Source organism: Fontibacillus panacisegetis, assembly GCF_900102215.1.
Classification (GTDB): Bacteria; Bacillota; Bacilli; order Paenibacillales; family Paenibacillaceae; genus Fontibacillus; species Fontibacillus panacisegetis.
In genome coordinates this window covers 115,344-173,014 of sequence record NZ_FNBG01000004.1, presented here as the reverse complement: position 1 = coordinate 173,014, position 57,671 = coordinate 115,344, and the positions used below count along the sequence as shown (strand labels likewise).

Below are 57,671 nucleotides of genomic sequence, written 5' to 3'. Positions count from 1 at the left end.
AAGAATACAGAAAACTTAGAGTGGCGTTTGCCTATAGGTAAGGCTATTGCTAATTTAGAAGTATATGTGCTGGATGATAACCTCGATCCTGTTCCACAAGGGACTCATGGAGAGTTATATGTCGGTGGTGACCTAGTCACAAATGGTTATCTTAATCAAGCAATACTTACAGCTGAGAAATTTTTACCAAATCCGTTTAGCAAGAAGCTAGGCGATCGTATGTATAAAACAGGCGATAATGTAATGGTTTTGCCGGATGGCAATCTAGAGTTTTTGGATAGAAAAGATAAGCAAGTGAAGATTCGAGGTTTTCGAATAGAATTGTCAGAAATCGAATTTACTATAGAAAAACATTCTTCAGTAAAACAAGCACTATTGCTTATTCACGATAAAGTGAATGGTGATAAGCAGATGATAGCCTTTATTTTGCCAGCAGAAAGACAAATGATAATTGATATACCAGAGATAAGGGAATTTGTAGCAAAATATCTACCTTCTTATATGGTTCCAGAGTTTTTTATAGTCGTAGAGAAATTTCCTTTAACGAATAATGGAAAAATTGATCATAAAGCAGTATTATCACTTTTCACAGACTATAACTACAGCTTCGCTCAAATACAACCCAGGAATAAAATGGAGCAGACTTTGCTTGAAATATGGAAAAATTATATGGGAATTACTCAGTTTGGAGTAACGGATAGTTTTTATGAGATAGGGGGTAACTCTATCATCGCTGGTAGGATAACAGCCGCCATCCGAAGCAGTTTAGGTGTGAATCTATTACCATCACTTATTTTTCAAAAAGTCACTATTGAGGCATTATCTGAGCATTTACTTAATCAAACCTTAAGTCAAGTAGAAGAAGAATTTCGCGTAATCGCAAAGGTTAAGAAAAAAGTACAACTAATTTCTAAAACATTGACAGATCAACTTGGATTGAACATTAAGGGGCTAGCCTCAGTATCGCAGAATGGTATCTGGATAATCAGCAAGATGAATGTTCCGAAGCATTTATATAATGAGCCGTGGATATTAAAAATGAGAGGCACTCTGAATGAAAAAGCATTGGAGAGGGCAATACAGACAATTATTCAAAGACACGAGATTCTGCAAGGAAAACTCACCTCATTGGATGGACAGCCTCTAATCATATTAGGAAATGAAAGTTACTCTTTTAACAAGGTAATTGCTAATGAAGATAAGGCAAGAGAGTTGATAAAAAGTGAAGTTATTCAGCCTTTTGATTTAATGGAAGGTGGATTAATTCGTACAACGTTATACCAAATTTCTAAAGAACGATTTTTCCTGTTATTTAATTTTCATCATATTATTTTTGATGGATTATCTATGAATTTATTATTAAAAGAATTATCCATTCTATATAAAGCATTTAGTGAGAGTCAGAATAATCCATTACCATCACTTGAGGTACAGTATACAGATTATGCATTTTGGCAAAGGCATAGATTAAAAGGTGATGAGCTATTTAATAAACAGCAATTTTGGAAAGAACAATTACAGAACCTTGATGAAATAATAAGTTTTCCATCTGATTTTTCAAGGCCAGAAATACTGAGTTATCTAGGTAAGAACATGGTTATTAGTTTATCTGAAAGTGAGACCAATTCAATACTAAATATTTGTCGACGTAATGAAATGACTTTGTTTGTTTACTTGTTAGCGGCTTTTAAAATTCTAATTTGTCATGAGACAAAAAAGAACGATATTGTCATTGGAACGCCAGTAAATGGTCGAAATTATAGTGCATTTGAACCGCTTATAGGTCTTTTTATAAACATGTTGCCAATAAGATCTGAAATTAATTGCAATGATTCAATTTTGCAGCTCATGAACAATATCAAGTTAGAATGTTTAAAAGCATTTAATAATCAGGATATAACATTTGATCAAATTGTTGAGGCTGTAAATCCGGGACGTTCTAGAAATCTCCATCCAATATTTCAAATCTTGTTTGAATTGGAAGAAGATCCGTTACAAGGCATTGAAGACTCGACCGAATTATCCTTTATTGGTATAGAAGATATTCCAACAAATACAGCAAAGTATGACGTAGCTGTTGTTAATAAATTGTACGGGGAGCGATTGGAAATTTCTCTTACTTATAGTTCGGATCTTTTTAGTGAGAAGACTATGCGTAAGATATTAAACTCTTATTATTTTATTATTTTATGTATATCTGAAATAGGTAGTGAAAAGCTGGCGGAGTTCACTGTGAATGAAGTGATGAAAAAAAGTTTGAAAAGTGAGGTTGATACTGATGTTGGATACTAGGATTAACGGAAACCTTGATATTGACAATTTTTCGGAATATTTGAATAAGGGTATACATGAATTGTTTTATGAACAGGTTGTTATGAATCCAGAGCGTGTTGCTATCAGTTGCTTAGGTAAATCACTTACTTATATGGAAGTTCATCAAATCACGGAAAATCTAGCTAACCACTTGGTTGGAAAAGGAGCCGGAGTTGAAAAAATTGTAGCTGTTTGTGTAGAACGTTCACTAGATTTAGTACTAATATTGTTATCTGTTCTTAAAAGTGGATCTGCTTATCTGTTCATTGAGCCCAATACGCCAACTGACAGGATTAGCTACATTGTGAATGATATTTCACCAGTACTACTAATTACAGCAGAAGAATTTCCAGTCATTATACCTGAATGTAATGTAGATATACTACAGTTGAGTATGGACTGGAAGACTAGTATTTCTGGAAAGCAAAGAAGTGAGATTGAAATTAATCCAGATAATTTGGCATACGTTAGTTATACTTCTGGGACAACCGGAGTACCAAAAGGGGTAAGTATACCACATAAGGGTGTTGTACGTCTTGTTAAAGGCTGGGGTAAGGTGAATACTGACGATGTATTTTTACAAGTCTCATCTTCAGCATTTGATGCATCAACCTTAGAAATTTGGAGTCCTTTGTGTAACGGTGGAAGATGTGCAGTATATGGTCCAGGGCAAGTCTCACCTGATAGATTGGCGGAGACGATGGTTAATGAACAGGTTACGACCGGTTGGTTCACTTCAGGTTTATTTAATGTGATGGTAGATAATCATTTATGTGCTTTTTCTGAGTTGAAACATGTGATTGCCGGGGGAGATGTATTATCACCAACTCACGTTACAAAATTATTGAATGCTTATCCTAATATATATTTTACTAACGGGTATGGGCCAACAGAAAATACAACATTTACAACGACTTGGACAATTAATCAACATCATCCTGAAGACAAAGTGCCTATCGGTAAACCGATTAAAGGCTCAGATGTTATTATCCTTGATGATAATTTAGAACTTGTTCCTGATAACGTAATTGGTGAATTATATGCATTTGGAGAAGGCCTCGCTAGATGCTATGTTAATAAGCCGGCTGAAACAGCTCAAAAATTTTTACCTAATCCTTTCGGAAGACCTGGCGAAAGAATGTATAAAACAGGGGACTTAGCTATTAGGAGAGAAGATGGTGTCATTGAATTTCTTGGTCGGAAGGATCAACAGGTCAAAATCAGGGGTTATCGAGTGGAAATTTCCGAAATCGAAATAACATTGTCAGCACATCCTGAAGTGAATAATGTTGTAGTGGAAGTTCAAAAGGATATGATCAGAGGAAATATTCTTATTGCTTATATCGTTGTAGATAGAAATACAGGGGATCATGTGCGTCTAATTACGGAGTTGAGAGAGTATTTAAAAAGCAAGCTTCCATACTTTATGATTCCATGGGCAATTATCCCATTAGATGAGATCCCATTGTCCAATAACGGCAAAATTAATCGTAAAGAACTACCTGTAAATCTGAGAACTCCACGAGGTCTTAAGGTTGAATATGTAGAGCCAAGAAATGAACTGGAATTAGAACTTGCTCGTATTTGGGGAGATCTTCTATTAAAGGAACCTATCGGTATTAATGATGATTTCTTTGATTTAGGTGGTCATTCATTGTTAGCGGCTGAATTGCTATTACAAATCCAGAATGTCCTAGGAATACAGATACCAGCAAGAATTTTGTACTTTAATTCAACAATAAGTGAATTAGCATCGGAAGTTAAGAAAACAAAATTGGAGGTGTTAGCTAATGCGAATGAGTAAAGTATTAGATTCCTCGCAAGTAGACCCTAATTCTATCGATTTACTTAATCCTAGCTTTTATGGTGAAGGTGATCCTCATCTCGTTTGGGATGCTATGAGAAAGCGCGCTCCAATTCATTGGCAGAACGTAGAAGGTAAGGATGGGTTTTGGTCAGTAACCAAATATGAAGATTCCTTAAGAGTATTGAAAGATCATAATGACTTCACATCTACAAGAGGGACTTTGTTATCTATTCTTGGGGTGGAGGATCCAGCCGGAGAAAAACAAATGGCAGTAACCGATCCACCAAAACATGCAATATTAAGAGTTCCTCTGCAAAAAGCATTAAATCCAAGAGAAATCGAAAAGCATATTCCTAGAATCCGCAATGAAATCCGTAAATTGTTGTTACCTATGGCTTTAGGGGAACCTATTGATTTAGCTACATCGATGGCTAGTATTTCCACAGCAGCAGCAGGGCTTATCTTAAATTTGCCATCAGAAGATTGGCCGTTACTAACTCGTTTAACTAATGCATCGATTGCACCGGATGATCCAGAGTATTTGTTACCTGCTGGCCCAGAAGAAACAATGAAAAGAGCCCATCGAGAACTATTTGCTTATTTTCATGATGTTGTATCAGACCGAAGGAAGTCACCTAAAGAGGATATTGTCAGCATTCTGCTAGATATTGAAATGGATGGTGAGAGGTTAACTCAGGGTAATATTGTGTCTAATCTTTATAGTTTGTTATTAGGAGCAAACGTTACAACTCCACACGTCCCAACAGCATCATTTTTAGAACTTATTGAGAACGATCTATATGAAGACTGGATGTTGAATTTCAGTGAGTATGCACAATCCGGGTTAGATGAAGCATTAAGATGGTCGTCACCTGCAAGTCATTTCATGAGATATGCTAAAAATGATGTGGTGTTAAGGGGTAAACAGATTAAAAAAGGCGATGCTGTTGTTGTGTGGATTGGCTCGGCAAACCGTGATGAGGATATTTTCTCCAATCCGTATCAATTTGATATAAGACGTAAGCCTAATAAACATATTTCGTTTGGATTTGGTCCACATCATTGTGTAGGACATTTTGCGGCTAAACAAACGCTTGGAATTTTGTTTGAAGAAGTTTTTACAAATTTTGAAAGTATTAAATTAGCTGCTACACCAGAACATTTAAGTTCAAACTTTATTGCTGGAATTAAACATATGCAGATTCTTGCTCATCCTAAAAAGTGCGCTGAAATGACATTGTCTGAAATAACATTATCTGAAGTGAATTAATTGGTTAATAAACATTATGAGATCTGGAGTGATAAGTGTGCACCATACCAGTACTGCAGGTTCAAACAAATGGTTATTAAGTGAGCCCAATAAAGATAGTCAGGCACGTATATTTTGCCTTCCATATTCAGGTTGCGGTGCAAGTATGTATAGGTTATGGCCAAAATTTTTTGGAGATATAGAGATATGTCCCGTACAACTACCTGGTAGAGAGAGTAGAGTTCGTGACCGTGGATATAAATCATATGAAGATCTTGTGAAAGATATGATTGAAGAGTTATCACCATATTTTGATAAGGATTTCGCATTTTTTGGTCATTGTGGTTCAGCACTTATTGCATATGAAGCGACATTGCAGCTACAAACAAAAGGAATCTGTATACCGAAAAGGTTATTTATTTCTTCTCAAGTAGCACCACATGAAGGGCCATTTGGAAGATTTCTTCATTTAACGGATGAAGAGTTAAGAATCGAATTGGAGATCATCACTAGAAAAATGGGAGGGGTACCTATCCAGGACTTACTAGATTTTCAGGTATCAATCCTTTGTAAAGATATTGGGATGAACAAACGTTATTCTGATAAAGAAATTGTCCAATTAGTTTCGCCATTAGTTACTTTTGGTTGGACCAATGATTCTGAAATTAATCCAAATCAAATGACAGGCTGGTCACAGTATGGTGAGGTGTCTCAGCATCTTATAGAAGGGGACCACTATCAATTCCTTTCAGCACCAGAGGAATTTGTAAAAATAATACAAGGATCTATGAAATAGTACATTTAAACCATGGTTCAAATGGGTAAGAGATGTATAGGGGGAGTTTTTAATGAAAGCTTCAAAAAAAGCATTACGAAGATTTCTTCTTGCTTCCAGCCAGCTTCTCTGGACAAAGGATAAGGATAAACCAATAAATGTGAACGGTGATCAGATAATAAATATGATAAAAAGTCTAGAATGTGTTCAGATTGATTCAGTAACGACTGTAAATCGTAATCATGATCTTGTTCTAGCATCGCGGGTAAAAAAATATTCTTCTGATTATCTGCCTCAGTTACAGGAAGAAGGTAGATTGTTTGAATACGTAGCTAATGCAGCGTGTTTGCTACCAATGGATGATTATCCGATTTTTGAATCGACTCGGCGTCAGTACCGCGAATGGCATTCTGCAGATTTATCCAAAAACAGTGATATAGTGGCTAGTATTTTATCCCGAATTGAAGCTGAAGGAGAACTTCCAGCAAGTGCTTTTCAATCTAATCAACTTGTTAATGGTTACTGGGATAATGGAGCACCAAAGACAAAGCTAACATCACATTTACTTAATCTTTTGCATGATGTTGGGACAATTCATATTGTGAAAAGACAAGGAAATACACGCTATTTTGATGTAACTGAACGGGCTGTTTCTGCTGACTTACGTAGACAAGCAAGAGAAATGAGCAACTATGAATCTGAAAAATATCTTATGGAAAAATACATGCGAGCTTATCGTATCTTCGATCTAAGTGATTCTAGGTTTGGTTGGAAGTCTCATACAGCAAGGAGAAGAACAGAATTAATAGATGAGTATATAAAGAACGGCATCGTAGTTCCTCTGGATGTTGATGGTGTGCACCGCAAATATTTTTTACTTGCTGAGGATGCTGAAGAGCTATTTAAATACGAATGTGATGATACTCGAGTAGCCTCTAATGTTATAACTTTTTTACCTCCATTAGATAATTTGCTTTGGAGACGCAAGCGGATAATAGATTTCTTTGATTTTGATTACAAATGGGAGATTTATATTCCCGAAAAGAAAAGAAAATATGGTTCATATACTATGCCTATCCTAGAAGGGGATAGATTTATTGGTCGGATTGACTCAAAAATAGACAGAAAAAATGGCGAGATGATAATTAACCTCCTTGAACTTGAGCCTGGCATTAGAAGAACCAAAAAGCTATTTAGTAATATTTCAAAAGCAATTGTACATTTCTCTACAAGCAATGGGGCGAAGCGGATAAAATTTAACTCTTCAGAGTTAGAAGCATTATTCCAGGATACATAGTTATAGAATGGAGAGTATAATGAGGAAAATTGTGTCCGTTTATAAAATTTCAAATGAACAATTAGAATCAATTGCTCAGACTGCTCCTGATTGGTATGTTATAAATGGAAATGATTGCGCTAACTTAGCAAATGAGTTGGTAGAAGCTGAAATTGTTCTTGGTTATTGTGATGAAGTTTTGACTAACTGCTTGCAATTAAAATCAAAATTGAAGTGGCTTCAATGTATAGGTTCTGGAGTTGATAATGTACCGATAGCTACATTGTCGAATAGGAATATCATTATAACAACGACTCGTGGAATTCACGCAAGCCCAGTAGCAGAAACGATATTTGCAATGATCCTTTCTTTAACTCGGCACCTTCATTTGTCTATAAGAAACCAGATGGTTCAAAAGTGGCTGACTACAGGCGAATTAGGTGAAGTAAATGGGAAGACTCTCGGAATTATTGGGGTTGGGTCCATCGGTTTAGAAGTAGCAAGAATCGGTAAATCATTTGGCATGGAAGTTATTGGTCTTCGCAATTCAGGGCAACCTTCTCCTTACGTAGACAGGATGTACGGTATTGATGGGCTAGATGAATTATTAATTCATAGCGATTACATAGTAAATATATTACCTCTTAATAAAAATACCAGGCATATCATTGGTTCAGCACAGTTCAGATTAATGAAAAACACAGCGATTTATATCAATGTCGGAAGAGGAATGACTACGAATACTGAGGCAATGATTGTTGCTTTACAAAAGGGTGAAATTGCTGCAGTTGGTCTAGATGTTTTCGAAACAGATCAACTGCCTCCTGATAGTCCTTTATGGTTGATGGAGAATGTAATAATTACACCATATAACGCGGGTCTTTCAAATCAACATGATCAAAGGGTTGTGAATATTTTTAATCAAAATCTTAAAAGTTACATACTTACAGGAAATCCTCGAATAAACATCATCAATTCCAAGATGAAGTAGTACATTTACTATAGGTTAAAGCATCGTGAAGGAGTTATGAAATGATAAAATTTAATTTTAAAATTCCATTTAAAGAATATATGGGCTTGCTTAAAACTTATCTTAAACCCCAAGGGTGGATCATTGCTGTATTTAGTTCACTACTTTTGATAGGTATCTTATTTCAATTAATCAATCCCCAAATTATAAGATATTTTCTTGATTCTGCAACCCAGAATTCATCAACGAATCAGCTGATATTTGCCGCTATCTTATTTATCGGCTTTTCCTTTGCTCAACAAGGTATCACATTACTAGCTAGTTATCTTGGTGAAAATGTTGGATGGGTCGCAACGAACCATTTGAGAAAAGATGTTGCCAAGCATGTACTTAACCTGGATATGACATTTCATAAATCCCATACCCCAGGTTCCATTATTGAAAGAATGGACGGAGACATCAATGCTTTAACAAATTTCTTTTCCAGTTTTTTCATTAATCTTATTGGAAACTTTTTACTGATGCTGGGTGTTATCATATTGTTATTCAGAGAAAGTTGGATGATTGGCACCGCAATGTCAGTATTTATTGTTGCTGCATATTATGTGATTCAACGAATTCGCAGGTTTTCTGCTCCGTTTTGGGATAAATTGAGAGACATCAGTTCTGATTTTTATGGATTTTTAAGCGAACACTTGGAAAGTACTGAGGAGACCAGGGCGAATGGAGCAACCAAATATGTAATGAGTAAATTTTTTAAAATTTTACGTAAATGGCTTCCTGTACGTGTAGGTGCTTTTTTGAGCTTTGGATTAATTTGGATAACGACAATTTTGATCTTTACTGTTGGAAATGCGACATCGATAGGGATAAGTTCTTTTTTATGGGATAATGGCTTTCTGTCAGTGGGAACGATATACATGATTTTTTATTATACAGAATTACTGGTAAAACCGATCGAGAAACTCCGTACTCAGATGGAAGATTTGCAAAGAGCAGACGCGAGCATAAATAGAATTAAAGAGTTGTTAAATACTAAACCTAAAATAGTAGATGGGGCGGGAGTCGTCCTTCCAGAGGGAGCGTTTTCTATAAAGTACGAAAATGTTTCTTTCGGGTATGAGGAAAATTCTACGATCTTACATAATGTTAATATCACGATTCAAAAAGGGAGCGTGTTAGGTGTTGTAGGTCGCACGGGGAGCGGGAAAACGACTTTTGCAAGATTGCTACTTAGATTCTATGATCCGATAAACGGGAGTATACGAATTGATGATATGGATTTGCGGGATATGAAGCTGAAAGAACTTCGTAAACGTATTGGATATGTGACACAACAAGTCGAAATTTTCCAAGCCAGTGTCAAGGATAATTTAACCTTATTTGATAATTCCATACCAGATAAACATATAGTCAATGTACTAGAGGATATTGGATTAGGTAGATGGTATCAATCGCTTCCATACGGATTAAATACAATGCTTAATGCAAGTGGATCTGGTTTGTCTGCTGGTGAGGCACAACTGATCTCTTTCGCTCGAGTGTTTATGAATAACGCAGGGGTAGTCATTCTTGATGAGGCATCGTCAAGACTTGATACGGTTACAGAAAATTTGATTGAAGCAGCAATTTCAAAGTTATTAGTCAATCGCACATGTATAGTTATCGCACATCGATTATCAACTTTAAAGCGTGCCGATGATATTTTAATTTTAGAAGATGGGCAAGTGATAGAATATGACAAGCAAAAGAACCTTGTATCTGACTCTAATTCACGTTTTTATAAAATGTTAAAAACTGGATCTGGTATAGAGGAGATGTTGGCATGATACGCTCAATAAATCTTATTTGGAAGATGATAAGCTATCTTCCTTGGTTATATTGTATTTATGCATTGGTTTTTAGTTTGGTATATTTAATGCCTATTTTTCCTGGTGTAATTATGAAAGAGTACTTTGATACACTGACTGGGAATTCACAGTTTAATTTGAGTATAAAGACGTTAATTATTCTCATTATTGTTGCTGGATTAGCAAGAATGATTGCAATTATTCTCGGGCTCTTGATGGAAGTTCACTTTAGATTTCGGATTAGTAGCTTAATTCGGCGCAATATGTTAGAGCATATTCTTAAGCAACCAGGGGCGCAATCTATACCTTGCTCATCAGGTGAAGCCATTAGTCACTTTCGTGATGACGTAGAAATAACAGAAGATGCAGTAGCTTTGTCGGTGGATACGCTTGGCATGGGGTTGTTTGCGGGGGTTTCTTTTGTCATTCTATTAAATATAAATGTGCAAATGACACTGTGGGTCTTTTTACCGCTTATAGTTATAGTTTCTGCTATTCAGTTTAGTTCAACCAAGTTAGAAAAATACAGAAAAGCTAGTAGGGAATCCTCAGGCAAGGTTACAGAAGCTATTAGTGAAATGTTTACAAATATACAATCGATTCAAATTTCGGCTGCTGAAAATAGGGTTATTGAGAAGTTTGAACAGTTAAATAATCAGAGACGTAGAAATATTATTAAAGATTTATTGGCAAAATTATCGTTAGAGTCCTTTTTCTCTAATACTGTTAACATTGGTATTGGAATCATCTTGCTAATGTCTGCTCACTTAATGAAAAATGGGGACTTTTCGGTCGGGGATTTTGCTTTATTTGTTTATTATCTAGCATTTGTCACAGAATTCATTCAGTTATTCGGAGGCTTCTTTACATCATTTAAACAAAGTAAAATTTCTCTGGATCGTATTTTAGGTTTGCTTAATGGGGCTCACATAGATAAGTTGACTGAGAAAAAACCATTGTTTATACGTGGGGAAAGCGTTGAAATTGAGTCGCAAGAAACTAGGACGGAAGAGGATTTTCAAGAACTAGAGGCTGTAAACTTAACATACTATTATCCAAACTCAGATAATGGTATTAAAGGTATAGATTTGCGGGTCCGCAAAAATACATTAACGGTTATAACAGGACAAATAGGCTCTGGGAAAACAACACTTATTCGAACCTTAATCGGATTAACAAAATTTGAAAGTGGCCAGTTGAAATGGAATGGTGTTAATGTTGACGATCCAAGTAATTTTTTTACTCCACCACGTATTTCTTATGTTTCCCAAGTACCTAGGCTATACAGTGGAACATTAAAGGAAAATATTTTACTAAATTTAGGTGAAGATAAAGAAAAATTAGATAGTGCAATTTATTCTGCTGTCCTAGAACGAGATATTGATTACTTACCAGATGGTTTGGATACGGAGATTGGACCAAGAGGTGTTAAATTATCTGGAGGACAAGTAAAAAGAGTTGCAGCTGCACGAATGTTTATACGAGGTTCCGACATATTAGTATTTGATGATTTATCCAGTGCTTTGGATGTAGAAACAGAAAATAAGCTCTGGGGTAGAATGTTTTCAAATGATAAGAAAACATGCATTGTTGTCTCTCATCGAAAAGCAGTATTGTCAAAGGCAGACCATATCATTTTGATGAAGAATGGTAAGATTGAAGCTGAGGGAACTCTTGACTATTTATTAGATACTAGTGATGAAATGAGATTGTTATGGCAATACGAGGATCAGGCTTCTGTTAATGAATAAATAAAAATTTCAGATATCTTAAAATAACCTGTTACATTGGTAGCGGGTTATTTTTATTATCGTTTTGACATCCGATCGTATCCATTGTGAAGATCGTTATAAAATCCCAATACCAACGGTTGAAACTTGCCTCAATGGCATAGTCACAGTGGTAAGATCACATCCTTGCAGATGTATAGCCAGAACATGCAATAACACCGAGTCTGGATCTACCCTATATTTTAAGAGATTGAACAGGGATTGATCAGAATAAAGGTGGAAAACACAGAAGTTTGGTGTAGAAAAGAACCCTATCAAGAAATGGCGGCTGTAACTATCGCAAAGAAAAAGGTGAAAGAAATTCAGCTTCAATTCCTTCAATGTTGAGTGATACACCAGCCACAGCTTTTTTTACAGTACGGCCTTTATTCTTCAGGGTTATCAGAAAATTCTCGAAAGTTCAGAAAGTTAACGTTCAGTTTATGTAGTTCCGGTACTATACAAACATCATCACACAAAGGAGCAAGACTTATGGTCAAAATACTCAAATACTTGAACCCGAAGGAATGGGCACTCTTCGGCGTCAGCCTCCTCTTCATCGTTGCCCAGGTGTGGCTGGATCTGGAATTACCCAATTATATGGGCAAGATTACCCAACTGGTCCAGACGCCGGGAAGCGAAATGAGCGAAATCATTGCCACTGGCGGCTGGATGCTGCTCTGTGCGCTCGGCAGTCTGGCGACCTCGATCGTTGTAGCCGGCATAGCAGCCCGGATCGCAGCCAATTTCTCTTCCCGGTTGCGTTCCAAGCTGTTTGATAGGGTTCAATCCTTCTCCATGGAGGAAATCAACAGCTTTTCGACGGCTAGTCTGATTACCCGCTCGACCAATGACATTACCCAGGTGCAAATGCTGATTGTCATTGGATTGCAACTGCTGGTGAAGGCTCCGATCCTTGCGGTATGGGCGCTGCTCAAGATAACCGGCAAGAGCTGGCAGTGGTCGCTGACGACCGGTATTGCTGTCGGCGTTCTCCTCCTGATCGTCGGAATCTGTATCGTGCTCGTGCTGCCAAAGTTCCAGAAGCTGCAGCAGTTGACGGATAACCTGAACCGGGTGTCCAGAGAGAATCTGACCGGACTACGCGTCATCCGTGCATATAATGCGGAAGGCTATCAGGAAGACAAGTTCAGCGATGCCAATCAAGCTCTTACCCGGACGAACCTGTTCGCAAACAACGTACTGGCTGTGCTTATGCCAAGCATCACCATGATTATGAGCGGTCTAAGCCTCGCTATTTATTGGGTAGGCGCGGTGCTGATCCAATCTGCTGGTATGAGCGACAAAATGGGACTGTTCTCAGATATGATTGTCTTCTCTTCATATGCCATTCAAGTGGTTATGGCCTTTATGATGCTTATTATGATCTTTATTCTGATGCCCCGCGCCCATGTCTCGGCCAAACGGATCAATGAAGTGCTGGATACCAAACTAAGCCTGACGAACGGATCAATGACCGCATCTTCTTCCAAGCTAGTCGGCGAGGTTGAATTCAGAAATGTCAGCTTTAAATACCCCGATGCGGATGATTATGTCATCAAAGACATCAGCTTTACGGCTACAAAAGGCGAAACTGTCGCCTTCATCGGATCGACTGGCTGTGGCAAAAGCACAGTCGTTAACCTGATCCCTCGTTTCTATGATGCTACCGAAGGCGAAGTGCTCGTCGATGGCGTTAATGTAAATCAATACAAACAAAGCGCACTCCGCAACAAGATGGGTTATGTCTCTCAGAAGGCAGTGTTGTTCGGCGGAACAGTGACCTCCAATATCGCATTCGGCGACAACGGCAGCGATGTTTCCGCTGAGGTGGTGGACGCGGTGTATACCTCCCAGGCTTCGGATTTCGTCGAGAAAATGGAAGGCAGCTATGATGCGCACATCGCTCAAGGTGGCTCCAATTTGTCCGGCGGTCAGAAACAGCGGCTATCCATTGCTAGGGCTATCGCCCGCCGTCCGGAAATACTGATTTTCGACGATTCCTTCTCCGCGCTTGATTACAAGACAGATCGCAAATTGCGCAGCGAGCTGAAAAAGGGTGCTCGTGGAACCACGATGCTGATTATCGCCCAACGGATCGGTACCATAAAGGATGCGGACAAAATTATCGTGCTGGAAGACGGACGCATTGCTGGCATGGGTACACATGAAGAATTGATGGACACCTGCAGCGTTTATCAGGAGATTGCCTATTCGCAGCTGTCCAAGGAGGAATTGGCATAATGACTGCAAACCAAAAACAACCTAGCACCTGGAGCAAGCTTCTCCGTTATTGCCGCAATCATATTCCTGTTGTGCTGGTAGCCATACTTAGTGCGGCCATCGGGACCGTGCTGACCTTACTCGGTCCGGATCAGCTTTCGGAGTTGACGGACCTGATTACCCAAGGCATCGCCACTGGTATCGATTTGGACGCGGTCGCTTCAATCGGATTTTTTCTGGTAATCATCTACAGCATCAGCGCTGTGCTCTCTCTATTGCAGGGTCTTATCATGTCGTCGGTGACGCAAAAGGTCTCTAAACGCTTGAGAGGCGATCTGTCGCACAAAATGAACAGACTGCCGATCTCTTATTACAATAAATCAACGACCGGTGACATTCTCTCCCGGGTAACCAATGATGTGGATACGATCGGGCAGGCCTTGAATCAAAGCGTGGGTACGTTGGTCAGCGCCCTCTCGCTGTTCGTCGGGTCAATCGTCATGATGCTCAAAACGAACTGGATCATGACCGTTACAGCGATTGTTGCTACAATCATCGGCTTTGGCCTGATGGCGGTCATTATGAAGAAGTCCCAGAAGTATTTTCAGAGCCAGCAAGAGTATTTGGGCAAAATCAACGGTCATGTGGAGGAAGTCTATACCGGACATACCGTTGTAAAAGCCTACAATGCCGAAACGCAGATGAGCAGCGCATTTGAAGACCTGAACCATAATCTGAAAAACAGTGTATTCAAGGCCCAGTTCCTTTCCGGCCTGATGATGCCGATCATGATGTTTATTGGAAATTTGGGCTTCGTGGCCGTCTGTGTGGTTGGTGCCGTACTTGCAACGAACGGAGACATTTCTTTCGGTGTGATTGTCGCCTTTATGATGTATGTCCGTTTCTTTACCCAACCCCTCTCGCAGATCGCCCAAGCCGCGCAAAGCCTGCAATCGGCTTCGGCGGCCGGCAAGCGTGTCTTTGAATTTCTGGAGGCAGAGGAAATGGACGATGAGAGCCAGAAGACAGTACGGCTGGAAGCTGCAACGGGCAAAGTGAAGTTCGAGCATGTGCAATTTGCTTACGAGGGTACAAACCATCCGGTCATCAAGGACTTCTCCACCGAGGTTCAGCCGGGGCAAAAGATTGCCATCGTCGGTCCTACCGGGGCCGGCAAAACTACGTTGGTTAATCTGCTTATCCGTTTCAATGAACTGACAGGCGGAGAGATTTACATTGACGACACTCCGATCAGCAGCCTAACCCGGGAGAACATCCATGACCAGTTCTGTATGGTGCTGCAGGATACCTGGCTGTTTGAAGGAACGATCCGGGAGAACCTGGTGTATAACCAGACCGGCATCACCGATCAAGAGATTCAGGAGGCCTGCAAATCGGTGGGGCTGCACCATTTCATCCAGACCTTGAGCGCCGGCTACGATACTGTATTAAACGACAAGGTCAATCTGTCGGCTGGCCAAAAACAGCAGCTGACCATCGCCCGCGCCATGCTCAAGAATGCGCCTATGCTCATTCTCGACGAGGCGACCAGTTCGGTGGATACCCGGACGGAACTGCTGATCCAGCAGGCGATGGATCAGCTGATGGAAGGCCGAACCTCCTTCGTCATCGCCCACCGGCTCTCGACCATCAAGAATGCCGATGTCATTCTGGTACTGAAGGACGGGGACATTCTGGAAAGAGGGAGCCACAGCGAGCTGCTGGCCAAGAACGGCTTCTACGCCGAGTTATATAATAGCCAATTCGAGCAGGCTTCTTAAAGTGCTGAACGTAATTGGACATCACAAGGTTTGTCTCAAAAGCAGGTTTAAAACCGCAAAGGAGCTTCCTTCACCAAACATGTAAGAGAGCAGCCAGCTCAGGAGTTATTCTGAGCTGGCTGCTCATATTTGAGCCATCATGGCGACAAAACCCTTGATATTATGATCGCTAGTGAAAAACTTCGCGGTTCTTTCAAAGCTCTGTTTATCTTTCGGACGGCAGTGTGACAATAAATGAGGTTCCCCGGGAAGGCTCGCTCTCGCAGGCAATCGTTCCGCCGTGCAGGTTCACGATTCGCTGCACAATGGTTAGGCCGAGACCGTTGCCCGCTGTCGAGTGGGATGTATCCGCCTGATAGAATTTGTCGAAGATTCTGGGCACGACCTCTGGATCGATCCCGCTTCCGGTGTCGCGGAACACCATTTCCAGGAATCCCGAGATACGCTTCATCTCAATGGTAATCGTTTCATGCTCAGGTGTGAACTTGATCGCATTATCCAGCAGATTAAGCCAGACCTGATTGAGCAGCTCCTTGTTGCCGGACAGGGAATAATCATGAAGATTGAGATTGAGGGATATATGTTTTTTTTCCATCTTGCTGGTTAGTAGCAGTACGCACTGGCGGATCTGCTCGCCGACGTTAACCATTTGCTTGTCCGTCAGAATCGTCTGGGTCTCAATCTTCGACAGCTCCAGCACATTTGAGGCCAGCGAGGCGAGTCTGGCGGATTCCTCAATGACGATATCGAGGTATTCATCCCGGTCTTCTTTCGAGAGATCATCGTACTTCAGGATTTCGGCAAAACCTTTAATCGAGACGATGGGCGTCTTGAATTCATGGGAGAAATTATTCACGAAGTCGGTGCGCAAAATCTCGATGCCTCCGAGCTCCTCGGCCATCCGGTTAAAGTTCTCGGACAGAATTCGGTATTCGGGAGGATTTTTCAGATGCAGGCGCGTGGAAAAGTCGCCGGCAGCCAGCCGCTTGATGGCGTCGATGAATTCGCGGACGGACTTGACCATTCTGCGGCTGGCAAAACTGGATATCGTAGTCCCGATAATAATGCAGGATATCATAATAATGATAGGCAATACGATTCCGCCCTGTACGATTTCATCATTTAATAGTCCGAAAAAATGCGCCAGGAAAAACAGTATGCCGGTAATCACGACGGTAATGAGGAAAATAAAGAAAACAATCAGTGAAAATAAGAACGACAGGCTGAATTTTGCTTTGATCCATATCCCCAGTCTGCTCATTGACTCCGTACCGCCTTATAACCGAGGCTGCGGACGGACACCAGCTCGAACTCGGGATACCCTTCAAACCGTTTCCGCAGGCGGTTGATATGCACATTGACCGTGGTATCTGTGCTTTCGCTTTGCATCCCCCAGATTTCGTCCATGAGCTGGATACGGGTGAAGATGCGGTCCGGATAAGACAGCAGCTTGTACAGCAGGTAGAATTCTTTTTGCGGAAGGGTCTGCTTCTCCTCGCCGCGCGTGACCGTCAAGGCATCATAATCCAGCACCAACTTGCCTACAACTAGCTTGCGGGCGCTGGCAATTTGAGAACGGCGGAGCAGTGCTTGAATCCGGAGCAGCATCTCCTCGGTATCGATCGGCTTGGTCATATAATCGTCGGTCCCGAGCCGGAACCCCTTCTTCTTATCCTCGGGAAGATGCTTAGCCGTAGCCATCAGAATGGGTATAAGGCTATCAACATCCCGGAGCTCCTTGGCGAACTCGTACCCGTCCATGTTAGGCATCATAATATCCAGGATGATGAGATCGATATGCTGCTTTTCCAGCACTTCCATTGCCCTAACCCCGTCTTCAGCAGTTGATACCAAGTACCCCTCGCGTTTCAGTACGGCTTCAAGCAGTCTTCTGGCATGTCGATCATCTTCTACAACAAGAATATGGATCATCGGCTTCACTCCAATGGTTTGGTCAATTAAAGGTATAAATTCTGAATATCCAGAGTTCGCACGTATTGATGGAATCGGCGAGCACTAACCTTGGCTCATGAAGAGCGAGGTAACGAGCATGACACCGGCAAGCACTAAAACCGCTGCTGCTCTGGCTGCCAGCTGATTTGTATTCCTAATCATAATTTCTCTCCTTGTATATCTACCACGCTCAATCATATCATGGATTCATTGAAATGGAACGATATGGGGGCGTGTTTGGGCACTCCAGCGATTCGACCGAGCAACAGCCATCTGAGGAAAGCAAGCGCTTCAAAGATCTCCAACTCCCCCGAGACGTCCATTATCGTTCCATTGACCGAACATTTTGTAATAATTCCGGCTGATTCTTATAGCTTTGTATCGTTCTCTCATTAACCCCAACTTTTCGAGGCGGCGGACACGTTCTTTATTTAATTCAGATAGTCTCTGAGCCAGCTCCGTTTCAGAAATCTTCTTCTTGACTCCATCGATCCATCCAAAGCACAAAGCTTCTTCGACCACGTCCAAATATAACAACACATCGGGGGTGGGAGTCACACTAACCAAGACCCAGCAACACTTTTCAGTCTTTTCCCAAGATGATCCATATTCCCATATTTTTATTTTACCTTTTATACAAAAGAATATTAAAAAAATGGCCTCTAATTACAAGACCATTTTTAATGAGCTACTGTTTGTTAGAAATAACTTTATCAAGAAACTTATCTGCGTCACTATTAAATTTCCAAACAACACCAAATTTATCAGCCAGCATTCCGAAGCAGGAAGACCAAGGCATTTCTGATAACGGCATGATAACATAACCACCTACAGACAAATTAGAAAAGTAATTTTCCAGTGTTTGTTTATCATCAATAACGATACTAATCAGTATATTGTTGCCTTTAACCAACTCACCCGTTACACTCTTCATCGAGGGTAGAATATCCGACATCATGATTTTCCCGCCTGCGAATTCGATGGAAGCTTCCATGATCATACTTAATTCATTTTCTGGCAATGGATAGTTTGGATCTTGCGGAAAATCGCTGAATTTCACCTTTTTTACCTCGTTTGCATTTAAAGCCTCCGAATAAAATTCAATAGCTTGTTCTGCGATTCCATCAAAGTTTAAATATACAATAGCTGACATAAAGTCATACCTCCTTCTTGTGATAGATGAAGTATAATTTATAAAAGGTGACATACGTATGTCACCTTTTATAAATAAAATACAAAAAAAGGAGGGGAAATATGGAGAAGGCCGAGAGATTAATATCGATCATCATGATATTGCTGAAAAAAGATGTCGTTACAACAAAAGAATTCGCACAATTATTTAACGTTTCCAAAAGAACGATTCTTCGTGATATGGAAACACTGAGTTTATCAAATATCCCGATCTATTCTATTAGTGGAATTAATGGCGGCTATGGCATTATGGATGAATATAAGGTTGATAAACGTCTTTTAAGCAGCTCCGACTTGGAGAATATATTGACTGCGCTCGGCGGATTGGAACAAATTCTAATTAGCGAAGAAGTTGAAGTGACCATAAAAAAAATAGAAGCCATGGTTAGCCCATTGTCTCCGAAAGGTTCAATCCAACTGTCATTTTATGATTGGGAGGGTCGGCCTGAGATTCTGCAAACCTTGAAGATATGCCAAGAATCAATATTAAAGAGAAGGTTAGTTGCATTTGATTATATTGATAAAAATGGCAATACAACGAATAGAATTGTTGAGCCATACCAGCTTCACTTTAGCGAAACGAGTTGGTATTTGAAGGGCTTTTGTTTACATCGTCAAAGATATAGAACATTTAAATTATCCAGAATCGATCATCTTCATATGGATGAAAATGCATTTAACCCTAGAGATTATTCATTAGAACTAGAACATGAAGCAAGTTATGAACCGCAATTAGTCACTATTAAGGCGTTGATTTCGCCTGGCATAAAAGATCAATTCATTGAAAGGTACGGTCGAAAAAGTATTGAAAACTATAGTTCTGACTATCTCTTAGCCACCATCCACGTTCCTCAAAACAGTATTGGATTTCAATTTCTAGCAAGCTTCGGAACAAATCTGGAAATCGTAGAGCCCAAAACATATGTTGATGAATTTCGTAATTATTTAATTAGAATGGTGGAGAAATATTCTTAAACTTGGTATGCAGAAGTTGATGAATCATTATGCATGGGGAAGGGACTCTGAAGATTAGCAACATAATTACGTAAAGCGGACATCGCGATCCCAAGGTTGCCAAGCATTGGCATTGGATATAGTGAAGACAAACCAGTTGTAAACAGTAGGGCACCTTCTTTCTTCGCTAACATATCGGGTAAGGCAACTTGGAAGCCTTCCTTATCGAAGCGTTTTGCCAATGATAATCCCGATCCTTTACCTGCTCCAATAATTGCTAATGTTTTCATAACTCTATCTCCTTTTGAATTGAATTTTTCTTATTGCATTTGACGTTGGTGAAAGTTAGCCTGGAGTATATGATTTCAGGGTTAGTAGGTGTAATTTGTCTTTGGATTACTGATTCTGAGAATATAGCAATTGATGAAGTTATTGTACAATTGAGTGAAATTCATTTTAGCAATATGTTGGATCTTTCAAAAAATATTTAAGTTTTGGGATTTTGTAACTTGAAAATAGGCCCTCCAGGCATCAATTAATTTGATCCATGGAGGGCCTTCGTGTCTGATCAGCTGATTTACGAAAATTATAGGGTCAAGCGGGATTGACCGTTTGAAAGCTTTGGTTGAATCCCTGCCGGATGCGGAGATTTCTTATACTTCAGCACGCCTGACACGGTAGCGGTAAACGAAATCTTAATCCGTCCAACCAAACAAGAAGGATAATATAAATCGACTCAACGATCAACAATCGTTTCTCTCATGTTAAAATGGATAACGTTGTCGATCGTTTGTACGCTACTTTATTGTAGAAATCGCATGTTTGTAAATTAAACTCTGAATGCCTGTAAAGGTCTTTGACTACCCCTCTTCTTTTGAAAACTCATCTGCCCATAATTCGAGTGTTTCAGTTAACGCCAGTTGCTGAGATAAAATTCCTTTTCCTGTTTGAGGAATGTGACTTTTCAAAGTTATGTTTTCGACGATTTGCTCTTTTAAAGCAATAATATTGTCCTTTATTTGTGAAAGGCATTGTTCCTTGGTTTCGATAGAAACTAAATCAAGATTCATGATAACCGAATTGAGATCCAAAAAAATATTTACTGTTTGAGCCGATATTTTTTTCATTAAGTATAAGAAATATTCTTCTCCCTTATCAGTTAAGCTATAGACTGCTTTTTCAGGCATTTTTCCAGTTTTCGTTATATCACTTTCGATGTATCCCTTTTCCTCCAGTTGAATAACCTTCTTATAAATTGACGGAATGCTGACCTTAATACAACTGGAAATATTTCTATAGGCTAATTCCTTTTGGATATCGTAGGCTCCTTGTGGTTGTTGTTTAATCAGACCTAAAACGACTAAATCAATCGCTGACATTTTATATTCCTCCAAGCAATACTCTAATTTATATTAGGATAAAACCAATGGGTACTATTGAAAAATACTATAATATAAAGTACTATAATTTATAGTATGAGTCAATTGATAGTTTCCCTATTGAAAGAGAAGGGGGAACAACGAGGAGGAAAAAAGTTGATGAAGAGCTACGACAATTTTTTCTTGGGTGTTGATAACCTCGAAGAAGCACAGGAGTTCTACGAAAAGATTTTAGGATTGGAATTAAAATTCAAATTTTCTGAAAAAAGTATGGTGGCCTTTAATGTGGGAGATGAAGAACCGGCGATAATTCTAAAAGAAAAAAGTGTCCATAAGGACATTAAGCCTACCATTTGGTTTGTTGTTGAGGATGTACATAAGGAATGTGAGAAATTAGCGGATAAGGGCGTTACATTTTTAACAGAGCCCTTTAGTATAATGACTGGAATGGCTGTGGAATTTGAAGATCCGTTTGGAAATAGGTTAGGTATAACCGACTATACAAGGCAGATTCAAAAGTAGAATAAGCAGTATTTGAGATATTAATAAAACCGGTTGTCCTAATTTAGGAGACATATTAAATTAATATTTATGATCGGATGGAAAGCGCATCCTAGATTGATGTTGGATCTTCATTATGTTCATTATGGCCTTTATACCTACAGTTCAAATCTGGTTTCATAAAACTCTAATTGATCAAGTTTCGATTTTATCAACAGGACAAGGGTCTTTTTATATCGTTATGTTATCTTTACTTTACTTATTTACTACGGTTCAGGTTTCGTGTTGGTGACCATAACAGAAATCCAAAAATACATCTACACAATCGTTCAACAAGATGCCAACATGAAGATGAAACATGATTTGTTGAAAAAGATTAACGCTGTCCCTCTTCAACACACCGAAATCGAATCGAGGCGAGCACTTTGACTATGATTCTTGAAATAGAAAGTCTAAGCAAATTCTATACAACCCATTCGAAAAAGACGTATGTCATTAAGGATATTAACTTAACTATATCGCGTTCAGAATTCATTGTCGTCATGGGGAAAAGCGGGTCTGGTAAAACAACTTTACTTCAACTAATCGGGGCATTGATTGAGCCATCGGAAGGTGATATACGAGTCTATGGTCAATCTTTGCAAGAGATTTCCGTTGAACCACATGCCACACAATACCGACGAGATAAAGTTGGATTCATATTCCAGTTTTTCAATCTCATTGCTTCGATTAATGCCGAAGACAATGTTGCCATGCCCTTGTTGCTGGCCGTTGCCGGACTATGCCATTTTTCATTTACAATCCCTGCAAGAGAATGTAGGAAGCGACGTAAAAGTTAATCTTCTTTTGATAGATTTAGTCAAAGATCATGATAAGCAAAGGTTTTTGCGGTTTGTGAAGGATAACTTAGATCCCATACCGGATGTGGATATCGTAGGTAACCCTGAAGAGGGAGATAAATTAAATAGTTTTTTAGTCATCGGATATGCATTAGGGATTATGGTTGTATTTGCTAGTGGTTTTATGATTCTGAGCAGTTTCTACATTACTGTACAACAGAGAAAAAAAGAGTTAGCTCTTCTACGTATGATCGGTGGAAGTCCGGGTCAGTTGAAGTTGATGGTCTGTATAGAGGCGTTGACGATTGCCATCATCGGGTCATTTCTCGGCTCGCTTATGGGTGTATTATTAACAAAGATAACTATAAATTGGATGGCCCGGTATCTTGCGATCCCATTATTTTCAGTGTCAATTTCATATGAGTACGTTGCGGTCACTGCAATAAGCATCGCCTTATTCGTTTTTCTAACTGCCTTGATTCCTGCCTATAAAGCCTCAAGAGTTTTGCCAATGGAATTTCTCAATGAGGTATTTGATGCAAATTTGCGGCCTCGGAAAACTCAGAAATGGATAGCGGTTGGATTATTGATGACTAGTCTTCTTTGCGCAGGCATAGGTAGATGGGGGGATCAGGAAAGTTCCTTGCATGTGCTGTTCTATGTTGTAGGAGGATTAATGATCTCCAGCTCTCTTTATATGTTAACTCCCTTTTGGATATCACCTGTTTTGCGCATATTGTCCCCGCTCCTTGAGCGAATAGCAGGCATAGAATCCAAAATTGCCGTTCAAAATCTGATTTTCCAACGAGCCCAAAGTACATTGGCTGTTATTATCATTGGTTTATCCATGACATTGACTATCCCGATTGTCACGATTTACACATGGATTGAAGATAATATGGTGCAGCAAATAGAGTCGAATTACATTTCTGATATTTTAGTGTCGAGCAATAAAAACATGCGTTCCACTGTTCCGTTGGAAATACAAGAAGATTTGCAACGGATACCAGGTGTGAAAACGGCTATTGCGACGAGCGTCAATCAGACGTTAATCTTGGATAATTATGATTTCTCAAAGAGCAATCGGAGATGGTTGAATTTAAAGTCATCCCCTTCTCCAACTTATACAGATGAACACAATAAACCTATTCCGGAACGAGAATTGGCGAACTACAAATTGGTTCATATCCATTCACTTGTTAAGGAACTTAATCTGCAATTGCCACAAGAAATCGAATCAAAAAATGTGGTAATGATAACAGCGCATTACTCCGAAATGTTGGGTGTTAGGAAAGGGGATACTTTGGAATTTATCATTCCTCAGATCAAGAAAGATCCTATTCGCATGAAAGTCACGATTGCAGCAGTATTAAATCAGTTGTATGCAAACGAAGACTCGCTGCTTTTGGATTGGAACAACCCTACGCTCACAGGGCTGGATCAACCCAATGTGCGTAGTGTCATGTTATACGTCGATCCGAACCAGAAAACGCTTGTAGATCAGCATATAAAGATGCTTCAAATGAATAAATATGGCGAAATCAATTGGAGTGACAGATCTACCCAGTTGCAGGAGCTGTCAAAGCAAATGTCCCAGCGCATTTTGATATTGGGAGCAACTTTTATGTTGTTGCTCATGATGGGACTGAGCGGGATGGCTAATCATCTATCGGCCATCCTCCTGACTAAACGTCGTGAAATGTCAATACTTCGTATGATAAGCGCAACCCACGGTCAAATTCGGAAGATTGTTATCGTTCAATGTGGATTGTTTGGCATTATAGGAATCGTTATCGGAGTTATCACGGGGTGGCTCATCACTTTCTACTTTTCACAAATAGATAATGGTCACATTTATAATGCTATAAGAGAACAATTATATATTGTAATATGTGTTGTGGTTTTTACTTTTATCTTATCGTTGCTATTAGGAAGCAAAGAAGCCAGAATGGTTTCTGAATCCAAGAAGTCTAACATTCAAATGGATTAGTATACAGCTTCAACGATCGGTTCTCCCTCGGGAGAGCCGTTTTTTTATGGACGTGCTGACGAAGTGGTACGCAAAAAAACGCCAGCGTTACCGTTGGCACAGGATCAAGTCCTAAATTGTGTGTAAAATCCTCATTACCTGAATTTAGCCTAATTGAATTACCTTTTTCGCCACTCCATATATTCAGTCATATTGAAATAGCGGCGGCGTATTTCAGCGTTTAGCCGTTCAATACCGTTTGTAGTTCGTAATCGGAATCTGTACATCTCAGGGTAAACAAGGACAGCCGTCGCATCATCGAAACCAAGTTCCAGTACTTGCATTGCTTTAGATGCTTTACCTTGGTAAGTATCCAAAGTCTGCTGCAAATACAACCGTGCAGTATCTAAGTTCGGAGCTTCAAAGATGGAACGTACACGGCTTTTAATTTCATATTTAAGAGTTTTGGGTGCTGCGTCTAGAATATTGCGGATGAAGTGCATTTGACATCGCTGCCCGGTAACACCTTGAAAATGCTGTTTGAGCGCCTTTATAATCCGCTGTGGGATCACTAATGATGAGTTCGAGCCTCGTAAACGGGCTTTAAGAGAGCTAAAGAACTCTCCCCAACTCTCTTCCGATTCTGTGTCGCCGACCATAAGTGTCTCGACAACTTCATTCTATATGAGGATTCTATCTATGGCTCTCTTTTTAAAAGAAACCAATTTACACAATTATACGGACTCAACTGTCATTTTAGTATCTAGTTCGGAACAATTAAAATACGTTGCAATTTTTGATGCATCTAATTTTCTTTATGCTCATGTCGATAAAGTACTGATGGATGGGGAGAACTTTATTTCTTTATCAAACAGCTTAACGGTCATTTCTTACATCGGGATTCTTTTTGCGCTAAGTATTGTCATTTGTAGAGTGATGAATAAACGATGGATGAAACTTGGGATTGATTAAATAGAATAAATATAGATAAAGAAATAAAGAGAGGTGCCGTTCCATTTCAATAGAAATATTGAAAAGGGACGGCACCTCTATATTATTATAAGAGAATTTCTTAGAAGTTGAATATATGCGCTATGACAGGGCCTAGGAAGGAGCCGATGATGGCGCATAATGTCATGGCAATAGAGCTCATTGAAAAGGCAAGTTCGCTGTATTCAGCAGCCTTTGTAGTTCCTATGGCATGTGAGGCGCTACCAAGGGCAATCCCTTTGCCAATATGACTATCTATGCGAGTGTATTTAAAAATAGTAGGAGCTGCTATTGCACCGAAGATCCCGGCGATCAAGACAGCAATAATCGTCATAGAGACATTTCCGCCTAAACCTTTAGCCACGTCAATTGCAACAGGGGTTGTAAGAGATTTAGGGATGAGAGAAAGAGTTAATGGATCACTAAATCCGAACATCTTTGCTAATAAACCGACACTTATCATCCCTGAAATGGCACCCACTAAAACCCCGCCTAAAATAGGAAAAAAATGCTTGATTAAAAAATGTCGTTGTTTATATAAAGGATAAGCGAGAGCAACAACTGCTGGTCCTAATAGAGAATTAATCCACTCTCCGCCTATCATATAGCTATTATAAGGAATATGCAGCACTTGCAGGAAGACGATGATCAGAATGGTAGCAGTTACGATAGGAATTAAAAATGAATAAGAAAACCGCTTGTACAATAGGGTTGTCGCATAATAAGCTGCAACAGTTAATAGAATCATCCCGAGTGCGAAAAGGAGCTGTTGCATGCATCTTCATCCTTTCCTGAATGTTTTTTCTTTTCAATAAATGTACTTGTTATTCCTGCTATGGCAATAGTAATGATCGTACTTAATAGAACGATTAATACGAGCAACGCACCTTGAAGCGAAAGCAATGAAGGGTAGTTCATAATACCAACTGCAGCCGGAGTAAAAAACAAAGTCAAAATACTTAATAAAAAACCTGCGCCGTGCTCTATAAACGATACGGGGATTATTTTTAGACATAAACAAATAAAAAGAAGTAACAGTGCAATAATACTACCCGGAATGGCCAGGTTAAAAAAATTGTGAATCGCATTTCCGATGAAGGAAAAAACATATAAAATGCATATTTGCAAAAAAATGAGTAGGAATTTCATACTTGATGTAGTCTCTAATTTCGAGAGACCACCCACCTTCTTTCGTAAAAAGTCTGAATTTGCTATTACGGTGTAATAAGTATTTTCTGTATGATTCTGAATAGCCTCCTTAGTCTGTTGTATACTCCTTGCTCTTAATTCCTCAATAATTAAATCGTGTTCATGTGAATCCAGGATTTTCACTAAGGGAACGCTCATGGAGAGTACATTCAGGTTCAATTTCATGCTGGATAATGACTTTCTTATATTTCTTTGTAAGCATCGTCCTATATCATAATAGATCAATTCTAAGAGATTATCAGTATTGTTATTCACGTTAGGGATGATGGGATTGCCAACAACGAAGAGAGAAAGTCAGTTTAGCGTTGTTGTACATTTCTTATTTTCCACGGAGATAAGACAGATTCGCGTGTAAGCTCGAATTGCAGGGCAACGCTTTTTTCTGACTGGTTCTTCCGTCTGATGATGATAGGTATAATTAACTCTTCAGTTAATCCAACCTTTGAATTATCTAGGTAGGATTGTTTTCTGTTCATCATTCGAAATGTAGTTCCTTGTTTCATCTCGTTAAGAAAGTAGTTTAACGTTTCAGCATTCGCACCTTCCGCCAAAGTTGTTAGTAGATGGGGGTCCCGCTGTGACAACGCTCCGATAAATGTCTCCGAAAGTTTATTGGGAGATAAGCTGTGAAGAAAATTTTCTCTTTTTCCAGCAGCGGTGTAGACCATTAATTGATGAAATAAATCTGGATGAACAGAGCGGTGTGTACTGCTGTCCAAGAAGTGTACGCAGAAGTGCCCAGAGAATCCGTTGTCCGGAATTCCGTCCCCGCCATGAGGCATTCCATTCATAGAAGCAGCTATCCTTGTATTGTTATCCATAACGATTACGATCGCTCTTCGATCCCAACTCCAGCGATTATCAATTATCTGTTTCATCGTTTTTGTATCCTCTTTGGTCAGTGGCTGCACATCAGCATGCCTGCTACCAGCACGACGTTGCGCACGAAATACCAAGCCTTTTTCCATATCTACAATAGAGAATGTGCTTTTCTTTGGAAGTAATTTGCTGACTTCACTCCAAGGGAGCATCGATCCATAATGACTTGTTCTCAGAGACCTAGCATGGGCTTGTAATTGTTTCGTTGCTTTACGAGTCAGGACTAGACGGGTTAATTCAGCTTCATTCCATAAGGAACCGGATTTATCCATTTGGTAATGGCTTGTCTTGCCATGTTGTAAGATGGTTATGAAGATGTCGGAAAATGCAACGGTGTGTTCTGCTTTTTCTTCTTTACCGCCCTTCAATAATTGAAGTGCTGCCGCATTTGTTAAAACTGTTTTGTGTTCATATGCTGCAGAAGGACTTATCCGTACACTGATGACAACAGCAACTGAAGGTGCCTTGTTGTTTGCATAGACCATCACAGGTCCAGAAGAAAACATGGATAGAAGGAGAAGCAAAATCATGGAGCGGGTTACTAACGAAATCATGTAAAGGCCTCCAATAAGCTGATATCTGTAATATAGCGCATTCGAAATGCAGCCATGACTTAAATGTCGTCTAATAGAATTAGGTTACAACGCTTATTCATTTTTTATTCAAGTATCTGCCATTGTGGAGGAATAGCGATTCATCACATTGAATCCTCTGATGGTTCGTATTATATCTATATCTATATCTATATCGTGTATATATCTTCCAAATAGAGTGACATTTATCAGCATATATGACAAATGTCATACTCTTGAACTGACGTTTATGACTACTGTCTAATGCGGGGTTTCTATACAATTGAAGGTACACAAGTGCTTTTGAGATTTTCGCCACAATTCTCGATTTTCTCAATTGAAGTTGTGGTTGAAATAAAAAATCCCTAGGGAGTAGGAGGACTGGCATGTCAAGAGAGAAGCAAACACAGTTGAAGAAAGACGTCGCTCCATACGAGAAAGTAGATACACAGGCTAGTATCAGGCAGCTAGTTAATACACTCGTTCCGTTGATTCTGCTGTGGTACGTTGCTTATTTGAGCTTATCGATATCTTATTGGATTACGTTGCCAATTACGATCTTTGCAGCAGGCTTCGTCATTCGAACGTTTATTATTTTTCACGATTGCACTCATATGTCATTTTTTAAAAGCAAACGCGCCAACGCAATCATTGGCACGATAACCGGTGTTCTTACTTTTGTTCCTTATGAGCAATGGAAATATACACATGTCATGCATCATGCAACAAGCAGCAATTTAGATAAGAGAGGCGTAGGTGATATTTGGCTCTTGACTGTTGAGGAGTATGAAGCGGCCCCGTTGTGGCGCAAAGTCACTTATCGTATCTATCGCAATCCGATTGTTATGTTCGGACTGGGTCCAATTGCCATCTTCTTAGTTGCCTACCGCTTCAATCGCAAGGGCGCTAAACGCAAGGAACGTCTGAATACTTATTTAACAAATGCGTCGATTGTCGGGTTATCCGCTTTGCTATGCTGGGCAGTTGGCTGGCAAGCGTTCTTAATGATTCATGGGCCAATTTTCTATGTATCAGGACTGATAGGTATTTGGCTTTTCTACGTTCAGCATCAATTTGAGGAATCTTACTTTGAGCATGAGGATGAATGGAGCTATGTAAAGGCTGCTGTTGAAGGAAGCTCTTATTATAAGCTGCCTAAGCCCTTGCAATGGATCACAGGCAATATTGGATTCCATCATGTGCATCATTTAAGTCCTCGCGTGCCGAACTACAACCTGGAGAAAGCGTATAATCATACCACTCCGCTTCAAAAGGCGACAACTATTACAATTAGCACCAGTCTGAAATCACTAAAGTTTCGTCTATGGGACGAGGACACAAAGAGCTTTGTCACTTTCAGAAGGAGCACGGTGATGAAAATGGCCAATGTCTCTGAGCAGAAGTATGTTCAACCTTTACCGATTCGCATAACGTCTTATCGACGTGGCACGAAGCTTAATGAACATAAGCATAGTTGACTATGTTAATATATAGGAAAATACCATAGGCGAAGCAGCTCTTGCTTGCGCCGTTTTCCGTTTATGGCGCAAAACATGACTGACAGCAGTCGGGGGTAGCAGATTGATGAATAAATGGTATCAAATATTTAGCAAGAGTACTGGCTTAAGCCCATATGTATGGATCGTATTTTGCATACTTCCGTTTTATTTTATTCTTCAATCCGTGTCCTCTACGGATGAAGTAATCTTGGGCATCGTGATGACGATTATGTTTTTTTTCTGCTATATGCGCTCTTTCCAGTCTAAAGGCTGGCAGGTATATATGTGGACGGGCGGGCAGATTATTATATCCATAGCAATGACGCTGCTATTCAGCTATGTGTACTTTGCGATATTTCTTGCCTTCATTATAGGCAATATCCAGAACAAAGCCGGTTTCTTCACGCTTTATTCCATTCACTTACTTACGACGCTCGCAACGGTTAACTATGGCTTTGTAACGCAAAATAAGCTGTTATTTACGCAATTCCCTTTTGTCCTTATATGTGTTGCGGTCGTCATCCTGCTGCCGTTTAATAAGTATAATCAAATTAAGCAGGGAGAGCTGGAGGGAAAGCTGGAGGATGCCAACAAGCGGATATCTGAGCTTGTAAAGCTGGAGGAGAGGCAGCGTATCGCACGGGATTTACATGATACGCTTGGTCAGAAGTTGTCCCTTATCGGACTCAAATCAGATCTGGCGGGCAAGCTGATACGTACAAATCCGGATGGGGCTCTTGATGAATTGAAGGACGTCCACCAGACGGCACGAGCAGCGCTGAAGGAAGTTCGCGAGATGGTGACGGAAATGCGCGGCACGAGGCTAGAGGACGAGCTTTATCGCGTGAAGCAAATATTGAAGGCGGCTGGGATCGAATGTCTCGTTGAGGGCGTGCCAGATTCTGCAGACACACCCTTGCTTGCTGAAAATGTGCTGAGCATGTGCTTAAAGGAAGCGGTAAATAATGTCGTCAAGCACAGTCAAGCAGAGAAATGCATCATTACGATTGAGTCGTCCTCCTCTGAATGCGTTCTTAAGGTTAAGGACAATGGCGTTGGCATTGCAGCGTTGAACGAGAAGCTTCTTATTAGAGGCAACGGCCTTCGTGGGATGAAGGAACGAGTGGAGTTTGTTAATGGAAGCTTAGCTGTTATATCGCAGGAAGGAACCATGGTCATAATTAAGGTTCCAAATGCCACTAATCGACGAGAAGGGGGGACGGATCAATGATTTCGATTGTTATTGCGGAGGATCAGCGGTTGCTGCTTGGAGCACTTGCCTCCTTGCTTGATCTGGAGGAAGACATGCAGGTCGTAGGTCGCGCGAGTAACGGGGAGGAAGCGATAGAACTTGTTCGTCAATATAAGCCTGATATCGTTGTCATGGACATTGAGATGCCGATCCGAAGCGGCCTAGATGCGGCAGAGGAGCTGAGGGCGCTGAATTCAAAGGTAATCATTATGACTACATTTGCGCGTTTCGGTTATTTCGAGAGAGCGCTTAAGGCGGGAGTTAGCGGATATTTGCTGAAGGATACACCAAGCGAAGAACTGGCAAGCACGATTCGCAGTGTAATGGCGGGTAGAAGGATTTTTGCTCCTGAGCTTGTCGATGAAATGTATGGAAGAGAGGAGAATCCGCTTACAGAGCGCGAGCAAGAGGTGCTGGGACTTGTTGCGGACGGCAAAAATACAAAGGAAATCGCAACCGAGCTGTTTATTACGGCGGGGACTGTTCGTAACTACATATCGGTCATTTTGGATAAATTGAATGTCAGTAACAGAATAGAAGCGATTACTCGTATCAAGGAAAAGGGCTGGTTTAAATAGAGACCACCGTAATTCTGGAGAGTAAGGTAAAAAGGGCATGGTCGGAAAGAATCCGAGCCATGCCCTTTAAATACAGATTTATCAGAGTATTAATAAATCTACAGGTGTGACTGTGACCAAACCCTTCACCAAAGGTTTCAGCCACTTTTTCTTCATTACCGCCAAGTCCGCCTGTAGCCAAAATAACGACATCGGCATGAACGGTTAATGTGCCGCCATCCGTTTTTTCGGCAATAATCCCTGTAACCTTTCCATTTTCTACAATGATGTCTTTAGCTGTTGTTTCATACAGTACTTGTCCGCCCTTATTCTCAATAGAATTATGCAAGGCAGTAATTCCTTTAACTCCACCTTCCGTATATCCATGCAAAGTGGAAGCTGGATGTGTCTTAGTATGCTCGTAATAACCACCAGTACCAGGATGAGCAAGGGTTAGTTTCACCCCGTTGTTAATTAACCAGTCAACCGTTTCTCCTGACTTTTGTATTACCTTTGTCAGCAAACCCCCATTGACTTGATAGTTTCCTGTGTTTATGAATTGATTATAGTATCACTGCGGATCAACGGTCTCACCTTTTTCAACCTGCTCAGAAGAATTTGTCGCAAACATACCCCCTGCCATTGTTCCTTGTTCTGCCGGACTAGCCGTGGTCTCGATAACTATGACTTTTGCACCGTTTTCAGAGGCTTTTAGCGCTGCAGCTGACCCAGATGCACCGCCACCGACTACAACGACCTCGGTTGTGATCTCTTCGTTTACTCCATTTTTAACGATCGCTTTGGTTCTGAGCTTCTCTACATCTCCGCCGGCTTGCTGGATACAGTCAGCAACGGCATCGATAATCGCATTACTTGTAACGGTAGCACCGGAAATCACATCAACCGCCAAAGATTGACCTTCCACGATGCTGGCTGGAATCTTCTCTAGAGCAGGATGGGCGAGTCCTTCTGTTTCTGAACCCTGTTTCACTTCAATGCTGGTAATTTCCGTATCTGAGAAAGTTACTTCTACCGACATTTCTCCATTTTTACCTTCTGCACTTCCTGTATAAGTTCCAGCTTTATAGCTTTCACCATTTGTTGTGCTAGTAGTAGTATTGCTTGTTACATTGCTGCTACAAGCACTAAGCACGATACAACAAGTTAGAAGAATGAGTGAGAGCCTGGATCTTAGTTTTGTGAATAATTCCATTTGATTGCCTCCCCTTAACATATTGCGTAATATGATTACATAGGTAGTGTAAAATTCAGTGTTACTTCCAGGTCAATTGACAAATAAATGTATGTAATAATAAAAAAAGAATGAGATATATTTCCTTATGTGATAAAATTCACAATATAAATGTAAGATATTAACTTCTACTCTTAAAAAAGTAGATCAATAATAGTGAAATAACTAAAAAAAATTAATCTTCTGGAGAAATGCATCGTGAATAAATATAAGATAGGGGATTTTGCTGTTAACTTAGGTGTTTCTCCCGACTTACTCAAACATTACGAGAAATACAATATTATCAGCAGTGAAAAGCGGGGGATGGCGGATATCGCTTCTATGATTTCAATCAGGGTCCACAGATACTAGAAAGTAAAAAATATCAGAAGCTAGACTTTAAGCTTCGTGAGATTGAACATATGCTTTACCATGATTCCATAGACATCTTATTTGCCAGAATTAGCGAAAAAACAGAAGCTTTAGCTGAGGAGCTTAGTGAAAAGCAACTCGTTTTCAATTATGCCCAAAATTTCTGCAGGCTGTTACGTGATTTACAGAATGATAACTTTGATGGGAAATGGTGCATCGGAAAGATTGATTCGTTTTATTTTTTTCACATTCAAAAGGATATAAATTTGCACTCCAATCAAAGACTGTTCTGAATCATCTATCTAGTTGGATCGATTCTATACCTATAGTGGAGCAATGCTCCCGCATATCCTATAATCATAATAAGTACAGTGATTTGACTTTTGGACTACCGATTAACAAGGAAGATGCTAAGGCGCTTAAGCTTCATATCGAAGACCCTGTTGAAGAAATGGCTGAATGCTGGGGACTTATCTATCAGAGTAAACTAGCCAAAGAACAAGATTTCATAAATCGTATTCTGGAAAGACCTTTACATTTGTTAGAAAAGCATCATTTAATCCCGAATGGAGATATTCTTATACGTACGTTGCTTGAAACATTCGATAAAGGCAAAAAATATTATCACCAGATCATTTTGATTCCTTTGAAGAGCGAATGACGTAAATTTCAAAATAGTGTAAGGGAGAGATACTTGTGTATAGTAAGCTGGTTGCTTATTGCCAATCCCATAAGGGGGCCGTTCAGTAGTTTCCCTTTGGTCCAGATCCAGGTAGGAGGAAAAATGTTTGCCTTGATCTCCGTTCCAGGAGATCAGTACACTGTGCGTATTTCCTTAAAATGTGATCCAGCCATCGCTGCGAACCTGAGAGAACAGCATGAGTGTGTTCAACCCGGATATCACTTAAACAAGAAGCATTGGAATACGGTAATCGCAGATGGCAGCCTTACATGGCTGATTTGAAATCGATGATCGATCATTCCTATAATCTGATGTTAGGCAGTCTTACGAAAGCGGCTCGTGAGTCGGTTTTGTTAAGAATAGGGAATCATGGAGCGGGTCACTAACGAATGTCTAAAACAGACAAATAGAAGCCTTGTAATTCTGCGCTTTCATCCGATGATGGAACAGTTCTCTCATGTTATCTTTGTATTATGTGAAAAAAGTAACATGAGGGGGCTGATGAACTATACGACTTATTAACGACGTTGAAATATCGAATGAAGCAATGGGAGCAATTATTCGAGCTTAACCTCGCAGACGCAAAACATGATCATTGGATTAAGCTCTCGTTTCATATCTTGAAATACAAACATCAGGTATGAATCCTCCAACGCGATTTTTGAGAATCGTGACGATGCGATGGGTTCATGGAATCTCAAACCAGTTTGAGCATTAATGGGCGCTCTTTCCCTGTCCTCGCACTTCTTTATAATACTGGGAGGGTGTGACTCCAGCGTACTTCTTGAACACCTTGCTGAAATAATAGGGATCATCCAATCCGGTCAAGTAGCCGATTTCGCCAAAGGGCAGGTGTGTGGCTTCAATCAGCTCTTTTGCATGGTTGATCCGCACCCAGTTGACATAACGCATGATGCTCTGGCCTGTCAGCGTGGTAAAGACGCGGTTCATGTAGTCATAATTGCAGTCAAATTCCTGCGCGATCTCACTCCCGGTAATTTTGCCTGCGTAGTGCTCGTGAATATAGTCCAGCAGGGCATGGACTTTGATAAAGGGTTTGGTATTGCTGCCTTCGTGTTGCTGGAGTGCTGTAATGAAATGCTCCCGGGACACCTCGATCAGCCATTCGGTGAACTTCAGGGCGGTTAACCCGCGATTGAAGTATTTTCGTCTATATAGTTGAAGCATCTCGTTCATGGCGTGAAAAGAGAGGGAGAGGGCTTTTTTGGACAAAGTATAATGCTTTGGAAAGTGGCAGATCGAGCTGTCCTGCCCTGCTTGTTGTGTTCCATCCTCCAGGATGAAGTGTCTCGCCATCGTCAGCAAATCTTCCACCTGAACGGAATTCATATCTGGATGCTCGAAATGAATATAGTAGTAATCGCAGACATGCTTTTCCGTTCCTTCATGCTCCATATTCGGCTCCAGAACAAGGAGGTCTCCTTTTTTTAGAATAAAGGGCGTTCCGTTCTCTTTGAGATGAAGCTCTCCGCTTTTTACGAAATAGAGAATCGTCTCGTGTGTCGTTCTTTTAAAATGAATCCAGGGCTGCTTATAAGAGACAAATCCCATCAGTTTGATTCTTGGCATCATTTCCACGTTAATGGCAAGCAAGTTCTTCGCTCCCTTACGACTTGTAAAAAGTAGTTTTTGTACAAAAAGGGTATGTTTCCACCATTTTCGTTTATTCTATCACAACCTATACTGTAGTTGTAATGCAGACGATGCAATAAGGGGGAGGGTGATGCACTTGGCAAAACTGAAAGTCGGTGTAATTGGTCTTGGAGGAATAGCAGACATGCATATTTCCGGCCTGTTAGCGAGTGATGATGCGGTCCTCTGGTCGATTTGCGATTGCAAGGAAGAGGTGCTGGCGGGGCGGGGAGAACAATTTCATATCCCGGAAGCAAGAAGATATTTGAATTACAAAGAAATGCTGGCTGATCCTGAACTTGAAGCAGTAACGATTGGTACGCCGAACTATAACCATTTTGAAATAGCGTGCGAGGCGGTCAAGCATCGGAAGCCGTTTGCGCTGGAGAAGCCGGTGACGCTCAATGTACGGGAAGCCATCGTGCTGCGCGATCTGCTGGATGAGGCTCCTTTGCCGCATATGATCTGCTTCAGCTATCGGTACAAGTCAGCAATAAGATATGCGAAATGGTTAATCAGACAGGGTAAATTGGGTGAGGTCAAACATGTTTACGGCCAATATTTGCAAGGCTGGGGACTCAATGAGCAGCTTCCGCTGGTCTGGAGATTCCGTAGAGAACTGTCCGGATCAGGTGCGCTGGGAGATTTAGGCTCACATTTGCTCGATCTTCAACGTTTTCTAGTAGGTAATGTAGAGTGGGTAATGGCGGATGCCGATACAATTATTAAGGAACGGGCCCTGCTTGAAGGAGAAGGCAAGGGTGAGGTCGATGTCGATGATTTCTGTCATGTGCTGGCGCGACTTGAAGGAGGAGTGTCCTCAACGATGTCCATTTCGAGATTCGCATATGGGCGGGATAACTACCAACAGCTGGAAATTTTCGGGACCCGTGGGGCGATTCTTTATAACCTTGAAGAAGAGGATACGCTATATGTCAAGTTTTCCGAGGACGGTGACGAGGTCTTCAGGAAAGTAGATATTCCTGAAGTGTTTCATGTAGATCAGATGCAGTCTTTTGTTAATCTGGTCAATGGACAGGGCGACGGATGCGACGCCAGTATGGAAGACGGCTACATAAACCAGCAAGCCATTGATTCAATTATAGCCTCAATAACAGAACGACGGTGGATTTCAATATAACAGGAGGAGTCAAATCATGTCTAAAATCAAGATCACAGTCTGGAACGAGTATCGTCACGAAAGACACAATGAAGAAGTTAAAGCTATTTATCCGGATGGCATTCATATGGCGATTGCCAACTATTTGAACACGCAAGAGGATATGGAAGCAACAACCGCTGTTTTGGACGAACCGGAACACGGATTAACTGAAGAAGTGCTGGAGCAAACGGACGTATTGCTTTGGTGGGGGCATTTGGCCCATAACGAAGTTAGCGACGAAGTCGTGGAAAGGGTACGACAAAAGGTGCTGGACGGTATGGGATTGATCGTGCTTCACTCTGGACATAATTCAAAAATATTCGAGGCATTAATGGGCACCAATACCGGCGCTCTGAAATGGCGTGATGATGGTGAGAAGGAGAGAATCTGGGTGATTGAGCCTGGACATCCGATTGCTAAAGGTCTTGGAGAGTACATTGAAATTCCGAAGGAAGAAATGTACGGCGAGCGTTTTGAGATTCCGGCCCCAGATGAGCTTATTTTTATTTCCTGGTTCGAGGGCGGAGAGGTATTCCGCAGTGGATGCTGCTACAAGCGCGGACAAGGCAATATCTTTTACTTCAGACCAGGGCATGAGACCTTTCCAGTCTATCACCAGCCTGAGGTGCTTCAGGTTATCAGTAACAGCGTTCGATGGGCGGCAAAAAGCGAGCGCGTCAAAGTCACTTACGGGCGCGTTGCCCCGTTGGAACCGGTTCACTAAATTTACAGTTTCGTTACAAGGGGCGTATAAATTCAACGCCCTCTTGTGATTTATTGATCGAATACTTAATCGGAAACTACTTGATAACAAAGGGGAGCTGGCGGAAATGAGTTTATATCTGGAAATCCCGGAACTAGACAAGCATTTTCCATTTCGGAGCTTTATTCACAAAGGAGATGTGCTTGGTTATCCTCACTGGCATAAAGAAATCGAAATTATTTATGTGACGCAAGGAAGCTTGGATCTGGGAATAAATGATAAGGTGATCCGTATGAAGCAAGGGGAGGTGCAGTTTATTAATGGCGGAGAGGTTCACTATTTTTTGGCGTCCCCGGATAGTGAACGGATCGTTATTCAATTTGATCTGAGCCTGTTCCAGGACGTAGCCGCACTAATCAACGATGACCGTTCGCTTCGAGACATCTTTACTGAAATGGAGCAATCAAGCTGGAATTGGCCCGAAGCAACAGTAAGTGCGCTTCTTCCTCTACTTCAAAGCATCAGCAAGGAAGATTTCGAGCGTAAAGAGGGTTATGCTTATATGATCAAGGCCAAGCTTTACGAAATGCTGGTTTTTATTCTAAGAGAAGTACCAAGGAGCAGTGCGTCATATCGACCTCAAATTTCTGAAAATACATGGACTCCGACCAAGGAAATACTTTCGAAGCTGGAGCGCATTTTTGAATATGTAGAATGTCATTATCAAGAATCGATCACCCTAAAAGACGTTGCCGACTATATGGGGTTTAGTCCCTATTATTTTACTAAGTTCTTCAAGAAGAATACGGGAATGACCTTCGTAACCTTTCTAAATGAATATAGGCTTAATAAGGCCAAATGGATTTTGCTCAATGAAAATCATTCGGTTACCGAAGTATCAGAGGAGGCTGGTTTCAGTAGTGTAAAGACCTTTCACCATTTTTTCAAGGAAGCTACGGGAACATCGCCTTTGAAGTATCGCAGGACAATATCCGGGAATAAAACAGCAAGAATATAGGAAGATAGTCCATTATCAGACTTGTATGATAAGGGTATCAAACAAGTGGAAGGGGTAAGTCGACAATGACATTGAATATTGGAATTATTGGTTGTGGCGGTATCGCGCAAGGTAAACATATGCCTGCATTGAAGAAATTAAATGAAGTAAGGTTAGTTGCTTTTTGTGATATTATCGTTGAGCGTGCCGAGCAGGCAAAAGCCGATTTCGGGAGTGAAGGCGCAGAAGTATATATAGATTATAGGGAACTATTAAAGGATAAAAATATAGATGTGATTCATGTATGTACTCCTAATATTTCTCATGCGGAGATTTCCATTGCAGCCATGGAGGCAGGGAAGCATGTAATGTGTGAAAAGCCGATGGCTAAAACAACGGAGGAAGCGCAAGCAATGATCGATGCCTCCAAGCGCACTGGAAGGAAGCTGACGATTGGTTATCAAAACCGGTTCAGACCCGACTCTGCTTACTTGCACAAAGTTTGCGAACAGCAGGGTCTGGGAGAAGTCTATTATGCTAGAGCCAAGGCTATTCGGCGTCGGGCGGTTCCGACCTGGGGCGTCTTTTTGGATGAGGAAGCGCAAGGAGGAGGACCATTGATCGATATTGGAACTCATGCTCTGGATCTGACACTGTGGATGATGAATAACTATAAACCGAAATACGCCGTAGGGAATGCATATCACAAGCTCTCAGGCAGAAAGAACGCTGCAAATGCCTGGGGACCCTGGAACCCTGAGACATTTACGGTTGAGGACTCTGCTATTGGTTTTGTTACGATGGAGAATGGTGCTACAATTGTAATTGAAGCAAGCTGGGCGCTAAATACGCTCGATGTTGGTGAAGCCAAAACGCTCCTTTGCGGAACAGAAGGCGGCGCGGATATGGAAAACGGGCTGCGCATTAACGGAGAAAACTTCGGCAAATTATACACGAACCATATTGAATTAGAGACTGGCGGGGTGGATTTTTACGACGGAGCCAAAGACGACCCGGCCTTAGCCGAGGCAAGCCAATGGATCGATAGTATTATTAATGATACGGAGCCTGTCGTTAAGCCGGAGGAGGCGCTGGTAGTGACGCGTATCTTGGAGGCTATATATAAATCTTCCGAAACCGGAGAACCTGTATATTTTAATTAATCGTTCAGATAAACCAATCCATAGAAGATGAGAGGGAATTACGATGAAATTGGGAGTTTTTGATCCGTTATTTTCAAATTTGACGTTGGATGAAATGCTGGATAAGCTGGTAGCTGCCGGATTGAATGCCGTTGAGATCGGTTCCGGAGGCAACCCGGGAAATGCACATTGTTCTACAGATGAACTGCTTGCGAGCGAGGAGGCACGTAAGGCCTATCTTGAGAAATTTGAGCGTCGCGGCTTGATTATAAGTGCTCTCAGTTGCCACAACAATCCGATTTCTCCAGATCCTGTGGAGGCTCGGGAAGGCGACGAAATTTTGCGAAAATCGATTAAATTGGCTTCCCTGTTGGGAGTGCCTGTTGTTAATACTTTCTCTGGCACTGCCGGAGATAGTGATGACGCGAAAGCGCCAAACTGGCCCGTTATTCCATGGCCAACTGTATATAGTGACATTAAGAAATGGCAATGGGAGAACAAGCTTATTCCATATTGGAAAGAAATCGGCAAGCTGGCGGAAGAGCATCATGTGAAAATAGGCATCGAGCTGCATGGAGGATTTTTGTGCCATACGCCATATACAATCCTGAAGCTGCGGGAAGAAACCTGTGATGCGATTGGCGTAAATCTGGACCCAAGTCATCTGTGGTGGCAAGGCATTGATCCGGTAGGTGCGATTAAAATATTGGGCAAAGCCGGCGCAATTCATCATTTTCATGCAAAAGACACTTATTTGGACCAGGATAACATGAATATGTATGGGTTGCTCGATATGCAGCCTTATGGTGATGTGCAAACTCGTGCCTGGACTTTCCGTTCTGTAGGCTGTGGGCATAGCATGACTGAATGGTCCGATATTGTTAGCGCTTTGCGGATTTACGGATATGATTATGTTATTAGCATTGAACATGAAGATCCGTTGATGTCTATTGAAGAGGGATTCAACCGTGCAGTAACCAACCTGAAATCAATCCTGATTTATGAGAACCCTCAAGACATGTGGTGGGCCTAGTAACATATGGAAGGGAAATTAAGATGAATGACCGAACTTATAATGTAGTAATTGTTGGCTACGGGGGAATGGGCAGTTATCATTGCAAGTTGATTGAGCCTGTACAACAGATTTCCGTGATCGGTATTTACGATATCATTGATTATCGAATGGAACTGGGAATGGCAGACGGCTATAAAGCCTACCCAAGTCTGGATGCCGTTCTGGCTGATGATTTGGTGGATGTGATTGTGATTGCCACGCCTAACGACGTTCACAAAGAAATTGCGATCAAGGCTCTTCAAGCCGGTAAACATGTAATTTGCGAGAAGCCTGTGACGATAACCAGCACTGATTTTCTAGATATTGTTGAAGTAGCCGAAAAAGAAAACCGTGTATTTACTGTACATCAAAACCGCCGTTGGGATGAAGACTTCCGGATTATCCAAAAAATAATTGAAGGAAGAACCATGGGGGAACTGTTCCATTTGGAATCCCGGGTTCAGGGAGCCAACGGTATTCCAGGGGACTGGCGTCAATTAAAGAATTACGGCGGGGGAATGCTGCTGGATTGGGGAGTTCACTTGCTGGATCAGCTGCTTCTCATTACAGACAGCCAAATTGAAAGTGTGGCTGCTACTCTTAGTTATATTTTGGGAACTGAAGTAGACGATGGCTTTACCACTTATATTACGTTTAAAGATGGCTTGACGGCGCTTATCGAAGTGGGAACGACCAACTATGTGAAGTTGCCGCGCTGGTATCTTAAAGGAACTGAAGGTACTGCAGTGATCAGGGATTGGGATTTGAGTGGGGAGATCATCACCCGGAATCGGAATGTTCCCCACATCGAGCCTAAACCGATTCAAGCAGGCCAGGGATTGACTAAAACAATGGCACCGCCATCTGAGGAGTCCACCTTGAAGTTTGCAATAGAGAGACCGGAACTGGAATCGCAAAGCTTTTATGAAAATTTTGTTTCCGCAATTGAAGGGAAATCTGAATTAGCTATTAAGAATAAAGAAGTTCATAGAGTACTTGTGCTGATTGAAACCATCTTTGAGGCGGCAGCAACCAAAAGTGTGATCCAAAGAAGTATTTAAGAATATACGCGATATACTGGATAGGTGGTTCCTAGCTTATTTTCGGAGTATGCTCTGATATTTTTAAGTTCTTAATACTGATGTTCAGAATAAGCCCGAGCAAGTTTCAGGCATTTGCCCTGATTCTTACGCGGGCGTTTCTTTTATTTTATGAAACGGGAAACCATAGTTGATGATGTGCAACAGAAAAAAACGATGATTCAGTAAAATGAGCTTTGATGATAAAATATAAGTCATTAAGGGGGAAAGATCTGTGTACAACAAGCTGATCGCTTATTGCTTATCCCACAAGGGGGCAATTCAGGATTATCCTTTTGGTCCAGATCCGTTGGTCATGAAGGTTGGAGGAAAAATGTTTGCCCTTATCTCCGTTCCAGCAGATCAGGCTGCAGTACGTATTTCTTTAAAATGTGATCCGGTCATCGCCGCAAACCTGAGAGAACAGCATGAGTGTGTTCAGCCCGGATATCATTTGAACAAGAAGCATTGGAATACGGTAATCGCAGATGGCAGCCTCCCTATGGATGATTTGAAAGCAATGATTGAGCATTCTTATAATCTGGTGTTAGGCAGTCTTACGAAGGCGGTTCGTGAGTCGGTTTTGTTAAGAATAGGGGAGTAAGGTAGCTAAAGTGATTTCTGTGCCAATGATCGACAATCTGGAACAATATATGAAACTCGCGAAAGAAACGATTAATAACCAGCAAGAATATATTACGGGTCCTCCTGCAAATGATGTATATCAATTTTCATCGTTACCATGGATTACATTCACGCATTTCTCGCATACTTTTTCAGGGAAAAGTGAAAAATCAAACCCGATGTTTGACTGGGGAAAATATGTTGAAAAGGATGGTAGGTAATGATGCCATTCTCGATTCAAGTACATCATTCTTTTGTTGATGGTTTTCATGTTGGGAAATTAGTTGAAAAATTACAAAGTCATTTGAATGAGTTTTAAATTGAATTTTAATAACAGAAATCAACATAATGAAATTCAGGTGATGAAGTTGAGGATTGCAGTTTGTGAAGATGAAAAGGTCATTAGAGAAAGTATTGCTGAGAAAATTTACATCCGTTATCCAAAATCTCAAATTGTGCAATTTGAAAAGGGAGAACAATTGCTTCGGGAGGCAGAGGGGATCGATATCGTTTTTCTGGATATTCTTCTGGAGGATATGAATGGTCTTGAGATTGCTAAAAGAATTAGAGAAAAGAATCAAGACATAACGATTATTTTTATTACTGCGTATGAAAAGTATGTATACGATGCTTTTGATGTAAGAGCATTTCAATTTCTAGTGAAGCCAATTGATTCAGTGAAATTTTATAAGGTTTTGCAGTCAGCAGTGGAAAATATCCAAATAAAAGATAGAAAAGAAGAACCTTTCACCATCATTAAAAAGGGACATAGTACATATAAAATATATCATCATCAACTCTATTATGCTGAGGTTCTAGGACGAAGAATCAAATTGCATACAGTAGAAGGTATCCATGAATTTAATGGGAAATTAGCGGAGCTGGAAGACAGCTTAGGTCCAAGTTTTTATCGAATTCATCGTTCCTATCTAGTGAATCTAAACTATATTTCGTCCTATGATGCAGTCGAGGTCACTTTAGATCATGGTCAACAGCTTGTTATTGCACAGAAAAAATACCCAAACTTTGTTCAGGCCTATTTGCAATTTATGAAGAATAAGGGACTAAAGCTATGACCTTTGAGCAATTAGATCAATATTATGCGATTCTTACGAAAACTTATGAAGTCATTGTACATGGTATAATGGCGTTTTTCTTTTACCGGTTTTGCGGGATTTATACAAATGAAAAACGATTTATTGGTTTGATTACCTTCATTTATTTTCTCACTATACTTGCTATGAATCTGTTTCAACCTAATTTAGATAACTTTTGGATATATATGATTGCCTCCACTGTAGCGTTTTTGATGATGTGGCCGCTGCTGCGAATATCTGTACAAATAAAAGCGTTTATTAGTGTGACCTATTTTGCCGTTCGGTGGCTAGGCGCCTCCATTGTATCCATCCTGTTTTTACCGATCAATCATTTGTTGATGCGTTTATTTGAACAAGTAATCGACATGTCATCCGGGCATATCGGATTATATTACTTTTATTATAATTTGAGCATGATGGTGGTAATGCTTCTTCTTTATTGGCTAGTATTGTGGCTATTAACCATGGTTTATATGAAAATGAATAGATGGTATAGATCGGACTTAAGCACAAAGGAAATCATCATATTATTAATTCCTGCACTTTCCGGCATATCCAGCTACGCACTCTGGAATCAATTTAATAAGCTATCAACTGTGAGCCCACTCTTTACGAACATTCAATTATTAAGCTATTGGGCGATACATAATATGATTACATTAGCAGCTATGCTTATTGTGCTTGTGCTTTTTCAACGCTTGGAGCTACAACATGAAGATAAAAGGAAGCAGTTTGTTTTAGAAAGCCAAATAAAAAATATCGAACAGCATATTTTAGGGGTAGAGGGCACTTATCGAGAATTACGGTCTTTAAAGCATGACTTACGAAATCACATAACAGTAATTGAACGATTATTAGAGCAGCAGCAATATTCAGAAACAGAGTATTATCTTACATCCATGCAAAAGGCACTAGCTCATGCAGAAGTGTCAGTGTCCTATCCGACAGGAAATCCGATTACAGACATACTAATACATGAAAAATCCGAGCAGGCCAATCAATTTCATATAGCGTTCCATTCAAGCTTCTACTATCCGGCAAGCGGTCGGATCAACGCATTTGATATGAGTGTCATCCTTCATAATGCTCTGGAGAATGCAATCGAGGCTACGAAAACAATAGAGAATGCCTGGATTGAGGTGTCCTCTAAGCAGCATAAAAATAGTTATCTATTAACGATTCGCAATCCGTTTGTTTCTAGTTTAGAATGGGGAGAAAATAACTTGCCCATAACGACAAAAAGAGAGCAGATGAACCATGGAATTGGTTTAAACAATATTCGAGAAATTGCTAGAAAATATTATGGAGATATTGAAATCGAGGTAGATTCGTCGATTTTTCAAATCCATATTTTATTGATATCACCAGAGCCTGCTAAAGCTGAGTAGTAGGCTCTTTTGTATTGCGTTCATGACAGAAAGAACGTTATTCAAGTCATTTGTATTTAATCTTTAATTAGATAGCCGAGAATTTGTAGAGAGGATAATTAAACCATTTTGAATAAAGAGATATAGTGGAGGTGCTCTGATGTTAGGAAATTCTTTATTAACAAGCACTTTATTGAAATCTATAAACCAAAGACAGACGGATAACATCGTGGATACAGTTGCAAGGAATAAAAAACTCAATTTATCTAATGCCCAGGTGGATACGTTTAAAGATGTATTAAGCACAGAACTTAAAGCAATGTATTCCAAACAACAGTTATTATCAAGTTACTTAAATACAGCTGATACCAACAGTAGTTTATTTAATCCTTATTTAAGTAGTTTTGGGCAACAGAGTGAATTATTTGGTGGTATAGGGTTATATTCACCTACATCTCTATCTAATTTGATGCTAAACCGCATCATACCTTCAAGCATAGCTACAAATGCATATGCCCGACAAATTTTTAATAATGGAAATGTTAATTTGCCCATGGTTTATTCTTTAGACATTTAACTTAAACTAGAGATATCAGCCTAGATTGTATTATCATAAGGAGTGAATACATTTGTAGATTAAAAGGTGAGGACATGGAATACGATAATAAAATAACAACATACAAAATAAAAGAAGACAATTACAAAGTATTTGCTTTATTAAGCAATTATTTGAATCATGCACCCGACTTTATTAAGGAAGAAGAAATTAGTGAGATCGCTCAAAATGGCGTGTCTTCTGAATATGCTTTTAAGCTATTATTAGCTTCTGCTTTTGGGCTTGATATTGTGGACAATATGGATGACAAAGAATTGTTTAACAAGTATTTTGACCAAATGATACATCAGCTTGATGCAAATATTTATTACAATAACCCGTATTATAAAAATATCAAGATCCCAACGATCAAGATCGGCAATAGTGAATTGAAATATGAAAATTATAAACCTTTTGAAGGTTTTGTGTGTAATGATATCTTCCAAACGGAAGAGGGGAGACAAATCCCGCAAGTCGGATTTTTTGATACGGAGTTTATGTTCCCTGCTATTTTAGAGAATGATAGGATCTGGATGACCATTACACCGAATGAAATTGAAACGATGAAAGAAGCTGTTGATCAAGCTTTTGGTAGCGTGCTGACTTACGGACTTGGGCTAGGCTATTATACTTATATGGTCTCTGAAAAAGATAATGTTGAGAGTGTTACCGTGGTTGAGATGAATGAAGATGTTATTCATTTATTTAAGAAGAATGTATTACCGCAATTTAGAAATGCTCACAAGATTAACATTATCCAAGCAGATGCCTTTGAATATGCCGGGCAACACATGACTCAGGGTAACTATGATTTCGTGTTTACGGATTTGTGGCATGATGTTTCTGATGGAATAGACATGTATTTAAAGATGAAATCGTACGAAAAACAAAGTCCGGATACGGTATTTACGTATTGGATACAAAAGTCCATTTTGTGTTATTGTTGATGTTTTTGAGGAACTCTGCGTCTTTTGATGCAGAGCTCCTTTTTTTATATCTGAGGACTTAAATTATAATATCGATAAATGAAATAGCTTTAATTGTAACTAGCGATAGGGTGTAGAAGAGGCACGATATCAGGAAAGGTTGCAAATATACAGTTTTTTAAAGCAGGAATATTTGAAATGAACAAAAGCGTGCAAAAGTGCAGGAATCTTTCTCGTAGTTACTAGTTTGAGGAGGATTATTTAATAAAGCTTGCACATTTGCAGCAATTTAGCATATTTAGTGAATTTATCCGGTCAAAACCTGCACATTTGCATCAATTTCTATCTTGTTTATTTCTTTAATGCCTCCAGCATATCGTTTATGTGATGATACATAAGCTGTCTTGCCTGATCACTATGCCGTTCCTCAATCGCGATTGCAATCAGTACATGATAGTTAGAGGCCTTGGTCCGCATGTGGGGTAAAGTGTTCGTATGCTTGCGGCCTTCGGAAAGCAGCGGATAAATCGACTCCATCATCCTCAACAAGACAGGTTGCTGAGCGGACTCGGCAATCAGGCGATGGAAGGCAAGATCGGTATCAAGAAAAGGGCCGCCTTCTTCCATTTGCTGTACCATACGATCGGCAAGCTCTCGTAGCTGCTTCACCTGAGTAAGTGTGGCGTGCTCGGCACTCAGCGCAGCTAATTCAGGTTCTATAAGGATTCTTGCTGCCAACAGCTTAACGAGTGAAATATCTCCAAGTTCCTTCAAATTGCCTGTAGGGTCCTCTAACAATAAGGGGTCATTTCTTACATACATTCCCCGGCCATGCTCAATACTGACATTTCCTTGGCTTTCCAGTGTACGCAAAGCTTCTCTGACTGTGGGTACACTTACCTCCAGCTCCTTGGAAATCTGTTGAAGCGTTGGAATTCGGGAACCTGGAGGCCATTCCCCATTTATTATTTTTTCTTTGAGCTGATCTATGGTTGCAGTAAAAGCTGTTCTTTTCATATTCATTTCCCCTGTTTATTCTACTGTATCGTGTTCATTTTAGCATACTTGAATCTGTTTCTCATAATACAAAAGAGGATTGACATACAAAAATAAAGATAATATGATAACCTCATAAAGATCAGATGTATATTGAATAATCAGCTAAAAAACTGGATTATTCAGTGAATAATTAGTTAATAGATCATATCTATATCATATATTATTATTTATAAACATGAAAGATATGATCTATTTGGTTAGGAGGAGGGAAGGCGATGGAAGTAGTAACTTTTGGTGAATCCATGGTGTTGTTTAGCACGGATAAGAGCTTGCCGCTTGAGTATGTCCATCATTTTAACAAGCAAATGGCCGGGGCTGAGTCTAATGTAGCGATTGGATTGGCGAAGCTGGGTCATCGCGTTGGATGGTTCAGTAAGCTGGGGGATGATCCTTTCGGACGATATGTGCTTCACCAAATAAGAGGGTATGGCATAGACACATCACGATGTATTTCTACCCCTGATGCTCCCACTGGTGTGTTTTTTAAAGAACAGCGTTCTCAAGGTAAGACACAGGTTTATTATTATCGCCACCATTCTGCTGCTAGTCTGATGAACCCGGATGAACTGGATGAAGAGTATCTGTCAGGCTTTAAAATTTTGCATATTACAGGAATTACTCCTGCCTTAAGCTCCAATTGTCTGGCATTAACACGCAAGGCAATTGCGGTGGCAAAGGAGCGGGGCCTAAAAATTGTTTTTGATCCGAATGTACGCTGGAAGCTATGGGACAGTGATAAGGCAGCTAGGAAAATAATGCTGGAGCTGGCAGACTCTGCGGATTATGTTTTGCCCGGATTGGATGAAGGTGAACTATTGACGGGTCTCAGCCAGCCGGAGGATATCGCTGCAGCATTGCTAAAACCGGGAGTAACAGGTGTCATAGTGAAGCTTGGCGGCAAAGGTGCGTATTACAAGTCGGCTCAGCATAGTGGATACATGGCTCCTTTTCCGGCTGAGGAGGTTGATCCTGTAGGAGCAGGAGATGCATTCGCCGCAGGTTTCATAAGTGGGCTTCTGCATGGTGAGAAGCTTGAACAAGCCGTGCTCAGAGCCAGTGCGATGGGAGCTATTGCGGTAGGGTTTAATGGTGATGTTGAAGGACTGCCTGATGAGACAGAGCTGCTTCACAGGATGAACAGCAAAGATGATTACCAAAATGTGAAACGATAGGAGCGAAGATCATATGATTAAACAAGAGCAGCTGGACAAGCTGATGAATTCAGGCATTGTGGCCGTTGTGCGAAGACTTCCAAGGGACAAAGTACAACGTATTACAGATGCACTGGTTGCCGGCGGAGTGGAAGCATTGGAAATAACGGTGGATTCAGATGGGGCGTTTGAGATTATTCCTATGCTGAAAGAGCGATATGACAAGCATGTTCTGGTTGGAGCCGGTACAGTCCTGAATGCCAAAGTAGCGGAAAAGGCCATCCAGGCAGGGGCGGATTTTATTTTCTCGCCGATTCTGGATGAAGAAACGATTAAAATTACGAATCATTATGGACGTATTTCCATTCCCGGAGTTATGACTCCTACAGAAATTGCTAAGGGGTATGAGTGGGGAGCAGATATGCTTAAAATTTTTCCAGGCTCTTCTCTGGGCGTCAACTATATTAAAGAGGTTTCAGCGCCGTTGACAGGTATCCCGATGATGCCAACGGGCGGGGTAACGCTGGACAACGTTGCCCAGTTTATTAAGGCTGGGGCTGCGGCAGTTGGTCTGGGCAGCTCATTGCTGGATAAGGCAGCTATTGCAGATCGCAGATACGGGGATATTACTGAATTGGCTCAGAAATTCAGATCGGCTATTACTAGCGCAAGAGGATAAGGAGAGATTTATATGAAGATTACAAACTATAAGACATTTATTGTTCCGCCACGCTGGTTGTTTCTCAAAATCGAGACCGATGAAGGTATAGTGGGCTGGGGTGAGCCTGTCGTTGAAGGCAAGGCTCATACAGTGCAGGCGGCCGTAGATGAATTAATGGATTTCCTCATCGGCAAGGATCCGCTTCGCATTGAGGATCATTGGCAGGTGATGTACCGTGGCGGATTTTACCGTGGTGGTCCAATTCTGATGAGCGCGATTGCGGGGATTGATCAGGCGTTGTGGGATATCAAGGGGAAATACTTTAATGCTCCAGTATACCAATTGCTTGGCGGGGCCTGCCGGGAATCGATGCGGGTATATTCCTGGATCGGCGGAGATCGTCCGAGTGACGTGGGACTAGCTGCACTGGAGAAAAAACAGGCTGGATTTACGGCGATCAAGATGAATGCCTCAGAGGAAATGCAATATATCGATAGTCATGACAAGGTAGATCAGGTCATAGAGAGGGTAGCCGCAATAAGAAGCGCTGTAGGACCGGATTTCGGGATTGGCGTTGATTTTCATGGGCGTATTCATAAGCCGATGGCAAAGGTATTGGCAAAGGAGCTTGATCCATTCCGCCTGATGTTCATCGAAGAGCCGGTGCTTCCTGAGAACAATGAAGCACTTCGTGAAATCGCGAACCATACCAGCACGCCGATTGCTACAGGGGAAAGAATGTTCTCGCGCTGGAACTTCAAGTCGCTTCTTGAAGATGGTTACGTTGATATCATCCAGCCTGACCTATCTCATGCCGGAGGAATCACAGAATGTAAAAAAATCTTTGCCATGGCCGAGGCTTATGACGTGGCGGTTGCTCCTCACTGTCCTCTTGGGCCGATTGCTCTGGCGGCATGTCTTCAGGTTGATGCAACTGCGCATAATGCCGTGATTCAGGAGCAAAGTCTCGGAATTCACTATAATCAGGGCAATGACCTGCTGGATTATATCGTTGATCCAAGTGTATTTGCTTACGACGATGGCTTTGTCCAAATTCCTCAGGGACCGGGACTGGGTATTACTGTGAACGAGGAATATGTTAAGAAAATGGCTGCTGAGGTTTCGCACCGTTGGAGAAATCCGGTATGGCGCCATCGGGATGGCTCTGTCGCAGAGTGGTAAAATGCAGACATACCAGGCGATTCAAACAAAATGACCCCTAATTCAAACAAGAATCGGTTTGAAAGCCTTTTCACGTCAATTAGAATAGAGATGCATTAGACTAAGCTGAATGATGAGTGAGGAGAATGATGATGATCAATCTGCCTAAGTACTGGGAAGACTTGAACGTGCTGCATAAAAACAGGGAGGCAGCGAGAGCTTACTATATTCCTTTTGCAGACGGGAAATCGGCACTGCAGCAGCAAAGAGGCCGCTCTCCTTTTTATAGAACCCTGAACGGAAATTGGAAATTTAAATACCATGAATCAATTCAACATGTCGAGGACGGCTTTTATAAAACGGATGCTGATGTGAGCGGCTGGGATGATCTGCTCGTTCCATCTTGCTGGCAGGTTAAAGGCTACGATCAGCTTCATTATACAAATGTGAATTACCCTTTTCCTTGTGATCCGCCTTATGTGCCAAATGCCAATCCAACAGGGCTGTATGTACGAGAATTTAATTTGTCCAAGGAATGGGAGGACAAGCAGAAGTATATTGTATTTGAAGGTGTGAACTCATGCTTTTATCTATGGATTAACGGTACATGGGTTGGATACAGCCAGGGAAGCCGGATGCCGGCTGAATTCGATATATCGCCTTATGTTCAGGCGGGTAAAAATAAAATTGCTGTCATGGTTCTGAAGTGGTGTGACGGGTCCTACATTGAGGATCAGGATATTTGGAGATTTTCGGGAATATTCCGGGATGTTTATTTGCTGGCAAGAAGTCCGCAGCATATTCGTGATGTATTTAATCGCACGGAATTAAGCGAGGATCTGGGCAGCGCAACCGTGACCTGCGAGCTGGAATCGATCGGTCATGTTGAAGCTGAAGTCAAACTGACTGATGCCAAAGGACAGGTCGTTGCAAGCAGGACATGCCAGGTTGATGGCAAGGGCAGTGTCGTGCTTGAAGTGAACCAGCCGCAGCTATGGTCTGCAGAAGCTCCTAATTTGTATCACCTATACATTTCATCGGGAGAAGAAGTGTTCTATTTTGCGGTAGGGTTTAGAACCATCGAAATTTCCGAGGGTGTGTTCTATATCAACCATGTTCCCGTAAAGCTAAAAGGGGTAAACCGTCACGATTCACATCCCGTGCTGGGGCAGACGGTTCCTATTAATCATATGATTGCGGATTTGAAGCTGATGAAGCAGCATAACATTAATACAATCAGGGCTTCTCATTATCCTAATGATTCAAGATTTTTACAGCTGTGCAATGAGTATGGGTTTTATGTCATTGATGAGGCCGATCTGGAGTGTCATGGCGTATTCCATGCTGTAGGAGATTTTAATATGCTGACTCGCATTCCTGAATGGAGACCTTCATTTGTAGAGCGTGCGATACGTATGGTCGAACGGGACAAAAACCATCCATCCGTTATTATTTGGTCCATGGGCAATGAATCGGGCTATGATGAGAACCATATGGCTATGGCTAGGTGGACTAAATCGCGTGATGCGTCAAGACCTGTACACTATGAAGGCTCTGATCCGCGGCATTTCGGAAGCCCCGATGTAGAGGTATTGGATATGGAAAGCCGGATGTATTCCTCACCTGCCTATATCGAGGAGTATGCCAAGAATGAGAACAGCACGAAGCCTATGTTTATGTGTGAATACAGTCATGCCATGGGTAATGGACCTGGTGATTTAAAGGAATATTGGGATGTGATTTATAAGTATCCGAAGCTGATGGGCGGCTGTGTATGGGAGTGGTCTGACCACGGAATATTGACAACGTCCGATAAGGGTACCCCTTATTTCGCTTATGGCGGGGATTTTGGGGATGAACCAAATGATGGGAATTTCTGCATCGATGGATTGGTGTCGCCGGATAGAATCCCGCATACAGGCTTGCTGGAGCTGAAAAAAATTATTGCCCCTGTTTTGTTCGAGGCGGTAGATCTGGCCAAAGGGGTTATCAGAATTAACAATCGATATGATTTCATTGATTTGTCCCATTTAAGACTATTCTGGAAGGTAGAAGAGGAAGGGGCGCTTGTGGAGCAGGGGTATCTCGAATTAAGCAGCATTGCTGCACATAGCTCAGAAACCGTGGAATTGTCATATCATTGCCCGGAGGCTGCAGTGGGAGCATATATATTAACAGTATCCTGCCGACTAAAAGAAGATGATCAATGGGGATCGGCTGGACATGAGGTGACCTTTGAGCAATTTCAGCTTCCGGTGGAACGTTTGGCGAAGGAAGCTGAGGTTATCAGAAATAACGAAATCCGGATTGAAAATCAGAAGGATCAGCTCATCATTGAGGGCTTTGATTTCAGGCATGTCTTCGATACGTATAATGGCACCTTTGTTTCTATAACCAAGCATGGGGTAGAAATGCTTAACAAGCCTCTCGGATTTAACATTTGGCGTGCCCCGATTGATAATGACCGCAAAGTCAAACGGCAATGGTTCGAAGAAGGTTACGATCGGGCGCATATGCATGTGTACAAGACAGAGGTTACGGAGCAGGACGATACGACAATAGCCATTTCGGTGCGATTCTCACTGGGGGGTTATATCAAACCTCCATTGTTGCATGGAACTGCCCAATGGCGTGTGATTGGTAATGGTCAGGTGGATTTGAAGGTGGATGTATGTGTTCGAGAGGACCTGATATTCTTGCCAAGGTTTGGACTGCAGGTTACAATGCCTTCGGGAACCGAGGAAGTTGAATATTTCGGCAATGGCCCTCACGAAAGCTATATCGATAAAAATCATAGCACAAGTAAAGGGAAATATTTAACTACGGTCGACGACTTGTTTATCCCGTATGTCATGCCACAGGAGAACGGCTCGCATGATGGAACGGAATGGGTGAGCGTAACGAATGAGCAGGGAATGGGCTTGAAATTTACCGGGCCTCAGTCGTTTTCATTTAATGCCTCCCATTATACTCCAGAGGATTTGACGAATGCACAGCATACTTATGAATTGCAGCGTCGGGAGGAAACTATTGTCCATTTGGATTATAAAATGAGCGGCGTAGGCTCAAATTCCTGCGGACCGGAGCTTTTGGAGGTCTATCGTCTGGATGAGAAGGAATTTACTTTTGAAATTGCGATAGCTCCAATATTTAAGGAAGATGAATAAGCGAACAAATCAGGTGTCTCCATTATTTTACATGGGGACACCATTTGTTCAATTTAATAATTATTTTTGATATACTAATACAAATTAATATTTAGTCTCAGAGATGGTTCTAACATTTGGTCCACGCGCTATGAGCGTCTGAAATCATTTTAGGCAGCAGGATATACCTGATAAATGACAGCCAGAAGAAGGTACAGGGATGAAAAACTTTTGGGGTAGGTTACAGCAGTTCAAAATCAACGGAAGTGTACGCATCAAGCTGTTGCTTGCATTTTTTATTGCAGCCGTATTGCCCGTAGGAGCTCTTAGCTATTTCTCGTTTCATAAATCCTCCGAGGTTGTTAATTCACAATTCGGAAGCTATGGGATGTATGCTGTGGAGCAGCTGAAAATTCATATCGATACCGATCTGCGTCAAATGGATCAAATTACCGGAAATATATTGACCTATTTAATAGCTTCTTCGATTTATATCGGGGAGGAGCCGCCAACGACTTACACCAGATATGTAGAAGAGAGAGATTTTCATAATTATTTGACCTCCCTCGGCAATAACATGTTCAAGGTGGCTGTGATCACTCCTTCCGGAAGGATAATTGGCAATGACCTCATCGTAGCCGAAAAGCTGACGGATTCGGAATTTTGGACATCAATTGCTGCTTATGACACAAGACATGTGTCCATTCACATACCGGATTATTATTCGACACAGGACGATGCATATGTGATCAGCTTGATGATGCCTTTAAAAAACTCCTTTGGCTTGCCTAATGGCAGTAAGATACTGATAGATATGAAAGCGGATACAGTGATTGAGTTGATTAAATCGTTTGAAAAGGATACCCGCTCTCATTTGCAGATAAGGGATCAGTCAGGACAAATATTGCTCCAGACTTCAACTGATTTTGTTCATCAAGACGATGATATCGTCTGGTCACGCTCCTTGGATATGGAAGATTGGATCGTGGAAGCTAGAATCAGATATGCGGAATTTTATGAATCTTCTACAGTTATTTTGCGATATTCCATTCTTATTTCTGCATTGGCTATTTTGCTAGGTATCGGTATGTCCAGCTTCTTTTCATTTCGATTTACGATGCCGATCAAGAAACTGGCTCATTCCATGCGTAGATTTGGAGAAGGCGATTTGTTGATCAGGACTCCGGTGATGTCCAAGGACGAGCTGGGTTTTCTAAGCGAAAGCTTTAATAAAATGACAGAGCAGCTCGTTGCATTGGTGCATGAAATTAGCCATACTGAAAAACTCAAAAGTGAAGCTGAGTTGCAAATTCTTCATTACCAGATTAATCCGCATTTATTGTTTAATACGCTGAATTCCATTCAGTGGAAGGCAAAACTTGCTCATCAGCCGGAAATTCATAAAATGCTTCAGCATTTAATTGTCGTTCTTGATGGGAGCTTTAATTTTAAGCAGACGTTGATTCCTTTGAAAAAAGAGCTGGATATCGCTTGTCATTTTATTGAAATTCAGCGATATCGCTATGATGATGCTTTTACCTTCGAACTGGAGGTGGAGTCTGGGCTTGATGACTGTCTCATTCCGCGTATGGTGTTTCAGCCCCTGCTCGAAAACATCTTTTTTCATGGATTCCGGGATGGACAAGGCAATATTACGATGAAGGTGTTTTCAGAGAGAAATGAGTTGTATATGGTGCTTGAGGATGATGGGATCGGTGTTAAGCCGGAACATATGGAGTTTATTGCAGCAGGCAGGAAAATTCCCGACAAGCAAGGTGGACTGGGGCTAAGAAATGTGGATGAACGATTTAAGCTTCATTATGGCAGTGGGTATGGCCTCTCGATAGAATCTAACAGAAATCAAGGAACGAAGGTGACTTTATCATGGTTAAAGACAACAGTGGACATCCATCTTTAATTCAAGTGTTGATTGTTGATGATGAGCAGCTTGTGCGTAAAGGTCTTCGTATGACTACGGATTGGGAGAAGCACGGTATGGTTGTCGTGGACGATGCGCCTAATGGCAGCCTGGGCTGGCAGAAGTTTGTACAGTATAGGCCGCAGCTGGTCATTACAGATATTGTGATGCCGGAGATGGATGGCATTGAGTTGGCCCAAAAAATAAAAGAGGCGGCTCCAGATACGGCAATTTTATTTTTAAGCTGCCATCGGGATTTCAAATATGCGAGAAGTGGAATTCAAATAGGGGTACATGACTACATTGTCAAGACAGATATGGATGATGAGCACATGGATGATGCCTTGCATCGGGTTCGCCAGCAATTTGATAGGCTAGCAGCCAGACGTCAAGCTATTAGCGCTGCAGTAGATTCTCCTTCTTCCCAGGCTCATGAGGAAGGTGTACTGGGTGTATGGCTGCATCAAGACAGCTATGCGGCAAAACAGCAATTGCTCCAGAAGCTTCGCATGGAATGGCACTGGATGCTCAGCAAGTGTTATATGATGTATATATATTTTCCAAAGAAAGCTGGAGCGGGAAATGTACCTCAGCTTCGTAATCAATGGGAGCATATTATCGCAGCTTGCTCAGGGCAAATCGGTTATTTGCAGATAGACGATCAAGCCGCTGTGGTGGTTTGTCATCAGCTGGCATTATCGTTGGTTCAATCATCACTAGTAGAAATGCAGCTGAAAAATAGCGGACTGGCTTGGCGGCAAAGTGCAGTAATTAACAGTGAAGCGGATTGGTTCCGCCATGCAGAAGCATTGTACAGATTATGGGAAATTGAAGCCAGTGTGGAGCTGCTGCAGGACACCCATAAGGAAGACATTATAAGGGCAATTGACTATATTGACCAGCATCTGCAGGAGGATCTTCGCGCAGCGGATGTAGCCGCGGAAATAGGCGTCAGCCGCAGTTATTTCAGCACAATTTTTAAGGAGGCAACAGGAAGCAGCATTATTTCCTTTATTTCTGAACGCAAGCTGGAAAAAGCCAAGGAGCTCCTCAGTGCAACTTCAATCCGTACAGAGGAAGTAGCTGAAAAGGTTGGTATACAGGACGTCAAATACTTCTCAAAATGGTTTAAGAAACGTGCCGAGCTTACTCCCGGTCAATATCGCATTCAAACAAAATGACGCCGGATTCCAACAAAACTACTCCAATGCCCTGATTTTTTGGGCGTTTTTTTATTTATCGAAAAAGAACACACTATTATCAAACATATGTCGGTTTGAAAGCCCTTTCAAAAATTTTATGATACTAGTGAAAGAAGTGCTATACATCTAAGGGAGGTTACAAATGATGGGAAAGAAAAGAATAATTTATGTTCTTGTTGCTTGCTTGATGATTTCTTTATTAGCTACAGCTTGCTCCAGTAATGAGAATAAAAACACTGCGGCAGGACAAACCGAAAGCGGCAAAAAGGTCAAGCTGGTCGTTTGGACTTGGGAAACAGCCAAGGATGGATTGGATCTAAATATGGAGGCCTTTAAGGCGAAATATCCAAACATTGAGGTTGAATTCCAGAACATGAAATCAACGGATTTGTATTCCAAATATTTAATAACCTCCAATACGGGAGATGCTGTGCCAGACATCATTACGGTGGAATCCACAAACCTGGCACAAATTGTACAGATCGATTCCTTGCTCGATATTACTGACAAGGTAGCGCCATATAAAGAAAAGATGAGCCCATACAAGTGGGAGGATGCAACAAAAGATGGCAAAACCTACGCCATGCCATGGGATAGCGGCCCGGTCGTCATGTTCTATCGTAATGATTTGTTTGCTCAGGCGGGACTTCCAACCGATCCGGTTGAGGTAGCTCAGAAAATCCAGACCTGGGACGATTATTATCAGGCAGCTAAGCTGGTTAAAGAAAAAACCGGAGCCTTTATGTATGGTGACTCCAAAACCAACTCCAGCAACCGGGTTTTTGAATCTATGATGTGGCAGCGCGGCCTGTGGTATTTTGATGATCAAGGAAAGGTAGCAGTAGATTCACCTGAAGTAAAGGAAGTTGCCGAATACCTGATCAAAATGCAGAAGGAAAATCTCGTATTTGATGCCCGTGCTAATACTGACC

At 41.1% G+C, this 57,671-nt stretch carries 51 protein-coding genes and 2 pseudogenes (2 of these 53 cut by a window edge); 40 read left to right on the top strand and 13 right to left on the bottom strand.

Annotation, left to right across the window (positions count from 1 at the left end):
- The 10 genes from BLS49_RS06100 to BLS49_RS06055 form a co-directional block, all read left to right on the top strand.
- A protein-coding gene (locus BLS49_RS06100; protein ID WP_091227574.1) for a non-ribosomal peptide synthetase crosses the window boundary here: on the top strand, window positions 1–2,292 show its 3' portion. Its footprint begins 987 nt before the window's first position; 2,292 of the gene's 3,279 nt are visible here — the last part of the coding sequence; its start codon lies off the left edge, out of view; the stop codon is at window positions 2,290–2,292.
- Window positions 2,279–4,117 carry a non-ribosomal peptide synthetase gene (locus BLS49_RS06095; RefSeq protein WP_091227573.1) on the top strand — a complete coding sequence of 613 codons (1,839 nt, stop codon included), beginning with the start codon at window positions 2,279–2,281 and terminating at the stop codon, window positions 4,115–4,117. The genes BLS49_RS06100 and BLS49_RS06095 overlap by 14 nt, the downstream gene beginning before the upstream one ends.
- Window positions 4,104–5,390, top strand: coding sequence for a cytochrome P450 (locus tag BLS49_RS06090; RefSeq protein WP_091227571.1), 1,287 nt, complete (start codon window positions 4,104–4,106; stop codon window positions 5,388–5,390). Before BLS49_RS06095 ends, BLS49_RS06090 begins: the two co-directional genes overlap by 14 nt.
- 37 nt (window positions 5,391–5,427) lie before the next feature.
- Window positions 5,428–6,165, top strand: a complete 738-nt coding sequence (locus tag BLS49_RS06085) for a thioesterase II family protein (protein WP_217640036.1) — start codon at window positions 5,428–5,430, stop codon at window positions 6,163–6,165.
- 52 nt (window positions 6,166–6,217) lie between these two features.
- Window positions 6,218–7,441: a DNA glycosylase AlkZ-like family protein gene (locus BLS49_RS06080; protein WP_091227568.1), complete on the top strand. Its 1,224-nt coding sequence runs from the start codon at window positions 6,218–6,220 to the stop codon at window positions 7,439–7,441.
- Window positions 7,442–7,460: 19 nt separating this feature from the next.
- A complete protein-coding gene (locus BLS49_RS06075) occupies window positions 7,461–8,411 on the top strand; it encodes a D-2-hydroxyacid dehydrogenase (RefSeq protein ID WP_091227565.1) in 951 nt (316 codons plus the stop codon).
- A gap of 41 nt (window positions 8,412–8,452) precedes the next feature.
- Window positions 8,453–10,219, top strand: a complete 1,767-nt coding sequence (locus BLS49_RS06070) for an ABC transporter ATP-binding protein (RefSeq protein ID WP_091227564.1) — start codon at window positions 8,453–8,455, stop codon at window positions 10,217–10,219.
- Window positions 10,216–11,991: an ABC transporter ATP-binding protein gene (locus BLS49_RS06065; RefSeq protein WP_091227562.1), complete on the top strand. Its 1,776-nt coding sequence runs from the start codon at window positions 10,216–10,218 to the stop codon at window positions 11,989–11,991. The genes BLS49_RS06070 and BLS49_RS06065 overlap by 4 nt, the downstream gene beginning before the upstream one ends.
- Window positions 11,992–12,501: 510 nt before the next feature.
- Window positions 12,502–14,253, top strand: coding sequence for an ABC transporter ATP-binding protein (locus BLS49_RS06060; RefSeq protein WP_091227560.1), 1,752 nt, complete (start codon window positions 12,502–12,504; stop codon window positions 14,251–14,253).
- Window positions 14,253–16,013 (top strand): ABC transporter ATP-binding protein, encoded by a 1,761-nt coding sequence (locus BLS49_RS06055; protein WP_091227558.1) that lies wholly within the window; start codon window positions 14,253–14,255, stop codon window positions 16,011–16,013. Before BLS49_RS06060 ends, BLS49_RS06055 begins: the two co-directional genes overlap by 1 nt.
- A 205-nt stretch (window positions 16,014–16,218) precedes the next feature.
- On the opposite strand, the gene BLS49_RS06050 is transcribed toward BLS49_RS06055, so the two are convergent.
- The 4 genes from BLS49_RS06050 to BLS49_RS06035 all read right to left on the bottom strand — a co-directional run bounded on the left by BLS49_RS06050 (window position 16,219) and on the right by BLS49_RS06035 (window position 19,119).
- Window positions 16,219–17,274: a sensor histidine kinase gene (locus BLS49_RS06050; protein ID WP_091227556.1), complete on the bottom strand. Its 1,056-nt coding sequence runs from the start codon at window positions 17,272–17,274 to the stop codon at window positions 16,219–16,221.
- Complete coding sequence (locus tag BLS49_RS06045; protein ID WP_091227555.1) at window positions 17,271–17,945, bottom strand: response regulator transcription factor; 675 nt, start codon at window positions 17,943–17,945, stop codon at window positions 17,271–17,273. Before BLS49_RS06045 ends, BLS49_RS06050 begins: the two co-directional genes overlap by 4 nt.
- Before the next feature lie 312 nt (window positions 17,946–18,257).
- Complete coding sequence (locus tag BLS49_RS06040) at window positions 18,258–18,614, bottom strand: YdeI/OmpD-associated family protein (RefSeq protein WP_425432118.1); 357 nt, start codon at window positions 18,612–18,614, stop codon at window positions 18,258–18,260.
- A gap of 40 nt (window positions 18,615–18,654) precedes the next feature.
- Window positions 18,655–19,119 (bottom strand): VOC family protein, encoded by a 465-nt coding sequence (locus BLS49_RS06035; RefSeq protein ID WP_091227553.1) that lies wholly within the window; start codon window positions 19,117–19,119, stop codon window positions 18,655–18,657.
- Between the two features lie 101 nt (window positions 19,120–19,220).
- Here BLS49_RS06035 and BLS49_RS06030 point away from each other — a divergent pair, with 101 nt between their 5' ends.
- Entirely contained in the window at window positions 19,221–20,132 is a 912-nt protein-coding gene (locus BLS49_RS06030) for a helix-turn-helix transcriptional regulator (RefSeq protein WP_091227551.1), read from the top strand.
- On the opposite strand, the gene BLS49_RS06025 is transcribed toward BLS49_RS06030, so the two are convergent.
- Window positions 20,129–20,401 carry a hypothetical protein gene (locus BLS49_RS06025; RefSeq protein ID WP_245742283.1) on the bottom strand — a complete coding sequence of 91 codons (273 nt, stop codon included), beginning with the start codon at window positions 20,399–20,401 and terminating at the stop codon, window positions 20,129–20,131. The two genes, BLS49_RS06030 and BLS49_RS06025, sit on opposite strands and share 4 nt — an antisense overlap.
- A gap of 570 nt (window positions 20,402–20,971) precedes the next feature.
- Complete coding sequence (locus BLS49_RS06015; RefSeq protein WP_091227549.1) at window positions 20,972–21,490, bottom strand: PadR family transcriptional regulator; 519 nt, start codon at window positions 21,488–21,490, stop codon at window positions 20,972–20,974.
- Window positions 21,491–21,649: 159 nt separating this feature from the next.
- On the opposite strand from BLS49_RS06015, the gene BLS49_RS06010 reads away from it, so the two are divergent.
- From BLS49_RS06010 to BLS49_RS06000, 3 genes are all read left to right on the top strand, one after another.
- A complete protein-coding gene (locus BLS49_RS06010) occupies window positions 21,650–22,012 on the top strand; it encodes a VOC family protein (RefSeq protein ID WP_091227548.1) in 363 nt (120 codons plus the stop codon).
- A 410-nt stretch (window positions 22,013–22,422) separates the two neighbouring features.
- Window positions 22,423–22,830 carry an ATP-binding cassette domain-containing protein gene (locus BLS49_RS06005; protein ID WP_091227546.1) on the top strand — a complete coding sequence of 136 codons (408 nt, stop codon included), beginning with the start codon at window positions 22,423–22,425 and terminating at the stop codon, window positions 22,828–22,830.
- A gap of 55 nt (window positions 22,831–22,885) precedes the next feature.
- The gene (locus BLS49_RS06000) at window positions 22,886–24,820 is read left to right on the top strand and encodes an FtsX-like permease family protein (protein WP_175471326.1); all 1,935 of its coding nucleotides are present in this window, start codon (window positions 22,886–22,888) and stop codon (window positions 24,818–24,820) included.
- Window positions 24,821–24,978: 158 nt separating this feature from the next.
- Here the strand turns inward: BLS49_RS06000 and BLS49_RS05995 are convergent.
- A pseudogene (locus tag BLS49_RS05995) lies at window positions 24,979–25,461 on the bottom strand (transposase); the annotation flags it as partial.
- Window positions 25,462–25,498: 37 nt separating this feature from the next.
- On the opposite strand from BLS49_RS05995, the gene BLS49_RS05990 reads away from it, so the two are divergent.
- A complete protein-coding gene (locus tag BLS49_RS05990; protein ID WP_091227541.1) occupies window positions 25,499–25,771 on the top strand; it encodes a hypothetical protein in 273 nt (90 codons plus the stop codon).
- A gap of 100 nt (window positions 25,772–25,871) precedes the next feature.
- Here BLS49_RS05990 and BLS49_RS05985 read toward each other — a convergent pair whose 3' ends face one another.
- The 3 genes from BLS49_RS05985 to BLS49_RS05975 form a co-directional block, all read right to left on the bottom strand.
- Window positions 25,872–26,564 (bottom strand): LrgB family protein, encoded by a 693-nt coding sequence (locus BLS49_RS05985; protein ID WP_091227540.1) that lies wholly within the window; start codon window positions 26,562–26,564, stop codon window positions 25,872–25,874.
- Window positions 26,534–26,938 carry a CidA/LrgA family holin-like protein gene (locus tag BLS49_RS05980; RefSeq protein WP_091227618.1) on the bottom strand — a complete coding sequence of 135 codons (405 nt, stop codon included), beginning with the start codon at window positions 26,936–26,938 and terminating at the stop codon, window positions 26,534–26,536. Before BLS49_RS05980 ends, BLS49_RS05985 begins: the two co-directional genes overlap by 31 nt.
- Before the next feature lie 359 nt (window positions 26,939–27,297).
- Window positions 27,298–28,431 (bottom strand): hypothetical protein, encoded by a 1,134-nt coding sequence (locus BLS49_RS05975; RefSeq protein ID WP_091227538.1) that lies wholly within the window; start codon window positions 28,429–28,431, stop codon window positions 27,298–27,300.
- Between the two features lie 404 nt (window positions 28,432–28,835).
- Here BLS49_RS05975 and desA point away from each other — a divergent pair, with 404 nt between their 5' ends.
- From desA to BLS49_RS05960, 3 genes are all read left to right on the top strand, one after another.
- Window positions 28,836–29,927 (top strand): Delta(5) desaturase DesA, encoded by a 1,092-nt coding sequence (gene desA / locus BLS49_RS05970; protein WP_091227537.1) that lies wholly within the window; start codon window positions 28,836–28,838, stop codon window positions 29,925–29,927.
- Window positions 29,928–30,033: 106 nt separating this feature from the next.
- Window positions 30,034–31,179, top strand: coding sequence for a sensor histidine kinase (locus BLS49_RS05965; protein WP_091227535.1), 1,146 nt, complete (start codon window positions 30,034–30,036; stop codon window positions 31,177–31,179).
- Entirely contained in the window at window positions 31,176–31,778 is a 603-nt protein-coding gene (locus tag BLS49_RS05960; protein WP_091227533.1) for a response regulator transcription factor, read from the top strand. The genes BLS49_RS05965 and BLS49_RS05960 overlap by 4 nt, the downstream gene beginning before the upstream one ends.
- Here the strand turns inward: BLS49_RS05960 and BLS49_RS25175 are convergent.
- A pseudogene (locus tag BLS49_RS25175) lies at window positions 31,771–32,970 on the bottom strand (FAD-dependent oxidoreductase). The gene BLS49_RS05960 and the pseudogene BLS49_RS25175 overlap by 8 nt on opposite strands.
- A gap of 766 nt (window positions 32,971–33,736) precedes the next feature.
- Here BLS49_RS25175 and BLS49_RS05940 point away from each other — a divergent pair.
- Window positions 33,737–34,021: a hypothetical protein gene (locus BLS49_RS05940; protein WP_091227527.1), complete on the top strand. Its 285-nt coding sequence runs from the start codon at window positions 33,737–33,739 to the stop codon at window positions 34,019–34,021.
- Between the two features lie 123 nt (window positions 34,022–34,144).
- Window positions 34,145–34,324 (top strand): MmcQ/YjbR family DNA-binding protein, encoded by a 180-nt coding sequence (locus tag BLS49_RS25725; RefSeq protein WP_425432115.1) that lies wholly within the window; start codon window positions 34,145–34,147, stop codon window positions 34,322–34,324.
- Between the two features lie 432 nt (window positions 34,325–34,756).
- On the opposite strand, the gene BLS49_RS05930 is transcribed toward BLS49_RS25725, so the two are convergent.
- A complete protein-coding gene (locus tag BLS49_RS05930; protein WP_091227526.1) occupies window positions 34,757–35,656 on the bottom strand; it encodes an AraC family transcriptional regulator in 900 nt (299 codons plus the stop codon).
- 130 nt (window positions 35,657–35,786) lie between these two features.
- Between BLS49_RS05930 and BLS49_RS05925 the strand changes: the two genes are divergently transcribed.
- From BLS49_RS05925 to BLS49_RS05865, 13 genes are all read left to right on the top strand, one after another.
- On the top strand, window positions 35,787–36,836 hold the full coding sequence (locus BLS49_RS05925; protein ID WP_091227524.1) for a Gfo/Idh/MocA family protein: 1,050 nt from the start codon (window positions 35,787–35,789) through the stop codon (window positions 36,834–36,836).
- A gap of 16 nt (window positions 36,837–36,852) precedes the next feature.
- On the top strand, window positions 36,853–37,581 hold the full coding sequence (locus tag BLS49_RS05920) for a ThuA domain-containing protein (RefSeq protein ID WP_091227522.1): 729 nt from the start codon (window positions 36,853–36,855) through the stop codon (window positions 37,579–37,581).
- 106 nt (window positions 37,582–37,687) lie between these two features.
- Window positions 37,688–38,578 (top strand): AraC family transcriptional regulator, encoded by an 891-nt coding sequence (locus BLS49_RS05915; protein ID WP_091227521.1) that lies wholly within the window; start codon window positions 37,688–37,690, stop codon window positions 38,576–38,578.
- A 65-nt stretch (window positions 38,579–38,643) separates the two neighbouring features.
- Entirely contained in the window at window positions 38,644–39,720 is a 1,077-nt protein-coding gene (locus BLS49_RS05910; RefSeq protein WP_091227519.1) for a Gfo/Idh/MocA family protein, read from the top strand.
- 43 nt (window positions 39,721–39,763) lie between these two features.
- Window positions 39,764–40,732, top strand: a complete 969-nt coding sequence (locus tag BLS49_RS05905) for a sugar phosphate isomerase/epimerase family protein (RefSeq protein WP_091227518.1) — start codon at window positions 39,764–39,766, stop codon at window positions 40,730–40,732.
- A 23-nt stretch (window positions 40,733–40,755) separates the two neighbouring features.
- The gene (locus BLS49_RS05900) at window positions 40,756–41,814 is read left to right on the top strand and encodes a Gfo/Idh/MocA family protein (RefSeq protein WP_220482643.1); all 1,059 of its coding nucleotides are present in this window, start codon (window positions 40,756–40,758) and stop codon (window positions 41,812–41,814) included.
- Window positions 41,815–42,067: 253 nt separating this feature from the next.
- Window positions 42,068–42,436 carry an MmcQ/YjbR family DNA-binding protein gene (locus BLS49_RS05895; RefSeq protein ID WP_091227516.1) on the top strand — a complete coding sequence of 123 codons (369 nt, stop codon included), beginning with the start codon at window positions 42,068–42,070 and terminating at the stop codon, window positions 42,434–42,436.
- A gap of 10 nt (window positions 42,437–42,446) precedes the next feature.
- On the top strand, window positions 42,447–42,677 hold the full coding sequence (locus BLS49_RS25720; protein WP_091227515.1) for a CatA-like O-acetyltransferase: 231 nt from the start codon (window positions 42,447–42,449) through the stop codon (window positions 42,675–42,677).
- On the top strand, window positions 42,677–42,775 hold the full coding sequence (locus tag BLS49_RS25715; RefSeq protein ID WP_091227513.1) for a CatA-like O-acetyltransferase: 99 nt from the start codon (window positions 42,677–42,679) through the stop codon (window positions 42,773–42,775). Before BLS49_RS25720 ends, BLS49_RS25715 begins: the two co-directional genes overlap by 1 nt.
- Before the next feature lies 1 nt (window position 42,776).
- Window positions 42,777–43,532, top strand: coding sequence for a LytR/AlgR family response regulator transcription factor (locus BLS49_RS05880; protein ID WP_175471323.1), 756 nt, complete (start codon window positions 42,777–42,779; stop codon window positions 43,530–43,532).
- Window positions 43,529–44,941 (top strand): sensor histidine kinase, encoded by a 1,413-nt coding sequence (locus BLS49_RS05875; protein ID WP_091227509.1) that lies wholly within the window; start codon window positions 43,529–43,531, stop codon window positions 44,939–44,941. Before BLS49_RS05880 ends, BLS49_RS05875 begins: the two co-directional genes overlap by 4 nt.
- Window positions 44,942–45,080: 139 nt before the next feature.
- The gene (locus BLS49_RS05870) at window positions 45,081–45,497 is read left to right on the top strand and encodes a hypothetical protein (RefSeq protein ID WP_091227508.1); all 417 of its coding nucleotides are present in this window, start codon (window positions 45,081–45,083) and stop codon (window positions 45,495–45,497) included.
- 74 nt (window positions 45,498–45,571) lie between these two features.
- Window positions 45,572–46,462, top strand: a complete 891-nt coding sequence (locus BLS49_RS05865) for a spermine/spermidine synthase domain-containing protein (protein WP_091227506.1) — start codon at window positions 45,572–45,574, stop codon at window positions 46,460–46,462.
- Between the two features lie 330 nt (window positions 46,463–46,792).
- On the opposite strand, the gene BLS49_RS05860 is transcribed toward BLS49_RS05865, so the two are convergent.
- Window positions 46,793–47,458 (bottom strand): FadR/GntR family transcriptional regulator, encoded by a 666-nt coding sequence (locus tag BLS49_RS05860; protein ID WP_175471322.1) that lies wholly within the window; start codon window positions 47,456–47,458, stop codon window positions 46,793–46,795.
- Window positions 47,459–47,715: 257 nt separating this feature from the next.
- Between BLS49_RS05860 and BLS49_RS05855 the strand changes: the two genes are divergently transcribed.
- The 7 genes from BLS49_RS05855 to BLS49_RS05825 all read left to right on the top strand — a co-directional run.
- The gene (locus BLS49_RS05855; RefSeq protein ID WP_091227502.1) at window positions 47,716–48,672 is read left to right on the top strand and encodes a sugar kinase; all 957 of its coding nucleotides are present in this window, start codon (window positions 47,716–47,718) and stop codon (window positions 48,670–48,672) included.
- A gap of 13 nt (window positions 48,673–48,685) precedes the next feature.
- On the top strand, window positions 48,686–49,330 hold the full coding sequence (locus BLS49_RS05850; RefSeq protein WP_091227501.1) for a bifunctional 4-hydroxy-2-oxoglutarate aldolase/2-dehydro-3-deoxy-phosphogluconate aldolase: 645 nt from the start codon (window positions 48,686–48,688) through the stop codon (window positions 49,328–49,330).
- A gap of 12 nt (window positions 49,331–49,342) precedes the next feature.
- Window positions 49,343–50,494 carry a galactonate dehydratase gene (gene dgoD, locus BLS49_RS05845; protein WP_091227499.1) on the top strand — a complete coding sequence of 384 codons (1,152 nt, stop codon included), beginning with the start codon at window positions 49,343–49,345 and terminating at the stop codon, window positions 50,492–50,494.
- A 125-nt stretch (window positions 50,495–50,619) separates the two neighbouring features.
- The gene (locus BLS49_RS05840) at window positions 50,620–53,640 is read left to right on the top strand and encodes a glycoside hydrolase family 2 TIM barrel-domain containing protein (RefSeq protein WP_342707172.1); all 3,021 of its coding nucleotides are present in this window, start codon (window positions 50,620–50,622) and stop codon (window positions 53,638–53,640) included.
- Between the two features lie 199 nt (window positions 53,641–53,839).
- On the top strand, window positions 53,840–55,537 hold the full coding sequence (locus BLS49_RS05835) for a sensor histidine kinase (protein WP_091227496.1): 1,698 nt from the start codon (window positions 53,840–53,842) through the stop codon (window positions 55,535–55,537).
- Entirely contained in the window at window positions 55,504–56,718 is a 1,215-nt protein-coding gene (locus BLS49_RS05830) for a response regulator transcription factor (RefSeq protein WP_091227494.1), read from the top strand. Before BLS49_RS05835 ends, BLS49_RS05830 begins: the two co-directional genes overlap by 34 nt.
- A gap of 163 nt (window positions 56,719–56,881) precedes the next feature.
- Window positions 56,882–57,671 carry the 5' portion of an ABC transporter substrate-binding protein gene (locus BLS49_RS05825; RefSeq protein ID WP_245742282.1) on the top strand. 536 nt of this gene lie beyond the right edge of the window, so only the first 790 of its 1,326 coding nucleotides appear in the window; the start codon lies at window positions 56,882–56,884; the stop codon falls past the right edge of the window.

Excerpts from the sequence above, each read along its gene's own strand:
- BLS49_RS06095 (WP_091227573.1), top strand. The coding sequence starts at position 2,279 with ATGTTGGATACTAGGATTAACGGAAACCTTGATATTGACAATTTTTCG.
- BLS49_RS06090 (WP_091227571.1), top strand. The coding sequence starts at position 4,104 with ATGCGAATGAGTAAAGTATTAGATTCCTCGCAAGTAGACCCTAATTCT.
- BLS49_RS06080 (WP_091227568.1), top strand. The coding sequence starts at position 6,218 with ATGAAAGCTTCAAAAAAAGCATTACGAAGATTTCTTCTTGCTTCCAGC.
- BLS49_RS06075 (WP_091227565.1), top strand. The coding sequence starts at position 7,461 with ATGAGGAAAATTGTGTCCGTTTATAAAATTTCAAATGAACAATTAGAA.
- BLS49_RS06070 (WP_091227564.1), top strand. The coding sequence starts at position 8,453 with ATGATAAAATTTAATTTTAAAATTCCATTTAAAGAATATATGGGCTTG.
- BLS49_RS06065 (WP_091227562.1), top strand. The coding sequence starts at position 10,216 with ATGATACGCTCAATAAATCTTATTTGGAAGATGATAAGCTATCTTCCT.
- BLS49_RS06060 (WP_091227560.1), top strand. The coding sequence starts at position 12,502 with ATGGTCAAAATACTCAAATACTTGAACCCGAAGGAATGGGCACTCTTC.
- BLS49_RS06055 (WP_091227558.1), top strand. The coding sequence starts at position 14,253 with ATGACTGCAAACCAAAAACAACCTAGCACCTGGAGCAAGCTTCTCCGT.
- BLS49_RS06050 (WP_091227556.1), bottom strand. The coding sequence starts at position 17,274 with ATGAGCAGACTGGGGATATGGATCAAAGCAAAATTCAGCCTGTCGTTC.
- BLS49_RS06045 (WP_091227555.1), bottom strand. The coding sequence starts at position 17,945 with ATGATCCATATTCTTGTTGTAGAAGATGATCGACATGCCAGAAGACTG.
- BLS49_RS06035 (WP_091227553.1), bottom strand. The coding sequence starts at position 19,119 with ATGTCAGCTATTGTATATTTAAACTTTGATGGAATCGCAGAACAAGCT.
- BLS49_RS06030 (WP_091227551.1), top strand. The coding sequence starts at position 19,221 with ATGGAGAAGGCCGAGAGATTAATATCGATCATCATGATATTGCTGAAA.
- BLS49_RS06025 (WP_245742283.1), bottom strand. The coding sequence starts at position 20,401 with ATGAAAACATTAGCAATTATTGGAGCAGGTAAAGGATCGGGATTATCA.
- BLS49_RS06015 (WP_091227549.1), bottom strand. The coding sequence starts at position 21,490 with ATGTCAGCGATTGATTTAGTCGTTTTAGGTCTGATTAAACAACAACCA.
- BLS49_RS06010 (WP_091227548.1), top strand. The coding sequence starts at position 21,650 with ATGAAGAGCTACGACAATTTTTTCTTGGGTGTTGATAACCTCGAAGAA.
- BLS49_RS06005 (WP_091227546.1), top strand. The coding sequence starts at position 22,423 with ATGATTCTTGAAATAGAAAGTCTAAGCAAATTCTATACAACCCATTCG.
- BLS49_RS05990 (WP_091227541.1), top strand. The coding sequence starts at position 25,499 with ATGGCTCTCTTTTTAAAAGAAACCAATTTACACAATTATACGGACTCA.
- BLS49_RS05985 (WP_091227540.1), bottom strand. The coding sequence starts at position 26,564 with ATGCAACAGCTCCTTTTCGCACTCGGGATGATTCTATTAACTGTTGCA.
- BLS49_RS05980 (WP_091227618.1), bottom strand. The coding sequence starts at position 26,938 with ATGAAATTCCTACTCATTTTTTTGCAAATATGCATTTTATATGTTTTT.
- BLS49_RS05975 (WP_091227538.1), bottom strand. The coding sequence starts at position 28,431 with ATGATTTCGTTAGTAACCCGCTCCATGATTTTGCTTCTCCTTCTATCC.
- desA (WP_091227537.1), top strand. The coding sequence starts at position 28,836 with ATGTCAAGAGAGAAGCAAACACAGTTGAAGAAAGACGTCGCTCCATAC.
- BLS49_RS05965 (WP_091227535.1), top strand. The coding sequence starts at position 30,034 with ATGAATAAATGGTATCAAATATTTAGCAAGAGTACTGGCTTAAGCCCA.
- BLS49_RS05960 (WP_091227533.1), top strand. The coding sequence starts at position 31,176 with ATGATTTCGATTGTTATTGCGGAGGATCAGCGGTTGCTGCTTGGAGCA.
- BLS49_RS25725 (WP_425432115.1), top strand. The coding sequence starts at position 34,145 with ATGTTTGCCTTGATCTCCGTTCCAGGAGATCAGTACACTGTGCGTATT.
- BLS49_RS05925 (WP_091227524.1), top strand. The coding sequence starts at position 35,787 with ATGCACTTGGCAAAACTGAAAGTCGGTGTAATTGGTCTTGGAGGAATA.
- BLS49_RS05920 (WP_091227522.1), top strand. The coding sequence starts at position 36,853 with ATGTCTAAAATCAAGATCACAGTCTGGAACGAGTATCGTCACGAAAGA.
- BLS49_RS05915 (WP_091227521.1), top strand. The coding sequence starts at position 37,688 with ATGAGTTTATATCTGGAAATCCCGGAACTAGACAAGCATTTTCCATTT.
- BLS49_RS05910 (WP_091227519.1), top strand. The coding sequence starts at position 38,644 with ATGACATTGAATATTGGAATTATTGGTTGTGGCGGTATCGCGCAAGGT.
- BLS49_RS05905 (WP_091227518.1), top strand. The coding sequence starts at position 39,764 with ATGAAATTGGGAGTTTTTGATCCGTTATTTTCAAATTTGACGTTGGAT.
- BLS49_RS05900 (WP_220482643.1), top strand. The coding sequence starts at position 40,756 with ATGAATGACCGAACTTATAATGTAGTAATTGTTGGCTACGGGGGAATG.
- BLS49_RS25715 (WP_091227513.1), top strand. The coding sequence starts at position 42,677 with ATGATGCCATTCTCGATTCAAGTACATCATTCTTTTGTTGATGGTTTT.
- BLS49_RS05875 (WP_091227509.1), top strand. The coding sequence starts at position 43,529 with ATGACCTTTGAGCAATTAGATCAATATTATGCGATTCTTACGAAAACT.
- BLS49_RS05870 (WP_091227508.1), top strand. The coding sequence starts at position 45,081 with ATGTTAGGAAATTCTTTATTAACAAGCACTTTATTGAAATCTATAAAC.
- BLS49_RS05865 (WP_091227506.1), top strand. The coding sequence starts at position 45,572 with ATGGAATACGATAATAAAATAACAACATACAAAATAAAAGAAGACAAT.
- BLS49_RS05860 (WP_175471322.1), bottom strand. The coding sequence starts at position 47,458 with ATGAAAAGAACAGCTTTTACTGCAACCATAGATCAGCTCAAAGAAAAA.
- BLS49_RS05855 (WP_091227502.1), top strand. The coding sequence starts at position 47,716 with ATGGAAGTAGTAACTTTTGGTGAATCCATGGTGTTGTTTAGCACGGAT.
- BLS49_RS05850 (WP_091227501.1), top strand. The coding sequence starts at position 48,686 with ATGATTAAACAAGAGCAGCTGGACAAGCTGATGAATTCAGGCATTGTG.
- dgoD (WP_091227499.1), top strand. The coding sequence starts at position 49,343 with ATGAAGATTACAAACTATAAGACATTTATTGTTCCGCCACGCTGGTTG.
- BLS49_RS05840 (WP_342707172.1), top strand. The coding sequence starts at position 50,620 with ATGATGATGATCAATCTGCCTAAGTACTGGGAAGACTTGAACGTGCTG.
- BLS49_RS05835 (WP_091227496.1), top strand. The coding sequence starts at position 53,840 with ATGAAAAACTTTTGGGGTAGGTTACAGCAGTTCAAAATCAACGGAAGT.
- BLS49_RS05830 (WP_091227494.1), top strand. The coding sequence starts at position 55,504 with ATGGTTAAAGACAACAGTGGACATCCATCTTTAATTCAAGTGTTGATT.